At 51.2% G+C, this 44,223-nt stretch carries 44 protein-coding genes, 1 tRNA gene and 1 other RNA gene (1 of these 46 only partly in view); 36 read left to right on the top strand and 10 right to left on the bottom strand.

The annotated features are described in order from the left end of the window. Positions 1-55: 55 nt before the first annotated feature. The 10 genes from ACF8PK_RS20270 (at position 56) to luxS (ending at position 10,905) form a co-directional block, all read left to right on the top strand. Positions 56-132, top strand: a tRNA-Arg gene (locus ACF8PK_RS20270). Between the two features lie 369 nt (positions 133-501). Further along, positions 502-759: an oxaloacetate decarboxylase subunit gamma gene (locus ACF8PK_RS20265; RefSeq protein WP_041942628.1), complete on the top strand. Its 258-nt coding sequence runs from the start codon at positions 502-504 to the stop codon at positions 757-759. Between the two features lie 24 nt (positions 760-783). Beyond that, positions 784-2,568: a sodium-extruding oxaloacetate decarboxylase subunit alpha gene (oadA, locus tag ACF8PK_RS20260; protein WP_055465886.1), complete on the top strand. Its 1,785-nt coding sequence runs from the start codon at positions 784-786 to the stop codon at positions 2,566-2,568. Between the two features lie 9 nt (positions 2,569-2,577). Further along, positions 2,578-3,708 (top strand): sodium ion-translocating decarboxylase subunit beta, encoded by a 1,131-nt coding sequence (locus ACF8PK_RS20255; RefSeq protein ID WP_004723858.1) that lies wholly within the window; start codon positions 2,578-2,580, stop codon positions 3,706-3,708. Between the two features lie 108 nt (positions 3,709-3,816). Continuing rightward, on the top strand, positions 3,817-4,767 hold the full coding sequence (locus ACF8PK_RS20250) for an NADP-dependent oxidoreductase (RefSeq protein WP_004723861.1): 951 nt from the start codon (positions 3,817-3,819) through the stop codon (positions 4,765-4,767). After that, the gene (locus ACF8PK_RS20245) at positions 4,761-5,222 is read left to right on the top strand and encodes a YqaA family protein (RefSeq protein ID WP_143680206.1); all 462 of its coding nucleotides are present in this window, start codon (positions 4,761-4,763) and stop codon (positions 5,220-5,222) included. Before ACF8PK_RS20250 ends, ACF8PK_RS20245 begins: the two co-directional genes overlap by 7 nt. Before the next feature lie 9 nt (positions 5,223-5,231). Then, entirely contained in the window at positions 5,232-8,087 is a 2,856-nt protein-coding gene (locus tag ACF8PK_RS20240; protein ID WP_172561905.1) for a pitrilysin family protein, read from the top strand. Positions 8,088-8,188: 101 nt separating this feature from the next. Beyond that, on the top strand, positions 8,189-9,754 hold the full coding sequence (gene gshA, locus ACF8PK_RS20235) for a glutamate--cysteine ligase (RefSeq protein ID WP_004723866.1): 1,566 nt from the start codon (positions 8,189-8,191) through the stop codon (positions 9,752-9,754). A 1-nt stretch (position 9,755) separates the two neighbouring features. Continuing rightward, a complete protein-coding gene (locus tag ACF8PK_RS20230; protein ID WP_044367718.1) occupies positions 9,756-10,361 on the top strand; it encodes a hypothetical protein in 606 nt (201 codons plus the stop codon). A gap of 25 nt (positions 10,362-10,386) precedes the next feature. Continuing rightward, on the top strand, positions 10,387-10,905 hold the full coding sequence (gene luxS, locus ACF8PK_RS20225) for an S-ribosylhomocysteine lyase (RefSeq protein WP_014205765.1): 519 nt from the start codon (positions 10,387-10,389) through the stop codon (positions 10,903-10,905). Between the two features lie 106 nt (positions 10,906-11,011). Here the strand turns inward: luxS and ACF8PK_RS20220 are convergent, their stop codons facing one another. Beyond that, positions 11,012-12,286: an HlyC/CorC family transporter gene (locus ACF8PK_RS20220; protein ID WP_004723872.1), complete on the bottom strand. Its 1,275-nt coding sequence runs from the start codon at positions 12,284-12,286 to the stop codon at positions 11,012-11,014. A 90-nt stretch (positions 12,287-12,376) separates the two neighbouring features. Continuing rightward, the gene (locus ACF8PK_RS20215; protein WP_004723874.1) at positions 12,377-13,171 is read right to left on the bottom strand and encodes an inner membrane protein YpjD; all 795 of its coding nucleotides are present in this window, start codon (positions 13,169-13,171) and stop codon (positions 12,377-12,379) included. Between the two features lie 212 nt (positions 13,172-13,383). Here ACF8PK_RS20215 and ffh point away from each other — a divergent pair, with 212 nt between their 5' ends. The 5 genes from ffh to rplS all read left to right on the top strand — a co-directional run bounded on the left by ffh (position 13,384) and on the right by rplS (position 16,984). Beyond that, positions 13,384-14,763, top strand: coding sequence for a signal recognition particle protein (gene ffh, locus ACF8PK_RS20210; protein ID WP_004723876.1), 1,380 nt, complete (start codon positions 13,384-13,386; stop codon positions 14,761-14,763). Between the two features lie 225 nt (positions 14,764-14,988). Further along, positions 14,989-15,237: a 30S ribosomal protein S16 gene (gene rpsP / locus ACF8PK_RS20205; RefSeq protein WP_004723879.1), complete on the top strand. Its 249-nt coding sequence runs from the start codon at positions 14,989-14,991 to the stop codon at positions 15,235-15,237. A gap of 27 nt (positions 15,238-15,264) precedes the next feature. Further along, complete coding sequence (gene rimM, locus ACF8PK_RS20200; protein ID WP_004723882.1) at positions 15,265-15,819, top strand: ribosome maturation factor RimM; 555 nt, start codon at positions 15,265-15,267, stop codon at positions 15,817-15,819. A 26-nt stretch (positions 15,820-15,845) separates the two neighbouring features. Further along, positions 15,846-16,589 carry a tRNA (guanosine(37)-N1)-methyltransferase TrmD gene (gene trmD / locus ACF8PK_RS20195; protein WP_014205763.1) on the top strand — a complete coding sequence of 248 codons (744 nt, stop codon included), beginning with the start codon at positions 15,846-15,848 and terminating at the stop codon, positions 16,587-16,589. Between the two features lie 41 nt (positions 16,590-16,630). Continuing rightward, positions 16,631-16,984 (top strand): 50S ribosomal protein L19, encoded by a 354-nt coding sequence (rplS, locus tag ACF8PK_RS20190; protein ID WP_004723886.1) that lies wholly within the window; start codon positions 16,631-16,633, stop codon positions 16,982-16,984. A 168-nt stretch (positions 16,985-17,152) separates the two neighbouring features. Here the strand turns inward: rplS and degS are convergent, their stop codons facing one another. From degS to zapG, 3 genes are all read right to left on the bottom strand, one after another. Then, positions 17,153-18,214, bottom strand: coding sequence for an outer membrane-stress sensor serine endopeptidase DegS (degS, locus tag ACF8PK_RS20185; protein WP_004723888.1), 1,062 nt, complete (start codon positions 18,212-18,214; stop codon positions 17,153-17,155). 164 nt (positions 18,215-18,378) lie between these two features. Then, positions 18,379-19,746 (bottom strand): DegQ family serine endoprotease, encoded by a 1,368-nt coding sequence (locus ACF8PK_RS20180; RefSeq protein WP_154181324.1) that lies wholly within the window; start codon positions 19,744-19,746, stop codon positions 18,379-18,381. A gap of 136 nt (positions 19,747-19,882) precedes the next feature. Then, a complete protein-coding gene (gene zapG / locus ACF8PK_RS20175; RefSeq protein WP_004723891.1) occupies positions 19,883-20,332 on the bottom strand; it encodes a Z-ring associated protein ZapG in 450 nt (149 codons plus the stop codon). A 152-nt stretch (positions 20,333-20,484) separates the two neighbouring features. On the opposite strand from zapG, the gene zapE reads away from it, so the two are divergent. The 3 genes from zapE (at position 20,485) to rpsI (ending at position 22,650) form a co-directional block, all read left to right on the top strand. Continuing rightward, positions 20,485-21,588, top strand: coding sequence for a cell division protein ZapE (gene zapE / locus ACF8PK_RS20170; protein ID WP_392443279.1), 1,104 nt, complete (start codon positions 20,485-20,487; stop codon positions 21,586-21,588). Positions 21,589-21,813: 225 nt separating this feature from the next. Then, complete coding sequence (gene rplM / locus ACF8PK_RS20165) at positions 21,814-22,242, top strand: 50S ribosomal protein L13 (protein ID WP_014205760.1); 429 nt, start codon at positions 21,814-21,816, stop codon at positions 22,240-22,242. 15 nt (positions 22,243-22,257) lie between these two features. Continuing rightward, positions 22,258-22,650, top strand: a complete 393-nt coding sequence (gene rpsI, locus ACF8PK_RS20160) for a 30S ribosomal protein S9 (protein ID WP_004723802.1) — start codon at positions 22,258-22,260, stop codon at positions 22,648-22,650. Positions 22,651-22,700: 50 nt separating this feature from the next. Here rpsI and ACF8PK_RS20155 read toward each other — a convergent pair whose 3' ends face one another. Next, positions 22,701-22,904 (bottom strand): hypothetical protein, encoded by a 204-nt coding sequence (locus ACF8PK_RS20155; protein ID WP_038150568.1) that lies wholly within the window; start codon positions 22,902-22,904, stop codon positions 22,701-22,703. A gap of 99 nt (positions 22,905-23,003) precedes the next feature. Here ACF8PK_RS20155 and petA point away from each other — a divergent pair, with 99 nt between their 5' ends. From petA to sspB, 5 genes are all read left to right on the top strand, one after another. After that, entirely contained in the window at positions 23,004-23,597 is a 594-nt protein-coding gene (gene petA / locus ACF8PK_RS20150) for a ubiquinol-cytochrome c reductase iron-sulfur subunit (protein WP_004723800.1), read from the top strand. Then, positions 23,597-24,862: a cytochrome bc complex cytochrome b subunit gene (locus tag ACF8PK_RS20145; RefSeq protein ID WP_004723797.1), complete on the top strand. Its 1,266-nt coding sequence runs from the start codon at positions 23,597-23,599 to the stop codon at positions 24,860-24,862. Before petA ends, ACF8PK_RS20145 begins: the two co-directional genes overlap by 1 nt. Next, positions 24,859-25,596, top strand: coding sequence for a cytochrome c1 (locus ACF8PK_RS20140; protein WP_004723794.1), 738 nt, complete (start codon positions 24,859-24,861; stop codon positions 25,594-25,596). Before ACF8PK_RS20145 ends, ACF8PK_RS20140 begins: the two co-directional genes overlap by 4 nt. 100 nt (positions 25,597-25,696) lie before the next feature. Then, on the top strand, positions 25,697-26,332 hold the full coding sequence (gene sspA, locus ACF8PK_RS20135) for a stringent starvation protein SspA (RefSeq protein WP_004723793.1): 636 nt from the start codon (positions 25,697-25,699) through the stop codon (positions 26,330-26,332). Positions 26,333-26,342: 10 nt separating this feature from the next. Next, entirely contained in the window at positions 26,343-26,831 is a 489-nt protein-coding gene (sspB, locus tag ACF8PK_RS20130) for a ClpXP protease specificity-enhancing factor (protein WP_004723790.1), read from the top strand. 63 nt (positions 26,832-26,894) lie between these two features. Here the strand turns inward: sspB and ACF8PK_RS20125 are convergent, their stop codons facing one another. Genes ACF8PK_RS20125 through ACF8PK_RS20110 form a run of 4 tightly spaced genes read right to left on the bottom strand, consistent with a single transcriptional unit; the run spans position 26,895 to position 30,222 of the window. Further along, on the bottom strand, positions 26,895-27,464 hold the full coding sequence (locus ACF8PK_RS20125; RefSeq protein WP_004723788.1) for a BON domain-containing protein: 570 nt from the start codon (positions 27,462-27,464) through the stop codon (positions 26,895-26,897). A 3-nt stretch (positions 27,465-27,467) separates the two neighbouring features. Then, positions 27,468-28,058, bottom strand: a complete 591-nt coding sequence (locus ACF8PK_RS20120) for a phosphoheptose isomerase (protein WP_004723786.1) — start codon at positions 28,056-28,058, stop codon at positions 27,468-27,470. A 3-nt stretch (positions 28,059-28,061) separates the two neighbouring features. Beyond that, a complete protein-coding gene (locus tag ACF8PK_RS20115) occupies positions 28,062-28,430 on the bottom strand; it encodes a YraN family protein (protein WP_158141112.1) in 369 nt (122 codons plus the stop codon). After that, a complete protein-coding gene (locus ACF8PK_RS20110; RefSeq protein ID WP_041942712.1) occupies positions 28,417-30,222 on the bottom strand; it encodes a penicillin-binding protein activator in 1,806 nt (601 codons plus the stop codon). The genes ACF8PK_RS20115 and ACF8PK_RS20110 overlap by 14 nt, the downstream gene beginning before the upstream one ends. Before the next feature lie 69 nt (positions 30,223-30,291). On the opposite strand from ACF8PK_RS20110, the gene rsmI reads away from it, so the two are divergent. From rsmI to ACF8PK_RS20045, 13 genes are all read left to right on the top strand, one after another. Then, positions 30,292-31,155, top strand: a complete 864-nt coding sequence (rsmI, locus tag ACF8PK_RS20105; protein ID WP_014205758.1) for a 16S rRNA (cytidine(1402)-2'-O)-methyltransferase — start codon at positions 30,292-30,294, stop codon at positions 31,153-31,155. Between the two features lie 91 nt (positions 31,156-31,246). After that, an RNA gene (gene rnpB / locus ACF8PK_RS20100) (RNase P RNA component class A) lies at positions 31,247-31,640 on the top strand. A 186-nt stretch (positions 31,641-31,826) separates the two neighbouring features. Beyond that, positions 31,827-32,777, top strand: coding sequence for a 16S rRNA (cytosine(1402)-N(4))-methyltransferase RsmH (gene rsmH, locus ACF8PK_RS20095; RefSeq protein WP_055465890.1), 951 nt, complete (start codon positions 31,827-31,829; stop codon positions 32,775-32,777). Between the two features lie 24 nt (positions 32,778-32,801). After that, a complete protein-coding gene (gene ftsL, locus ACF8PK_RS20090; RefSeq protein WP_004723777.1) occupies positions 32,802-33,119 on the top strand; it encodes a cell division protein FtsL in 318 nt (105 codons plus the stop codon). Beyond that, positions 33,116-34,870 (top strand): peptidoglycan glycosyltransferase FtsI, encoded by a 1,755-nt coding sequence (locus ACF8PK_RS20085; protein WP_004723775.1) that lies wholly within the window; start codon positions 33,116-33,118, stop codon positions 34,868-34,870. Before ftsL ends, ACF8PK_RS20085 begins: the two co-directional genes overlap by 4 nt. Before the next feature lie 44 nt (positions 34,871-34,914). After that, a complete protein-coding gene (gene murE / locus ACF8PK_RS20080) occupies positions 34,915-36,402 on the top strand; it encodes a UDP-N-acetylmuramoyl-L-alanyl-D-glutamate--2,6-diaminopimelate ligase (protein WP_392443267.1) in 1,488 nt (495 codons plus the stop codon). Then, positions 36,399-37,760: a UDP-N-acetylmuramoyl-tripeptide--D-alanyl-D-alanine ligase gene (murF, locus tag ACF8PK_RS20075; protein ID WP_392443264.1), complete on the top strand. Its 1,362-nt coding sequence runs from the start codon at positions 36,399-36,401 to the stop codon at positions 37,758-37,760. Before murE ends, murF begins: the two co-directional genes overlap by 4 nt. Continuing rightward, positions 37,757-38,839: a phospho-N-acetylmuramoyl-pentapeptide-transferase gene (gene mraY / locus ACF8PK_RS20070; RefSeq protein ID WP_014205753.1), complete on the top strand. Its 1,083-nt coding sequence runs from the start codon at positions 37,757-37,759 to the stop codon at positions 38,837-38,839. Before murF ends, mraY begins: the two co-directional genes overlap by 4 nt. Positions 38,840-38,863: 24 nt before the next feature. Then, positions 38,864-40,183 carry a UDP-N-acetylmuramoyl-L-alanine--D-glutamate ligase gene (gene murD / locus ACF8PK_RS20065; RefSeq protein WP_392443261.1) on the top strand — a complete coding sequence of 440 codons (1,320 nt, stop codon included), beginning with the start codon at positions 38,864-38,866 and terminating at the stop codon, positions 40,181-40,183. 17 nt (positions 40,184-40,200) lie between these two features. Then, positions 40,201-41,394 carry a cell division protein FtsW gene (gene ftsW / locus ACF8PK_RS20060; RefSeq protein ID WP_004723763.1) on the top strand — a complete coding sequence of 398 codons (1,194 nt, stop codon included), beginning with the start codon at positions 40,201-40,203 and terminating at the stop codon, positions 41,392-41,394. Continuing rightward, positions 41,381-42,460 (top strand): undecaprenyldiphospho-muramoylpentapeptide beta-N-acetylglucosaminyltransferase, encoded by a 1,080-nt coding sequence (gene murG, locus ACF8PK_RS20055; RefSeq protein ID WP_081454208.1) that lies wholly within the window; start codon positions 41,381-41,383, stop codon positions 42,458-42,460. The genes ftsW and murG overlap by 14 nt, the downstream gene beginning before the upstream one ends. A gap of 10 nt (positions 42,461-42,470) precedes the next feature. Beyond that, a complete protein-coding gene (gene murC, locus ACF8PK_RS20050) occupies positions 42,471-43,931 on the top strand; it encodes a UDP-N-acetylmuramate--L-alanine ligase (RefSeq protein ID WP_014205751.1) in 1,461 nt (486 codons plus the stop codon). Between the two features lie 182 nt (positions 43,932-44,113). Continuing rightward, positions 44,114-44,223, top strand: the beginning of a protein-coding gene (locus ACF8PK_RS20045; protein WP_038150565.1) for a cell division protein FtsQ/DivIB. The gene runs 673 nt beyond the window's last position; only the first 110 of its 783 coding nucleotides appear in the window; its start codon is at positions 44,114-44,116; its stop codon lies off the right edge, out of view.

The raw sequence follows: 44,223 nt of genomic DNA, 5'->3' as shown, positions 1-44,223 counted from the left end.
GTGAATAAGGGTAATGCCCTGATCCTGAACAACCTTGTTTGGTATCGAAAATAGCGCGCTCGTAGCTCAGCTGGATAGAGTACCTGGCTACGAACCAGGCGGTCAGAGGTTCGAATCCTCTCGAGCGCGCCATCCTTACAAAGCCTCGCATTCGCGAGGCTTTTTTATTTACATTTCATTATCATCTTGTTTATCTATATTTTACAACTCATTGTTTTAAAGGGATTTTTTCCACTTTATTAACTGCATCTCAATTTTCGTTTTGAATCTTCTTTAATCTGGGCATATTCGCCACAAAAGTTAGAACGTTTGTCGGTCATTTCACGACGTTTTGTGATTTGTGTGACGAATTTTCAACCGATTGTGTGTGCCGAGCACAACTGTGTAGTGAACAAAATTGACAATTTTTCACCAAAATTGATAATTTCGTTTCACATGTTGGCGTGAGATGGTCGCTCATGCTCAGCATATGTTGTCAGGATGACAAAGAAAGGAAGCAACATGACTAATATTGGAAGCCTGCTAGTGGATGCGGCCACCCTCATGATCACGGGGATGTCGGTCGTATTTCTATTCCTCACCATTCTGGTTTATCTCGTTCGATGCATGTCTAAATGGGTACCACAAGAAGTGCCACCATCGTTCGCCGCACCAACCCCAGCGAAAAAAGTGCAACCCACCTCTGCGGCTGTGAGTCCTCAGGTTGTCGCCGCTATTTCCGCTGCCGTACATCAGTATCGTACTTCAGCGTCGAAGTAGTCCGGATTAAAAGGAGTTATACACATGTCTAAACCTCTCGCTATTACCGATGTCGTCCTTCGTGACGCGCATCAATCACTGTTTGCGACGCGTCTGCGTCTGGACGATATGCTGCCGATTGCGGCAGAACTGGATAAAGTGGGTTACTGGTCGCTGGAAACTTGGGGTGGCGCGACCTTTGACGCTTGCATTCGTTATCTTGGGGAAGACCCATGGGAACGTCTACGCGCGCTCAAACAGGCCATGCCAAACACTCCGATGCAAATGCTGCTGCGTGGGCAAAACTTGCTGGGTTATCGCCATTACGCTGATGATGTGGTGGCAAAATTTGTGGAACGTGCGCATACCAACGGGATGGATGTGTTCCGTATCTTTGATGCCATGAACGATGTTCGCAACTTCGAGCAAGCGGTCAAAGCGACGATTGATGTCGGCGCGCATGCTCAAGGCACGCTCTCTTACACCACCAGTCCCGTGCACAACGCGGATACGTGGGTTGATTTGGCGAAACGTTTGGAAGATCTCGGCTGCCATTCGCTGTGTATCAAAGACATGTCAGGGCTGCTAAAGCCGTATGAGGCAGAAGAGCTGATCACGCGTATCAAAGCATCCTGTGCTGTGCCCCTAGCGCTGCATTGCCATGCCACTACAGGTTTATCGACCGCAACGGCAATCAAAGCGGTGGAAGCGGGCATTGATATTCTTGACACCGCCATTTCTTCGATGAGTCAAACATACGGGCATACCCCTACGGAAACCGTGGTGGCGATGCTGCAAGGTACGGCGCGTGATACGCATTTGCAGCTGGAACAACTGGAACCGATTGCTGCTTATTTCCGTGACGTACGCAAGAAGTACGCGAAGTTTGAAGGTCAGTTGAAAGGGGTGGATTCACGCATTCTGATTGCTCAGGTGCCGGGCGGCATGCTGACGAATATGGAAAGTCAGTTGAAAGAGCAAGGAGCCGCGGATCGCTTGGATGAGGTTCTAAAAGAGATCCCTCGCGTGCGTGAAGACTTGGGCTTTATTCCTTTGGTGACGCCGACCTCGCAAATTGTGGGCACGCAAGCGGTGATCAACGTCTTGACCGGTGAGCGCTATAAGAGCATTACCAAAGAAACTGCAGGTGTTCTCAAAGGGGAATATGGTGCGGCACCAGCCTCTGTCAATGCGGAGCTGCAAGCCAAAGTGCTTGAAGGGAAAGCCGCTATCACTTGTCGTCCTGCGGATCTGCTGAATGCCGAAATGGATCATTTGACCACTGAATTGCTGGAAAAAGCGAAAGCGGACGGCATTTCACTGGCTGAAGATACGGTCGATGACGTGCTGACTTATGCCTTGTTCCCACAAGTGGGCCTTAAATTCCTCAAAAACCGTCATAATCCGGAAGCGTTTGAACCGGCGCCGGGCAATGAACCGGCACCCGTCGTGGCGGCTGCACCAACATTGGCTGGCGGCGTTGAAACTTACAGCGTACGTGTGGATGGCCAAGTGTATGACGTCGAAGTGGGACCGCAAGGTCAACTGACCTCCGTGACGCCAGCATCCGCAGGCCAAGCTGCGCCCACTGCGGCTCCGGCGGCCGTCAGCGCAAATGCGGAATCGGTGCCAGCGCCGCTGGCGGGGAACATCTTCAAAATCAATGTGCAAAGCGGGAGCGAAGTGGCCGAAGGTGACATTTTGATCGTGCTGGAAGCCATGAAGATGGAAACCGAAATTCGCGCGGCGCGCGGCGGTGTTGTGCAGGATCTTCATGTTAAAGAAGGGGATTCTGTGACGGTTGGTGCGCCTCTGTTGAGTTTGGCATAAGGAAGAACCATGGACGGATTAATCACCTTATGGTCTGAAACGGGCATTGCAAACTTCGAACTCGGCCAGATCATCATGATCATGGTGGGTGGTTTGCTGCTGTTTTTGGCGATTCGTAAAGGGTTTGAGCCTTTGCTGCTATTGCCCATCGGGTTTGGTGCTGTGTTGGCCAACATTCCTAATGCCGGTTTTACTGAACCGGGTGGTCTGCTGTACTACGTCTATCACGTGGGGATTGAGTCTGGGGTCTTCCCACTCTTGATCTTCATGGGGGTTGGGGCGATGACGGATTTCGGGGCATTGATTGCGAACCCGAAAACGTTATGGTTAGGTGCGGCAGCGCAGTTGGGGATTTTTGCGACCCTGTTTGGCGCTATTTTGTTGAACTACGTGCCGGGCATGGAATTCACCATGGCAGACGCTTCCTCCATCGCGATTATCGGCGGCGCGGATGGCCCAACGGCGATATTCCTTGCCAGTCAGCTTTCGCCTGATCTGTTGGGCGCGATTGCGGTGGCGGCCTACAGCTACATGGCGTTGGTGCCGATCATTCAACCGCCCATCATGAAAGCGTTAACCACACCAGAAGAACGTCAGATCAAAATGGCGCAATTGCGCCACGTCGGCAAAACCGAAAAAATCATCTTTCCTTTGGTGGTGTTATTGATGACGATTTTGTTCTTGCCTGCGGCGACACCTTTGGTGGGCATGTTCTGTCTCGGTAACTTGATGCGCGAAGCCGGCGTGGTGGAGCGTTTGTCGAAGACGGCGCAAAACGAGCTGATCAACATCGTGACGATTTTCTTGGGCTTAGGGGTCGGCTCCAAATTGCAGGCCGATAAATTCCTAAACCTTGAAACGTTGGGCATTTTGGCGCTGGGCGCGGTTGCGTTTAGCATCGGGACGGCTGGCGGTGTGATCATGGCGAAGATCCTCAACAAGTTCTCCAAAGAAGACATCAACCCACTGATTGGTGCGGCCGGTGTGTCGGCGGTGCCAATGGCGGCACGCGTGGTGAACAAAGTAGGTTTGGAAGCCAATCCACAGAACTTCTTGCTGATGCATGCCATGGGGCCCAACGTGGCCGGGGTGCTGGGGTCGGCGGTTGCGGCCGGGGTGCTGTTGGCGCTGGTCGGTTAATCTCTGGTTAAATTGCGAACTGAGAGTTAACGGTTACTAATAAAATGGTATATATTCAAAGGGATGCTTCGGCATCCCTTTTTATTTGCCTCAATAGGGACCTTGGAAATGGACAACAAGCAGATTGCAATCACCCAGTTTGGCGGGCCAGAAGTGCTCGCGATTCAAACCACCGCGATACCTGAACCTCAGGCTGGCGAAGTGTTAGTCAAAGTGGCATTTTCAGGCATCAACCCTATTGATGTAAAAACCCGTGCCGGTCTTGGCTGGGCAGCTGCGCAGAACAAAGACAATCTACCTTGGGTGCCGGGCTACGATATTGCAGGCACCGTGGTCAGCGTGGGCGACGGCGTTCGCGAACTCAAAGCTGGGGTTCATGTGGCCGGTTTTATTGGTTTTCCACTGCGGGGCGGTGGGTACAGCCAATATGTGTGCGTGCCGGAAAAAGAGCTCAGCATTGTTCCTGATGCCGTGACCCTTGAAGCGGCGGCGGTGCTGCCTCTGGCGGGGCAGACCGCGGCACAGGCGCTCAATAAAGCCCAAGTGAAAGAGGGCGATCGGGTGTTGATCCTCGCAGGTGCCGGTGGTGTGGGGCATTTGGCGGTGCAAATCGCGATTGCAGCGAAAGCAGAAGTCTATACCACATGCAGCGAAAGCAACCTCGATTATCTGGCGACCTTGGGCGCGCACGCGATCAATTATAACTTTGCGCCAGTGTCTCAACGCTTAGAGCAAGTGGACGTGCTGATCGATTTGGTTGGTGGTGATGCAGCGTTGGATGCGCTCAAATGTCTGAACGATCATGCTCGCGTGGTGACGGTACCGACTTTGAGTGCGGAACTGATCTGCGAGAAAGCCAAAATGCTCGGCTTTGAGGCGACTGGCATGCTGGTTGACCCCAACCCAGAACAACTCAACACCATGCTCTACATGGTGAGTGTTGGGCTCTTGAAGACCGAAATTCAGCAAGTGTATCCAATGAGCGACGTGCAGCAAGCGCACACTCAAATTGAGTCCGGACACACGCGGGGCAAGGTGTTGCTTGATATGCAATGCTAGAGTGGTTTAACTCTGGCTTTACCGAACTGGCACTGCTGTTTTCTAACTCCGCCCTCTGGGTTTTGTTCTTCGGGGGCTTTTTGAGTGCAACGTTGCTTCCGGGCGGCTCGGAAGCGGCGTTAGTGGCAACGCTGTCTCTGCAACAATATTCCGTGTTGATGGTGATCGTGGTCGCGACCGTGGGCAATACCCTCGGTGGCGTGACCAACTATTGGTTAGGTTTGTGGCTGCCTAATCGAACTGAACACGAAAAACAAGGTCATAAAGCATTAGCCTGGCTGAATAAACACGGCTATTGGGCATTACTGTTGAGCTGGTTACCCATCATTGGTGATCCGCTCTGTCTGGCAGCTGGCTGGCTTCGCATGAATTGGTTTCCCGTCTTTACACTCATCCTGATTGGTAAAGCATTACGTTATTCACTGCTGGCTGCTCTCTTTTATGGTTTTTTCTAAGGAGAAGTCATGAGAAAACTTTGGTTTGGTGCTGTTTCTCTTATCGCCTTGTATGGCTGCTCATCCACATCGGCACCGGTGTCGCTTTTCTCCTCTCTGCCTTCCGGAGTGTCGCTGGTCGAAACCGTCGACGCACAACCGGGAAAAGTGATGATCCCGTATTCCAAATACCGTCTTGATAATGGGTTGACGGTGATTCTATCGCCGGATCACTCCGATCCGCTGGTGCATGTGGACGTAACTTATCATGTAGGATCTGCCCGCGAAGTGGCCGGGAAATCGGGTTTCGCGCATTTCTTTGAGCACATGATGTTTCAAGGCTCAAAGCACGTTGGCGATCAGCAACATTTTCGCATTATCACCGAAGCGGGCGGGTCGCTGAATGGCACCACCAACCGCGACCGGACCAACTACTACGAAACCGTACCGTCGAATCAGTTGGAAAAAGTGTTGTGGTTGGAATCGGATCGCATGGGCTTTTTGCTCGATGCGGTGTCGCAGCGTAAATTTGAAATTCAGCGCGATACGGTGAAAAACGAGCGCGCGCAAAACTACGACAACCGTCCATATGGTTTGATCTGGGAGAAAATGGGTGAAGCCATGTACCCAGAAGGTCATCCGTATTCATGGCAAACTATTGGCTATGTTGACGATCTCGACCGAGTCGACGTGAATGATCTGAAAGCGTTTTTCCTCCGTTGGTATGGTCCGAACAATGCGGTGCTCACCATTGGTGGTGACATCGATGTGGATAAAACGCTGGCGTGGGTGAGCAAATACTTTGGCTCGATTCCACAAGGCCCTGAAGTCGACAATGCGCCCAAACAACCTGCTACTTTAACTGAAGATCGTTTTGTGACGCTGCAAGATCGCATTCAGCAACCGATGGTGGTGATTGGTTGGCCAACGGCTTATCGCGGCGCAAGCGATCAGGCCTCACTGGATGCGCTGGCCAAAGTGTTGGGCAGTGGTTCAAACAGCTTGTTGTATCAGAATCTGGTCAAAACACAAAAAGCGGTCGATGCCGGCGCGTTCCAAGATTGTGCGGAATTGGCATGTAATTTTTACGTCTATGCCATGGCGCCTTCGGGGGACAAAGCGCAGCTTCAACCGTTGTATCACGAGTTGATGCAGACGTTGCAACAGTTCAAACAATCGGGTGTTGATAAAGCACGCCTTGAGCAGATCACTGGCATGGCGGAAGCCAATGCGGTGTTTGCGCTGGAAAGCGTGCAAGGCAAAGTGACTCAACTGGCCAGTAACCAAACGTTCTACGGCCAACCGGATCGCATCGAAACGCAACTTGCGGAACTACGTGCAGTGTCGCCACAATCGGTGTCGCAGGCGTATCAGCGTTACCTTGAAGGGCAGCATAAAGTGACCTTGAGCGTCGTGCCAAAAGGTCAAACGCAACTGGCGGTTCAAGCGGATAACTTTACGCCGCCTGCACGCACCTTGCCGACGTATCATAAGATCAGCGACAGTGATCTTCATTATCGTGCTGTGAAGGACAATTTCGATCGTTCATTGATGCCGAAAGTGGCTGAAGCGGTGCAAGCACACATGCCACCGCTGTATGACATCTATTTCGACAATGGTGCAGAACTTCTCGGCACGCAGACCACCGAAACACCTACCGTGCTGGTCGAGATCAAGCTGCCTGCAGGGGAGCGCCATGTGGCACCGGGGAAAGAAGGATTGGCGAATCTGACGGCAGCCATGCTGGAAGAAGGGTCGACGACGCGAACCGTTGAGCAGATTCAAGCCCAATTGGATCAATTGGGCTCGCAAGTGAGTGTCAGTGCCAATGCTTACTCAACCAGCATTGTGATTTCGAGTTTGAAAAAGAACCTGGCCGAAACCATGGCCGTGGTTGAAGAAGTGCTGTTTAAACCCGGTTTTCGAAAAGACGATTTCAACCGCATCAAACAGCAAATGATTCAAGGCACCGTGTATCAACACCAGCAACCGGGGTGGTTGGCTTCGCAAGCCACGCGTCAGGTGCTGTTCGGCGATTCGATTTTTGCGCGCGCCAGTGATGGGACGCAGGCATCCATTGCGGCGTTGACGCTTGAGGATGTGAAGCACTTCTATCACCAATACTACACACCGCATGGTGCGCAAATTGTGGTTGTGGGTGACATCGGTAAACGGGACGTGCGTAAACAGCTGCAATTCTTTGCTCAGTGGCAAGGGGAAGCGTCTCCATTGCTGCGCCCGCAAGTGGTGCCGAATCTGACGGGGCAGAAAATCTACCTCGTTGATAAACCGGGAGCGCCGCAAACCATCGTCCGTTTGGTGCGTCGAGGTCTGCCGTTTGACGCGACTGGCGAGCTGTATTTAAGTCAACTGGCCAACTTTAACTTGGCCGGGAATTTCAACAGTCGCATCAACCAGAATCTGCGTGAAGATAAAGGCTACACCTACGGCGCCAGCAGTTACTTTGCCAGCAATCGAGAAGTGGGGGCGATTGTGTTCAATGCGCAGGTACGCGCCGATGCCACAGTGCCTTCGATTGTCGAAATGGAAAAAGAGATGGATCGATTTAGCCAGCAAGGGCTGACGAAAGAAGAGATGACGTTCTTGCGTTTGGCGGTGGGCCAGCAAGATGCGCTCAGTTATGAAACGCCATCACAGAAAGCGCAGCTCCTAAGTAGTATCCTGACTTACAGCTTGGATAAGGATTATCTGCAGCAGCGCAATGACATCGTCAAAAGCGTGGATAAGTCGACATTGGATGAACTGGCCGCAAAATGGTTTGTGCCAACGGACTACCAAATCATTGTTGTGGGTGATGCCAAATCGCTCAAACCCCAACTAGAAAAGTTAACTATTCCCGTAGAAGAGCTTGAAATCATCCGCTAGAGTACACATTAAAGAGGAGGCGAAGTTCCGCCTCCTGCTTCTATCGTGGCGGGTTAAGCTCAGCTTCATTGGATTTATAACATTTATAAGCGAATCTCATTTTGACTAATTTTGCCGCGCGACTTGAACGAGTTGCTCATCAACCTGAAGTGTTTCAACAGTTTGGCCGAGGTGTTGAACGTGAAACGCTGCGTTACACTCCTGAGGGGGCGATTGCCCAAACACCTCATCCAACCGCGCTGGGTTCGGCACTGACCAATCGCTGGATCACAACGGATTTCGCTGAATCTCTGCTGGAGTTTATTACTCCGGTTTCGCATGATGTTCCGACGCTAATGTCGCAGTTGGCCGATATTCACCACTTTGCACAAAGCAAAATCGGTGAAGAAAAACTGTGGCCATTGTCGATGCCATGCTATGTCGGCAATGAAGATGACATCACGCTGGCTCAATACGGCTCGTCCAATTCTGGCCGCATGAAAACCCTTTATCGTACCGGCCTGAAGCGTCGCTACGGTAGCCTGATGCAAATCATTTCTGGTGTTCATTTCAACTTTTCTTTCCCGGACTCATTTTGGGACGCCCTGTATGGCGAACAATCAGAAGAACAACGTCAGGCCACAAAATCGGATGCCTATTTTGCATTGATCCGTAACTATTACCGCTTTGGCTGGTTGATCCCTTACTTCTTTGGGGCGTCACCGGCATTGTGCTCGTCATTCATTCAAGGGCGTGAAACGTCGCTGGCGTTTGAGAACATCGGGCAGACCCTGTATCTGCCGCATGCCACCTCTTTGCGTTTGAGTGATTTGGGTTACACCAACCACGCACAAAGCGTGCTTAAAATTGGATTTAATGGCATTGAGCAGTACCTCGCTGGACTCAATGCGGCGATTCGCACCCCGTCTGACGAGTTTGCCGAGATTGGCGTGAAAGTGGCGGGCGAATACCGTCAGCTCAACAGTAATGTGCTGCAGATTGAGAATGAACTCTACGCGCCCATTCGTCCAAAACGTGTGGCGAAAAGTGGCGAGAAACCGTCTGAAGCGCTGGCGCGTGGCGGCGTGGAATACATTGAAGTGCGCTCACTGGATGTGAACCCATTTAGTCCGATTGGCATCAGCGAGCAGCAAGTCCGCTTCCTCGATCTGTTCCTCACGTGGACAGCATTGACCGATTCGGATCCAATGGACGATTGCGAACTGGCTTGCTGGCGTGATAACTGGAGCAAAGTGGTGCTGGAAGGGCGCAAGCCAGGGCTGGAGCTGCAAATTGGTTGTCATGGCGAGAAATTGTCACTGCAAGCTTGGGCCAAACGCGTATTTGCTGATTTGTCTCTGATTGCTGAACTGATGGATTCCGTGCATGGCGGCAGTGCGTATCAGGATGTGTGTCGCGAGCTAGAAAGCTGGATCGATCATCCGGAACGGACGTTGTCAGCACAGACGTTGGCGCTGACCAAAGAACATGGCGGTCTCGGAAAAACGGGCTGTGCACTGGGCTTGAAATACCGCGAACAGAACTTGAACCATCAATACAAAGTGTACTCCGCGACGCTTATGGAAGAGGAAGTTGTGCGCTCGGTTGCCGCTCAGCAGCAGCTTGAGCAGCAAGACCAACAGAGCTTTGATGCGTTTCTTGAACACTACTTTGCCTATCTGAAATAACATGGCAACAAAGGCGACATGGCTTTCGGTGAGCACACTCCTGCTTTTGGCGGGGTGTGCGACCACACCACCAAGCCAACAAAGCAATCTGTGTGACATTTTTCGAGAAAAGCCGCAATGGTATGACGATGCGGTGGCGATGAATGACGCGTGGGGCACGCCGATTCAGATTGCGATGGCGATCATCAAGCAGGAGAGCAGTTTTCGCCACGATGCCAAACCGCCCAAAGATTACCTACTAGGATTTATTCCCTGGGGCCGAGTCAGCAGTGCGTATGGCTATGCGCAGGCGCAAGATCCTGCTTGGGAAGATTTTCAACGCGCGACCGACCACGGTGGCTCGCGGACCAATTTTGATGATTCGTTAATGTTTATTGGCTGGTATACCAGCGAAACACAAAAAACGCTTGGGATCTCGAAATGGGATACCTATCATCAATATCTCGCCTATCATGAAGGTCGAGGCGGCTTTAAGCGTAAAAGCTACCAGTCAAAACCGGCCTTGATCAAGGTGGCTCGTAAAGTCGAGCAACAGGCAAAAGACTATGGATGGCAGCTCAAACAGTGCCGTCAGGAATTAGAAGACAATCGAAGCTGGTTTTTCTGAACTGGCATGCAATGGAGAAAGGACAATGCCATTATTAGACAGTTTTACCGTCGATCACACTCGCATGAACGCACCGGCTGTGCGTGTTGCGAAAACCATGCAAACGCCGAAAGGCGACACCATTACGGTGTTTGACCTGCGTTTTACGATGCCAAACAAAGATATTCTGTCCGAGAAAGGGATTCATACGCTGGAGCATCTTTACGCCGGCTTTATGCGCGCGCATCTGAACGGTGCGAACGTGGAAATCATCGACATCTCGCCGATGGGATGTCGCACCGGGTTTTACATGAGCCTGATTGGTGCACCAAGCGAAGAGCAAGTCGCCGCCGCTTGGTTGGCGTCGATGCAAGACGTATTGAGTGTCGAAAGCCAGGATCAAATTCCTGAGCTGAACGAATACCAGTGCGGCACCGCAGCGATGCACTCCCTGAATGAAGCCAAAGCGATTGCTGAAACCGTGATTGCCGCAGGCATTCAGGTCAACAAGAATGATGAACTGGCGTTGCCCGAATCGATGCTCAATGAGCTGAAAGTGCACTAAAGCTGCGCGTAACGATTACTGCGCGTAACCATTGCGAGTGAAAATTCGAGTAATAAAAAAGGCTTGGGATGACCAAGCCTTTTTTGTGGATGCTGAATGTGGGCGCTTACGCTTTCTTCGTTTTACGCGGGTAGACTCGAACCAGTTTGATGCGGTTTTCTTCGAGTTCGACGATCTCCATCGGGTGACCAGCAACTTTGACACTCAGGTGACTGGCTGGAATCTCTTCCAGATGTTCCAAAATCAACCCGTTGAGTGTGCGAGGACCATCGGTCGGCAATTTCCACTTCAAGCTCTTGTTGATGTCGCGGATGTTGGCACTGCCTTCCATCAGGAAGCTGCCATCGCCTTGCGGGGTAATCTCTTCCGCTAAACTTGGCGCAATGGATGTGGTGAACTCGCCGACAATTTCTTCCAGAATGTCTTCTAGCGTGATGAGACCAATGATGTCGCCATACTCGTCGACGATGAGGCCAATCCGCTCTTTATTGCGCTGGAACTTGAGCAATTGCACGTTGAGTGGGGTACTTTCTGGAATGAAGTACACTTCATCGGCGGCCCGCAATAAGGTCTCTTTGGTGAATTCGTTTTTCTCCAACACGAAACGCGCTGCTTCACGCAGACGCAACATGCCAACCACTTCATCAATGTGATCGCGATACAGCACCACGCGGCCATGTGGCGAGTGTGTTAGCTGACGCACAATGGATTTCCAGTCATCGTTGATGTTGATGCCGGTGATCTCGTTGCGGGGAATCATGATGTCGTTCACGGTGACGTGTTCCAAATCGAGGATCGATAGCAACATGTCTTGGTGGCGACGTGGGATCAACCCACCGGCTTCATTCACCACCGTGCGTAGTTCTTCCGAGCTGAGCGGGTCATCGCCTCCGTGTTGCGCAGAGAGCCCCAGCAGGCGAATAAATCCATTGGTAATGAAGTTGACGAACACCACCAGTGGCGACAACACCTTCATCAAAATCGAGAGCAGGACGCTGCTGGCGTAAGAGACGCGTTCTGGATACAGCGCGGCCAGCGTTTTGGGTGTGACTTCGGCAAACACCAAAATCACTAAGGTGAGCACACCGGTGGCAATGGCCACGCCGATATCACCGTACAGACGCATCCCCAAAATGGTCGCAATCGCCGACGCTAAAATGTTAACGAGGTTATTACCGATCAGAATCAAGCCGATCAAACGGTCGGGGCGGCCAAGGAGTTTTTCAACGCGTTTGGCGCCTTTGTGTCCCGTGTTCGCCAAGTGTTTCAGGCGGTAGCGGTTCAGCGACATCATGCCGGTTTCTGAACCCGAGAAATAGGCGGAAATAATAATAAGACACGCGAGTAGCGCAAATAAGATACCCGTTGATATGTCGTCCAAAACGCTTGTTTTCCTTATAACAGTTTTCGGTAAATAAAGGCCTATCCCAGGCGGGGGTGTTCATGTTGATTCAGGTCTAATTCGTTGACCTTAGCGCAGAATAATCTCTCTGACAAATCGGCTGCCGAAGTACGCCAGCGTAAGCAAGGTTGCCCCGGCCACGGCGAACCACGTGACTTTACGTCCGCGCCAGCCTTTCTGATAGTGCCCCCACAACAAAATGGAATACACGACCCAAGCAATAAACGAGAGAATGCCTTTGTGCGCTTTGCCTTGGGCGAACATATCCTGAACGAACACAAAACCGGTGATCAGGGTGCCGGTGAGCAGCAGGTTACCGATCAAAATAATTTTGAACAGGTGACGTTCAACCATCAGCAAGGGCGGCAGGTTCGGGTTGATGGTAAGTCCTTTTTTCTTCTTTAACTTGTAATCCAACCAAGCCAGTTGCAAGGCGTACAACGCGCCTATCGACAAGGTAGAGTAGGAGAAGAGTGCTAAAGAAATATGAAACATCAGCTTGGGATCATTTTCCAGATGGGTCATGAACGTCCCAGGTAGAAACGCCGCCGCAGAGAGGTTAATGGCGGAGAAGCTGTACACCACCGGCAGCAGGAACCACAAACGCGCTTTGAACATCGCCACGCTCATGACCAGCGCAATGATAAAGCTGATCAACGAGGCCACGTTCAGAATACTTAAGTTTTGACCGCTGCCGTGCAAAATGAGGTCACTCAATAGCCAGGCATGAAAAAGCAGCGCCAGCGCGGCACTGATAAATACCGTTTTAGCTTTGATCCCTGTTTGGTTGGCCAAGCCCGGTACGATCGTCGCAATGGACAGTGCATACAAGATGGCGGCAACGATAGCGATTAAGTTATCCATGCTTCTCACATAAATGGTGATTGAAGTGGCGAATTATACCCTGCATAACCCCAATGAGCTATGCCGGATCGTGATCTATTTCGAGAGTTGAGATATCGCGATGAAGCCCAATCTAATAAAGAAACGTGGATGCAACCGCGCAATGGGTATGCCTATTCATTTGGCTAAGGTATACTCACCGATATGAATCGCCTTATCGCGAAGAGAAAAAGATGTTTGAAAATTTAACGGATCGATTGTCCAAAACGCTGAAAAATATCAGCGGTAAAGGTCGTCTTACAGAAGACAACATTAAAGAGACGTTACGCGAAGTGCGTATGGCGCTGCTGGAAGCAGACGTCGCGTTACCGGTCGTACGTGAATTTGTCAGCCGCGTCAAAGAGAAAGCGGTTGGTGTTGAAGTTTCGAAATCCCTGACACCTGGCCAGGAATTCATCAAGATCGTTCGCGGTGAACTTGAAGCGGTGATGGGGGAGTCGAATGAAGCGCTGAACCTAGCAGCTCAGCCACCGGCCGTGATTCTGATGGCGGGTTTGCAGGGTGCGGGTAAAACCACATCGGTCGGCAAACTGTCAAAATTGCTGAAAGAGCGCGATAAGAAAAAAGTGCTGGTGGTTTCTGCCGACGTTTATCGCCCTGCGGCAATCAAACAGTTGGAAACCCTGGCGAACGATTTAGACGTGGATTTCTTCCCCTCTTCGCCGGATCAAAAACCAATTGATATTGCCAATGCAGCGATTGATCACGCGAAGAAAAAATTCTTTGACGTACTGATTGTCGATACCGCGGGTCGTCTGGCGATTGACGAGCAGATGATGGGAGAAATCCAAGATCTGCACAAAGCGATCAACCCAGTTGAAACGCTGTTTGTGGTCGATGCGATGACCGGTCAGGATGCGGCCAATACTGCGAAAGCGTTTGGCGACGCGCTGCCTTTAACCGGTGTGATTCTGACGAAAGTCGATGGTGACGCCCGTGGCGGTGCTGCGCTGTCTGTGCGTTATATCACGGGCAAACCGATCAAATTCCTTGGTGTGGGTGAGAAAACCGACGCCCTGGAACCATTCCACCCGGATCGCGTGGCGTCACGTATTCTGGGCATGGGTGACGTTCTGTCGCTGATTGAAGATCTGCAACGCAATGTCGACCAAGAAAAAGCCGAGAAACTGGCGAAGAAATTCAAAGAGAAGAAAGGCTTCGATTTGGAAGACTTCCGCGAACAACTGGGCCAGATGCAAAACATGGGTGGCATGATGGGCATGTTGGATAAACTGCCGGGCATGTCGCAACTGCCATCAGACATCAAAGACAAAGTTGATGACCGCATGTTTAAGCAGATGGAAGCCATCATCAGCTCCATGACCATGAAAGAGCGCCAAAACCCCGACCTCATCAAAGGCTCGCGTAAAAAACGCATTGCCGCTGGTTCAGGCACGCAAGTTCAAGACGTCAACCGCCTGCTGAAGCAATTTACGCAGATGCAGAAGATGATGAAGAAAATGCAAAAAGGCGGCATGAAAGGAATGATGCGAAACATGCAAGGCATGATGGGCGGCGGTGGCGGCTTCGGCGGCGGATTTTTCGGTCGTTAAGCATGCAGGTGAGCACCGAAAGTTTTGATGACTAAGTTTTCAAACTGTTAACATGCTCACGGTAATTTGCCCCCACTTTTGGTGGTGAAAAAATAGCTAAAACCCTTGCAATGCCTCGGAATAAGAGTAAAATTCCGAGGCTTTATTTTGGCACGAGACCCCAAACTGTTTTAGAACAACGGTTTTTGGGGTTAATTTTATTTTTGAGAAAGCAAAGAGGACGACATGGTAACCATTCGTTTGGCACGTCACGGCGCTAAAAAGCGTCCATTCTATCAAATCGTTGTTGCTGACAGCCGCAACTCTTCAACTGGCCGTTTCATTGAGAAAGTTGGTTTCTTTAACCCAACTGCTCAAGGTCAAGAAGAAGGCCTACGCCTAGATCTAGCGCGCGTGAACCACTGGGTTTCACAAGGCGCATCTGTATCAGATCGCGTAGCTAAGCTAGTTAAAGACGCTCAAAAAGCGGCTTAATTCTTACTTAGTAAGTAGCACTAGTTTATGTCGATGAAAGGTAAAGAAACAATGAGCAAGCAAGACGAAAAAATTGTTGTAGGTAAGTTTGGTGCTTCTTATGGCATTCGTGGTTGGCTTAAGGTTTTTTCCTATACAGACGATGCTGAGAGCATTTTTGATTACAGCCCATGGTTTGTGAACCATAAAGGCGAATGGGTCGAGTACAAAGTAGAAAGCTGGAAACGCCATAACAAAGGTATGGTGGCAAAACTTCAAGGACTTGATGTTCGAGAAGATGCGAACCTGATGACTAACTTTGAAATCGCGATTGACCCTGCATCACTACCTGAATTGTCAGAAGATGAGTTCTACTGGCGTGAATTGTTCGGTATGCAAGTGGTGACAACACAAGGCTACAACCTTGGTGAAGTTGTCGACATGTTAGAAACTGGCTCGAACGATGTTCTCGTGGTGAAGGCGAATCTAAAAGATGCTTTTGGCCAAAAGGAACGATTGATTCCGTTCCTTGAAGAGCAAGTGATCAAAAACATTGATCGCACGGCTCAACGGATCGAAGTTGACTGGGATCCTGCGTTTTAATTCTGAATCGATAAGGCAGAGAACACATGTGGGTTGGCGTCATTAGCCTATTTCCTGAAATGTTCCGCAGCGTTACCGATTTCGGAGTAACAGGTCAAGCGGTAAAAAAAGGGGTGTTGTCCATTGAGACTTGGAATCCTCGTGATTTCACTCATGACAAACGTCGCACTGTCGATGACAAACCCTACGGTGGCGGTCCTGGCATGTTAATGATGGTTCAACCTTTAAGGGATGCCATTCAGACAGCCAAACAGGCGGCACCGGGAAAGACGAAAGTCATTTATCTTTCTCCTCAAGGTCGAAAACTCGATCAGCAAGGGGTCGAAGAGCTGGCAACGCATGAGAACCTGCTTCTCATCTGTGGCCGCTACGAAGGGGTAGATGAGCGCATCATTGAGTCTGAAGTTGACGAAGAATGGTCAATTGGCGACTTTGTGATGACGGGTGGGGAGCTCCCAGCCATGACGTTGATTGATTCGGTCTCTCGGTTTATTCCGGGGGTACTCGGTGATTTTGCGTCGGCAGAAGAAGATTCTTTTGCCAATGGCTTGTTGGATTGTCCGCACTATACGCGTCCAGAAGTGTTGGATGGAAAAGAGGTGCCTCAGGTGCTGAAATCCGGAAACCACGAGGACATTCGTCGTTGGCGACTGAAACAGTCGCTAGGCCGAACTTGGCTGAGAAGACCAGAGCTCCTGGAAAACCTAGCTCTGACTGACGAACAGGAACAATTACTGGCTGAGTACATTAAAGAGACCCAGACCCAGTAACCTATTAAATTTAGTATCAGTTTATTCTAGGAATTTAGACAATGAGTAACATCATCAAGGCTCTTGAAGAAGAGCAAATGAAGCAAGACCTACCTCAATTTGCACCAGGTGACACTGTTGTTGTACAAGTTAAGGTAAAAGAAGGTGACCGTGAGCGTCTACAGGCTTTTGAAGGCGTTGTAATCGCAATTCGTAACCGTGGCCTACACTCAGCATTCACAGTTCGTAAAATCTCGAACGGTGAAGGTGTTGAGCGTACGTTCCAAACTCACTCTCCAGTAGTGGCTAGCATCGAAGTTAAACGCCGTGGTGCAGTACGTCGTGCCAAACTGTACTACCTACGCGAACTATCTGGTAAAGCAGCTCGTATCAAAGAGAAGCTTGCTAAGAAATAATGCTAGAACTCGCGTTCTCATGAAAAAGCGGAGCCCATGGGCTCCGCTTTTTTGTGTCTGAATGATGGGGTTTTCAATTAAGCATGGTGTTTTGAATTAGAACCGTGTCTTCAATTGGGATTGAGAGTCATGCGTGGTTACGGGGCTGTTGGTTGTGAAGCGAACCGACTACTCGCGCGAATCTTCCGCAATGGTCACGGGTAACGTGATCTCTTCGCCTTTACGCAGCAGCGTGAAGTTCACCACGGTTCCAGGGCGCAGATCCGTGACCGTATCCATCACGCTTTGACGGCCGTTGATCTTCTGTCCATCAATTTTCAGGATAATGTCTCGCGCTTGGAAGCCCGCACGTGATGCCGGCCCATTCGGGTCGATACCCAACACCACAATGCCACCAATGTGTTCACTGCCAAGCAGGCGTGAGGTGACTGCGTTGATGTCTTGGCCATCGACGCCAATGTACCCGCGAATCACACGGCCATCGGCGATGATTTTATCCATGATTTTACTGGCCAAAGTGAACGGGATCGCAAAGGAAATTCCATAGGTTTCCATTTCCGTTGCTTGTTGAAATGAGGCGGTATTAATGCCCACCAATTCCCCTTGCGTATTCACCAGTGCCCCGCCGGAGTTCCCTTCGTTGATGGCTGCATCGGTTTGAATAAACGCTTGGCGACCATCGGCACTGATTGATGAGCGGCCGGTTGCGGAAATGATACCAAAAGTAGTGGTTTGACCGAGGTTATATGGGTTCCCGATCGCAAGCACAACATCACCGACTTTGGCTTGATAGTTCGGGTTTTGTGGAATGATGGGCAGGTTTGTCCCTTCCACGCGCAGCACTGCGATGTCGGTACGGCGATCTTTGCCCACCAATTGCGCAGCGGCAACGCGCCCATCTTGTAACGCCACGATGATTTGATCGGCCTGCGCGACCACGTGATAGTTGGTAATGATGTAGCCTTTTTCACTGACGATTACGCCAGAGCCCAACCCCTGCGTCGACAGTTTGGTTTTATCACTTTCTGAATATTTGCGGCTATAGATGTTTACCACCGCAGGTGCTGCGCGGCGGACGGCCTCATTAAATGAGATCTGAAGAGAGGCGAAATTGGCTGGTTGCGCGCTTTTTTCGGGCATCACATGGCTGCGCAACGATGGCACGGCCGCAATCACGACCGCTGCCGTGACCAGCCCAAGTCCGACTGAACGAACCAGAAATTTCAGCATATAGTTTCCAACCACTTACTCAACGAACCGACGAATGAACGTTACGCATCGATAAATTAGGATGATACGAATCTGTAACGAGTTCGAAGAATAGCATTACCTTACCGAATAACAAAAGGGCAGCGTAACAATGCTGCCCTTTTCTCAAGCGACGAGTCTCGTGTTTATCGCACAACCAGATAAATGGTGCGATCACCTCGTTGAATATTCAACGCCAGCACGTTCGGACTTTTCTCCAAAATGGCGCGTAAATCGGCGATGTTTTTCACGCGTTTACGGTTCACGCCAATAATGATGTCGTCTTTTTGCAGTTGATAACCTTCTGCGGGAGAGTCTTTCGCTACGCTGGTAACCTTCACGCCTTGAATCACATCGTTGGCGGTGGTGTTACTCAGTTCAGCCCCGCTCAGACCTTGGTGCAGTTTATCGGCCTTGGTCTTGTTGTTACTTTGCTCGCCCAAAGTCACTTCGTAGTTCTTCTCTTTTCCGTCGCGAATCACACCCAGTGTCACGGTTTTGCCCGCGCCCAATGTGGCCACTTTGGCGCGTAATTCGGCAAAGGTTTCAACTTTCTTACCGTTAACAGAGATGATGATATCGCCAGCTTTGAGCCCGGCTTTATCTGCGGCGCTGTCAGGGAGGACCTGACTGACAAATGCGCCTTTGCTGGATTCATAACCCAATGCGTCCGCCAGCTCAGAAGTAATTTCGCCCCCTTGAACACCAAGCATGCCGCGTTTCACTTCACCGAATTCTAGAATCTGATCGGCGAGGTTTTTCATCATGTTGGATGGGATCGCAAAACCGATACCGACGTTGCCGCCATTGGGGCCCAGAATGGCGGTGTTGATCCCGATGAGTTCGCCGTTGAGATTCACTAAGGCACCACCGGAGTTACCGCTGTTGATGGCCGCATCCGTTTGAATGAAGTTCTCGAAGTTTTCGATATTCAGGCCGCTGCGACCGAGCGCAGAAACGATCCCGGAAGTGACGGTTTGGCCAAGGCCAAATGGGTTACCGATCGCCACGGCAAAATCGCCGACGCGCAGTTGATCCGAATCTGCAATCTTAATTTCCGTGAGGTTTTTCGCCTTTTCTAGTTTGAGCAGGGCGATGTCGGACATTTGGTCGCCGCCAACCAGTTCTGCATCGTATTCACGACCATCATGCAACTGAACTCGGATTTTTTCCGCGCCGTTGATGACGTGATAGTTGGTCACGACGTAGCCTTTTTTAGCATTAATCACAACGCCTGAGCCCAAGCCACGGAACGGACGTTCTTGCAGTTGCTCCGTTGGAAAATCCGGGCCAAAGAAGAACCGGAATTGATCGGGAATACGTTGACGAGAGACTTGAGTACCTTCAACCGCAATGCTGACCACGGCCGGGGTGACCTTTTCCAGCATGGGTGCCAAACTCGGAACTTGCTCTCCACTCACGGAGAGAGGTAGCGCGGCAGAGGCCGGCAAGGGGGTGATGATGGAACTTAAGCTTAGAGACAGAGCGGTTAAGACAAGCAAAGGTTTTTTCATCATAAAACTCCTCATAGATTAACGCCTGGTTACAGATATATTTGTTACAAAATATAAATTTCAACAGACTCAGTGAGAGTTATGACTCAAAAACCTTTGCAAAGTTCAGTGGTCGATGATTCAACCGTGGATTAAATTAACTCGCTTTCGCGTTGACCACTTCGGAAGAGTGAATGATCGCTTTCTCTTCTGTTTTCAGCAGACCCGTTGCACCCAGCGCGTAGTCTTTCGGTGGTTGTTCGAACGATTCGTCTGCGTTGCCTGCGGCTTCATTTTCTTTGTGCTGAGCAATTTTCTTCACAAACGGATTATCTTGCTCTGGCAAATTCGGTAATAGCTCAGACGAGGTTTTGGCCATGTGTTGGTAAAGTTTGGTGTAATCCTTACCGAGCGTATCCAGCATTTCAGCCGCCTGAGCGAAATGATCAGCCAGCTCTTGGCGATGCTGTTCAATTTCAAATTTGGCGCTGTCCAAGTCTTTTTGTAGGGACTTTTGCGTCTTGTACTGCGGGGTGGTCAGGCGAGCAATAACGATCCCTGCAACAATCCCCACTAGCAAGCCCACAATGGCGTAAATCCAAGGCATAACTGCTCCTTATTGTTGTTATTTAACATGTTTTTCACTGGTTGGTTACACATGTTCAAGGGACATGTTACTATGAGACTGTTGGCGGATAAAGCAAAAAGCATGTGCTTTCAACGTCAGTTTTTTGCCCTTCATTTTTGCAGTAGACACTCATGACACCGAAGCAACGATACGAACAAGATTTAAAACGATCGGATTTTCAAAGAGATGACGCTCAGGCGCGAGCCGTCGATGGGTTGGATACGCTGTATCATCAACTGATCGAATTCCTCGACACACCAGTGGTACGACCTTCTCGCTGGCAAAAATTACTCGGGAAAAAGGTGGAGCGTCCTATCCCGCCCAAAGGACTGTATTTTTGGGGCGGCGTGGGGCGTGGCAAAACGTATCTCATGGATACCTTTTATGACGCACTGCCCACGGAACGTAAGATGCGGGTCCATTTTCACCGTTTTATGTATCGCGTGCACGATGAACTCAGATTATTGGGCGAAACCAGTGATCCGCTTGAGGTGGTGGCCGACAAGTTCAGCCGCGAAGCGGTGATCATCTGTTTCGATGAATTTTTTGTGTCTGATATTACCGATGCGATGATTTTGGGCACGTTGTTTCAAGCCTTGTTCCGTCGTGGCGTGGTGTTGGTGGCGACATCAAACATTCCACCGCACGACCTCTATCGCAACGGGTTGCAACGGGCGCGTTTTCTACCGGCTATCGCCTTAATTGAAGCCAACTGCCATATTCTGAATGTCGATAGTGGTGTCGACTACCGATTACGCACGCTTGAGCAAGCGGAAATTTACCATTATCCACTTGATGAGCAGGCGCGGGCGAATTTGAGTCAGTACTACAGTCAGTTGGTGGGGCATGAGAAACCGAACGTCAATGAAATCGAGGTGAATCGTCGCAAGCTCAGTGTGATTGAAGCCAGTGATGGCGTGCTGCACGCGTCATTTGCTCAGTTGTGTCAAACTGCGCGCAGTCAAAATGACTATATCGAAATGTCGCGTTTGTACCACACCGTGCTCTTGGCGGATGTGAAACAAATGGATCGCACCTTAGATGACGCAGCGCGTCGTTTTATAGCATTAGTCGATGAATTTTATGAGCGACACGTGAAACTGATTATTTCCGCAGAAGTAGCACTGGAATCGCTTTATACCCACGGTCAGTTGGAATTTGAGTTTAGACGTTGTCAGTCAAGGCTGATTGAAATGCAGAGCCGCGATTATCTCGCCAAAGAGCATCTGGTGTAACCACAAAATTTTTGTCATCAATCACGGGCGAAAAAATTTGTGAATTTATGCAAAAAGAGGTGATTTTTTCCGCGCTCTTCTCTATAATCCTGCGACCCACCGTTACTGCAGGTCTTTTTTAAGGCCGAGAGTGCCACCCACTCGAAGGGGTGATGACTGGGCTCTTAGACAGTGGGAGCGTATGCTCCTTTAAGTGTAAATTTGATTAAACGGGTTATTATTAGCATGAAAACTTTCGTTGCTAAACCAGAAACTGTAAAACGCGACTGGTACGTTGTAGACGCTGAAGGTAAAACTCTTGGCCGTCTAGCAAGTGAAATTGCATCTCGCCTACGTGGCAAACACAAAGCTGAATACACTCCACACGTTGACACTGGTGATTACATCATCGTTGTAAACGCGGAGAAAGTTGCTGTAACTGGTAACAAAGCTAAAGACAAAATGTACCACCGTCACACTGAATTCCCAGGTGGCCTGAAATCTTTCAGCTTCGAGAAGCTGATTGAGCGTAAGCCTGAGATGGTACTTGAGCTAGCGGTTAAAGGTATGCTTCCAAAAGGCCCTCTAGGCCGTGCTATGTACCGTAAGCTGAAAGTTTACGCAGGCGCTGAGCACAACCATACTGCTCAACAACCTAAAGTACTAGACATCTAATCGGGGATTTCGGAAATGGCAGAGAATCAATACTACGGCACTGGCCGTCGCAAAAGCTCAGCTGCACGTGTTTTTATCAAACCAGGCAGCGGCAACATCGTAATCAACAAGCGTAGCCTTGATGAGTACTTCGGTCGTCCAACTTCTCGCATGGTTGTTAAACAACCTCTAGAGCTAGTTGAGATGGTTGAGAAACTAGACCTATACATCACTGTTAAAGGTGGTGGTATTTCTGGTCAAGCAGGTGCTATCCGTCACGGTATCACTCGCGCTCTTATGGAATACGATGAATCTCTACGTCCTGTTCTACGTGCAGCTGGCTACGTTACTCGTGACGCTCGTCGCGTTGAACGTAAGAAAGTTGGTCTACGTAAAGCACGTCGTCGTCCACAGTTCTCTAAGCGTTAATCTTTTCTTTACGAAAAGAATCTCGCTTTCCAGTGTTACTGGAATGTGGTTCAAAAGCTCGGCATTTGCCGGGCTTTTTGTTTTTCTGCACAAAAGTTTTTGTGCGCTTCTCCAAAAGAAAGTCCTTTCTCACAAGTCGCTTCATCTCCCTTTCTTTCAATAATGTCCCTTTTGTGACCTCGCGTGCGAATTGCTTCACGAATGTTATGAAAAGGTAGCTTTATCTTGTCAAAAAGTAGGGTTTTATTTATCATTTCATATCAAATAAATACAACGAAAACCCGTATTTTGTTAGCCATGCTCTTTAAGCGGAATAACAGGAATCCACAAGGAGCAAATGGGAGAATGTCTGGATGAGCAATGCGCCTTTGAACAACGGTCGCAGACGTTTCTTAACCGCTACAACAGCTGTTGTGGGTGGTTTAGGAGCGGCTGCGGTTGCCGTACCTTTTATCAAATCGTGGAACCCAAGTGCGAAAGCGAAAGCGGCCGGTGCCCCTGTCGAAGTTGACATCAGTAAACTCGAAGAAGGGCAGATGGTTCGTGTGGAGTGGCGAGGTAAACCTGTCTGGGTTGTCCGTCGTGCTCAGTCTGTTGTGGATGCTTTAAAAGAGCACGACAACCAACTTCGCGACCCGAACTCTAGTGAAGAACAACAACCGAACTACGCTCAAAATACCTATCGTTCAATAAAGCCTGAATACTTTATTGCGGTGGGGATTTGTACTCACTTAGGGTGTTCACCAACCTATTTGCCTGACTCCTTTAACGAACAAGTTCAAGGGGTGAAATCAGGCTTCTTCTGTCCATGTCATGGTTCGAAGTTCGACATGGCTGGTCGTGTATTCCAAGGGGTACCCGCACCACTCAACTTGGTGATTCCGAAATACATGTACCTGAGCGATACCAGAATTGTTATCGGCCTTGACGAAACCGGGGAGGCATAATGCAAGCTCTACTTGATTGGGTGGAAAAACGCCTGCCCGCAATGAATGCGTACAAGAAACACCTATCTGAATACCCAATGCCGAAGAACTTTAACTTTTGGTACCTTTTCGGTTCCTTGGCAATGTTGGTCTTGGTGAACCAGATCCTCACCGGGATTTGGCTGACGATGAACTATGTGCCATCTGGTGATGGTGCGTTTGCTTCAGTGGAATACATCATGCGTGATGTCGATTACGGTTGGTTGTTGCGTTATATGCACTCCACGGGCGCATCGGCATTCTTTGTGGTGGTTTATCTGCACATGTTCCGTGGTCTGATTTACGGTTCATATCAGAAGCCGCGTGAGTTGCTGTGGATCTTCGGCATGTTGATCTTCTTGGCGCTGATGGCTGAAGCCTTTATGGGGTACCTACTACCTTGGGGACAGATGTCTTACTGGGGTGCTCAGGTTATCATTTCGCTATTCGGTGCGATTCCGGTGATCGGGGATGATCTGACGCTATGGATTCGAGGTGACTACGTCATTTCAGGTGCTACGCTGAACCGCTTCTTTGCGCTGCACGTGATTGCGTTACCTATCGTGCTGCTGCTGCTGATCGTACTGCACATTCTTGCGCTGCACGAAGTGGGATCGAACAACCCGGATGGGATCGAAACCAAACTGCCAAAAGGTGAGATGGGCGACGATTACCAAAGTCAGTTCAAGTTCCATGAGTACTACACGAAGAAATACGACATCATCGATTCGATTCCTTTCCACCCTTACGGGACTGTGAAGGATCTCGTGGGTGTTGCTGGCTTCTTGTTCTTATTCTGTTATGTACTGTTCTTTAACCCAGAGATGGGAGGCTACTTCCTTGAGCCGCCTAACTTTGAAGCCGCGAACCCACTGAAAACACCTGAGCACATTGCGCCAGTGTGGTACTTCACGCCGTTCTACGCCATTTTGCGTGCAGTTCCGGACAAGTTGGTCGGTGTTATCGCGATGGGAGCGTCGATTGTTGTGCTGTTTTTGCTGCCATGGTTGGATCGCTGTAAAGTCCGTTCGTACCGTTACCGCAGTAAACTGCACCTGGTGAACATCATTCAATTTACCATTTGTTTCATTGCCTTAGGTATTCTGGGGGCGCTTCCAGCCACACCAACATATACCTTACTGGCTCGAATCTTTAGTTTGGGTTACTTCATGTTCTTCGTCTTGCTGTTCTTCTACAGCAAAAACGAAGCAACCAAGCCACTACCAAAGAGGGTGACATTCAAATGAAAAAATGGATTGTAATTTTGTTTGCCATGTTGCCTTCATTGGCGATGGCTGCGGGCGGAAACGTCCATCTGGACAAAGCGGGCAATGACCTGACCGATACTGCGTCGTTGCAACGTGGCGCCCAGCTGTTCATGAACTACTGTTTTGGCTGTCACTCGACGCAATATCAGCGTTATGAGCGTGTCGCGACGGATCTTGGCATTCCCGCGGATCTGATGAAAGAGAACTTGATTTTCGATCCGCAAACCAAGATTGGTCAGTTGATGGAGAATGCCATTCCGGACAAATCTGCGGCGAAATGGTTTGGCGCGCCACCACCGGATCTGACGTTGGTTGCTCGCGTGCGTGGTGTGGACTGGTTATATACATATCTCCGTTCATTCTATGCTGACCCAAGCCGCCCGTTTGGTGTGAACAACATCGTGTTCCCAAGTGTTGGTATGCCTCATGTGCTTGAAGAGCTGCAAGGCACTCCTGATCCCGTGTTTGGAACGCACCTGGTGAATGGCGAAGAAGTGAAAACCGTTGTCTCTACGAAGTCTCGTGGTAATGGCGAGTTGAGTACCGGTGAATACGATCAAGCGGTGCGTGATCTGGTCAACTTCCTCGAGTATTCCGGTGAGCCGGTAAAACTCGAACGTCAAAGCATGGGCTGGTGGGTGATGGCCTTCCTTGTACTGCTTACCATCGTGGTCGTCGCGCTCAAGAAAGAGTATTGGCGTGATGTGCACTAATTGTGCTATCATATCGCGCTAATTCTCGATTTATCGAATCATCAATGGAGGCTTAGCCTCCATTGTTTTTTATATCTGTAAGTGTGTGCTGGAGGGCTCCATGGCTGTAGCTGCCAATAAACGTTCTGTGATGACTCTATTTTCAAGTGCGTCTGATATGTATAGCCATCAGGTTCGTATTGTGCTGGCCGAAAAGGGTGTCAGTGTTGAAGTTGAGCTGGTTGATGAAGATAACCTACCTGCGGATCTCATCGAGCTGAACCCATACAAGACGGTACCAACGCTGGTTGACCGTGAGCTTGCGCTTTATGACTCTAAAATCATCATGGAATACCTTGATGAGCGTTTTCCCCATCCACCATTGATGCCAGTGTATCCTGTTGCCCGTGGTAACAGCCGTCTGATGATCTACCGTATCGAAAGAAACTGGTACTCACTAGCGAACAAAATCATCAACGGTTCTGCCGATGAAGCAGAATCTGCTCGTACGAAACTGCGTAACGATTTGCTGACGTTGGCTCCGGTATTCGCGGAATACGAATACTTCATGAGTGAAGAATTCAGCCTGATCGATTGTTACTTGGCTCCGCTATTGTGGCGTTTGCCTGTTCTGGGTATCGAACTGATCGGCCCGGGTTCTAAAGAACTAAAAATCTACATGAACCGCGTCTTTGAACGTGATTCATTCCTGGCTTCTTTGACTGAAGCTGAGCGTGAGATGCGTCTCGTTCGTTAATGGTTGTTTGATGGATATTGATCACATGACGCCACGCCGACCATTTATGCTACGCGCATTTTATGATTGGCTGTTGGACAATGACCTGACGCCACATTTGGTTGTCGACGCCACAATGCAGGGTGTTCGAGTGCCAATGGAATATGTGCAGGATGGTCAAATCATTCTGAACGTCGCTCCACGTGCGGTTGGCAATCTGGAATTGGGCAATGACGAAGTGACGTTTAACGCGCGCTTTGGTGGTCGCCCACATCTGGTTGTGGTGCCGATGTATGCCGTTCAAGCGATCTACGCGCGTGAAAACGGTGCTGGGACGATGTTTGAGCCTGAAGCGGCTTATATGGATGAACATGAAGTCGGTATTTTCGAAGAGGATGATGAAGAGACCACAGAAAGCGGATTGAGCGAAGTGACGTCCGAACTGCCAACTGTTGAGGATTCTGAACCGGAAGATGCCCCTCGTCCAAAAGGTAAACCAAGTTTACGAGTGGTAAAATAAGCCCGTAAGTTTCAATAAAAAGCAGCGCTTCAGCGCTGCTTTTTTATATGTGGCTTATTGAACTTAGTCCGCGTATTGGAAGGCGCGAATCACTTGTTTGACGCCGGAAATATTACGGGCAACCTCGGTCGCAATGTTGGCGTGTTCACGAGAGACATACCCCAGTAAGTACACTTCTCGATCTTCGGTGATCACCGAAACTTTCACCCCGTTGAGTTCTGATTTGGCGAGCAGTGCAGATTTCACTTTGGTGGTGATCCAACTGTCGTTGCTGACTTCGCCGAGGGAAAGTGGGGCTTTGATATTGACTTGGTTGTGCAGTTCTTTCACGCCCTTGATTTGCTGGACTTGCGCAATAAACTGCTCGAGCAATTCAGCAGTGCGTGACTGACCAATCAAAATTACGGTGCCGCGATACGAATTGGCGGTAATTCGCATTTGGTTTTGATACGGCGCTTTATTACTCAGGCCGGTAATTTCCAGTTGCAAGTTGCTATCGCGCCAGATCTCTTGCGTGGTTCGTGGGTCGGTGGCGATGTTCACGGTGGTCGCAGCGCCTGCGATAAACAGCCCGGCACACCCAGACAAAGTCATCAGCATCGCAACAACGGCAAAAAGGCGTAAAGTCTTCATCAATTACTCTTCATGAGCGGGAAACAGAACCTGATCGATCAAATCGCACAGGCAGTGCAAGGTCACCATGTGAACTTCTTGAATCCGCGCGGTGCGCTGAGACGGAATGCGAATTTCAACATCGTTTTCACCCAGCAGGCCGGCCATTTCGCCGCCATCTTTGCCGGTCAAGGCAATGATGGTCATGTCGCGTGTTACCGCAGCCTCCATCGCTTTGATGATGTTCTTGCTGTTACCACTGGTGGAGATGGCCAGCAGAATGTCACCCGGCTGACCAAAGGCACGCACTTGCTTGGAGAAAATTTCCTGATAGTGATAGTCGTTAGCCACCGCTGTCAATGTGGTGTTATCGGCGGTCAGTGCGAGTGCAGGCAGGCTCGGGCGTTCAGTTTCAAAACGGTTCACTAAACAGGAGGTGAACTGTTGCGCATTCGAGGCCGATCCGCCGTTGCCACAACAGAGAATTTTGCTGCCGTTCAGCAGGCTGGCCACCATGGCTTGGGCCCCGTGCATAATCGCATCTGGCAACGCTTCGGCTGCGGCGATCTGAATTTGAATGCTTTCGGTAAAACTATCTTTAATGCTATCGAGCATCGATTATCCTTCAGTGATTGCGTTTTTTATCCAGTCAATCTGGCGGCCTTCATCATGGATCGCCACCACATCGAAACGAAAATCGGTCGTGTCGGCACTCAGGCCTTGCTTGAGCATCCACCAATTTGCCGCTTTGATCAAGCGTGCTTGCTTCTGTCTGGTGACCATTTCAGCAGCATGGCCGTGACGTTGGTTCTGACGATACTTCACTTCGACAAACACCAAAGTCTGTTTTTCTCGCATGATTAAATCCAGCTCGCCACCGCGAATCTGGAAGTTTTGGGCAATCAGTGACAAGCCATGGCGGCGCAAATAATCCGCCGCTGTGGCTTCGTAGTGTTGTCCAGTTTGGCGGCGATTAAAGAGCCCCATGCTCCGCCCAACTGATTTCACGTTGCACCACACATTGTTCGTCAATGCCCAGCACGCCGGTTTGACCATCAATGGTATACCCTTCGACGACTTTCATCTGTGGCAGTTCGACCATCAGGTTGTACGCATCCATCCCCATCGCTTGCAGGCGGCGTTCCGCGTTGCTGGATTTCGGCCACAGTTTTTCCATCTGTTCCGAAATGGCTGGCGTTGGGTGAATTAACAACGGAATGTCACTGTAAGTCACGCCCGTTAAATCTTCATACTGGCGGCCACCACTGTTGCTGGCGGAGTTAGAAAACAGTTTCGGTGGTTGGGTATCTGGGTTGATGGCGACTTCGATAAACGGCTTGATCAGCGTGAGGTCAGCGCTGTTGGCCACGATGTATACCGCATCGATGTCACGACGGCTGCGTGGCTGGCTTTCCATTTTCAGTCCGGTCAGCGCTTCCATCTGGGCAATATTCTGTTGGCTATCTTGCAAGCCGAAGACGCTGTTGATGTTGCGTTGCAGCTGACGACGATCGCCGTATTGGTTCACAGCGACTTTGTTCTTGCTGAATTTGTGCCACTCTTCATCAAATGCTTCCACCACACGTTCGCCATAGCTGCCTTGCGGAGCCAGAACCAACGGGTAACGGTAGCCTTGCGTAAAGAGATGTTTAGCCGCTTGCGCAACTTCTTGTTCTGGAGAGAGAGCCAAGTAGCAGGTGTCGGAGCCATCAATCACTTGATCGGGAATGTTCAGCGCCAGCGTCGGAATTGATTGACCCCGTGCTTGCTGGAACTGTTGCAGTTTTTCAATGTTGCCTTTAATCAGTGGACCCACCACGAAATCGATGTGCTTCGCTGTCAATGTGGCGTCGACCGATTCCAACGTTTCTGCGTTGGTGTCGATGATGGTTAATGTTGCTTCAGGATCGCGATCGTCATCGTTCATCATCGCCATGATAAAACCGTCACGAATCTTTTGCGCTGGGCTTGAGAACTTGCCAGTCAGTGGCAGCAGCAGGGCCGTATTCTTCGGTTTGACGATTTCCAGAGCAAGGATGTCTTGAATCGCTTTGGGCGTGTAGATTGCCGCGGGATGATCCGGGTTTTCAGCAAGCCATTTTTCCAGCGTGTTTTTGAGCTGAGGCAGGTCGCTCCCCATGGTTTTGACGTACACCGCCAATTGCAGCCAACCGTCTAGAGTCGCCTCGTTACGTTCGGCGGACAGCTTGGTGATCGCATATCCCGAGTAGTGATTGAGGTTGGCCCAGATTTGGTCGGCTAACGCTTCTTGTTGATCGCTGTCGGCCAGATCATACAGGGCGACCAATTCGCGACTGGAATCAAATGAGCGGTCGAGCGCGGTAAAAATATCGGCGCGCATCTGGTGGTATTCCTGCCATTGCAGCGTCGGCAGTTTCCAGTTGGGCTTAAAGTTGAGCAGGCCAAGGGCATCTTGGTATTTTTCTGCATTGACCAACAACTGGGCACGCGCCAGTTGCCATTCCGCCTGCTGACTTTCACTCAGCTTTTGTTTCGCCAAGCGGCGAATCAGCAAGTCCGCTTGCTCGGTATTGTTTTCAGCAATCGCGGCTTTGAGAGCCATGATTAACCAGTCATTTTGCAGGCTGCCTTGACTGCTGTCTGCTTGCATCAGGTACGTCTGTGCAGGCAGGCTCGGTTCACCGGTAATATCCACCAAAAGTGGCGATGTCGGCGTCGAGGTACAGGCGGCTAGGGTAATTGCTAATGCAACGGGAGTGAGTAAGCGTGGTACACTGCGTCTCTGATGGTTTTTCATAGCCATGAGTTCTTTCGTTAATCCGTGTAAAATTGTCTCTATATTAATCGTTGAAGTGATGGTAAACAAATGACAGATAACAAAACCTTGCCTGCCGAAGTCCCAACTTTGTACATTGTTCCGACTCCGATTGGCAACTTAGGGGATATCACCCAACGTGCCCTCGATGTGCTTTCAAGTGTTGATGTTATCGCCGCAGAAGATACACGCCATTCAGGCAAACTGCTGTCGCACTTCAATATTCAAACGAAGACGTTCGCTCTGCATGATCACAATGAACAGCAAAAAGCTCAAGTCTTAGTTGAGAAATTGTTGTCCGGACAGTCGATCGCGTTGGTATCGGATGCCGGTACACCACTCATTAGTGATCCAGGTTATCATTTAGTCACTCAATGTCGTCAAGCGGGTGTTAAAGTTGTGCCACTTCCTGGTGCGTGTGCGGTGATCACAGCATTGAGTGCCTCTGGTTTGCCGTCCGATCGCTTTAGTTTCGAAGGCTTTTTGCCCGCTAAAAGCAAAGGGCGCAAAGACAAGTTTATGGAAATCGCCAAAGTTGAGCGCACATGTATTTTTTATGAATCGCCGCATCGCATTACGGAATCGCTGCAGGATATGCTGGCCATCTTGGGGCCAGAGCGTGAAGTGGTGCTGGCTCGTGAGCTGACCAAAACCTTTGAAACCATTCAGGGCATGCCGCTGGGCGAACTGATTGAGTGGATTGATGCTGACGAAAACCGCAAACGCGGCGAGATGGTCCTGCTGATTCACGGCTACCGTGACAGTGCAGAAGACACGTTGCCGGAAGAGGCGCTGCGCACGCTTGGTATTTTGACCCAAGAACTGCCACTGAAGAAAGCGGCGGCGATGACGGCAGAAATTTACAACCTGAAAAAGAACGCGCTCTACAAATGGGGATTGGAGAATCTCGGCTAACTGATGAACTTCTGACCAGTTGCGTCGAAAATCGGTGTGGAGGACGATTCTTCCTAGACAGTGACCTGCGATGCCGATAGAATTCGCGCCTGGAGTTGACTGGGTAGTCGCTGCCTTATTGACGTCCCTTAACCTTGTGTTAGGGAGACTGATAAGGGGGAGGAAAGTCCGGGCTCCGTAGAGCAGGGTGCCAGGTAACGCCTGGGGGGCGCAAGCCTACGACAAGTGCAGCAGAGAGAAGACCGCCGATGGCCCGCAAGGGATCAGGTAAGGGTGAAAGGGTGCGGTAAGAGCGCACCGTGCGACTGGCAACAGTTCGTAGCAAGGTAAACTCCACCCGGAGCAAGACCAAATAGGCCTCCACATAGCGTTGCTCGCGTTAGGAGGCGGGTAGGTTGCTTGAGCCAGTGAGCGATTGCTGGCCTAGACGAATGGCTACTACCGCGCAAGCGGAACAGAACCCGGCTTACATGTCGGCTCCACCTATTCAGACCCATCATAACTTCGCGGTTATGATGGGTTTTTTGCTTTTTATTGACTTAGACGATAGTAAAACCATTAAACTTAGCGCAATGTCACGTCCCGTAAGTGTTTTTATGGGTAGCAGTCGTGTAGGAAAACGGTACACTACACAATCAAACTGACGGACGTTTGTGCTGAACGAGACCCTTATGACTGAATCTTTCCAACATATTTCTGTGCTACTTCATGAATCGATCGACGGTCTGGCGATTAAGCCGGATGGGATTTACATCGATGGCACCTTTGGTCGTGGCGGACACAGCCGCACTATCTTGTCTCAGCTTGGCCCCAATGGCCGCTTGTACAGCATCGACCGCGATCCGCAGGCGATTGCTGAAGCGCAGAAAATTGATGATCCGCGTTTTACCATCGTTCATGGCCCGTTTTCCGGGATTGCGGAATACGCTGCGCGTTACGAATTGGTTGGCAAAGTCGATGGCGTGTTGTTTGATCTCGGTGTGTCTTCACCGCAGTTGGATGATGCCGAGCGTGGTTTCAGCTTTATGAAAGATGGCCCGTTGGACATGCGCATGGATCCGACCTCGGGCATGCCGGTGTCGGCTTGGTTGGCACAGGCGGATCTGGACGACATCACGTGGGTGATTCGCGAGTTTGGTGAAGACAAACATGCGCGCCGCATTGCCAAAGCCATTGTGGCGTACCGTGAGAATGAAGAAAACGAACCCCTGACGCGCACCAGTCAGCTAGCGAAGCTGATCTCGGATGCGGCGCCAAAGAGCTTTAAAGAGAAAAAACACCCTGCGACGCGCGCATTCCAAGCCTTTCGCATTTACATCAACAGTGAATTAGAAGAGATCGATACCGCGCTCAAAGGGGCTGCGTCGATTTTGGCCCCGCAAGGCCGTTTGTCGGTGATCAGCTTCCATTCGCTGGAAGATCGCATGGTGAAGCGCTTCATGCGTAAAGAGAGCAAAGGGCCAGAAGTGCCTCACGGCATTCCGTTGACGCAAGAACAAATTCGCGCGCTGGGCAGCGCTGATCTGAAAACGGTCGGCAAAGCCATCAAACCGTCTGAGCATGAAGTGGCGATGAACCCACGTTCTCGTAGTTCCGTGCTGCGCATTGCTGAAAAACTCTGAGTGGCCTGAAACTCGATTGCTGTTATGTCTCAAACCAAGCCTAATCTCGCCAAACTGATAGCGTTCGACCTACTCACGGTGGGTCGTATTCCGCTGGTCATGCTGATGTTGATCTTTGCGACCGCGATGGGGGTGGTGTTTACCACCCACCACACGCGCCAATCGATCACGCAAAAGGATCTGGCGTTGCAAGATCGCGATCACCTCGACAACGAGTGGCGTAACTTGATTTTGGAAGAAACGGCGTTGGCGGAACACAGTCGAGTACAAGACTTAGCACGCAAAGATCTCGAAATGAAACGTCCGGATGCTGACAAAGAAGTAGTGATTGAACTCAAATGACGAAGAAGCCAGCGAAAGCCAAAGAGAAAACTCCCGCCAAACCTAAAGCGAGCGTCAAAGCAGCCGGCCCAGACAGTCCGGTGCTGATTCGCTGGCGTTTCTATCTGATCATCCTATTTGTCCTGCTGGCATTTGCGCTGCTGGTTGGGCGCCTTGCCTTTATTCAAATCATTGAACCCGATAACCTCATTCGTGAAGGGGACATGCGTTCCATTCGCGCCAAAACCTTGCAATCGGCTCGCGGCATCATTTCGGATCGCAATGGCGAAGCGCTTGCGGTGAGTGTGCCGGTGGAAGCCGTCTGGGCCGATCCGGCGACGATTTTCAAACAAGGCGGTTTGGTTGAAAAGGATCGTTGGTACGCGCTGGCGGATGTGCTGAATCTGGATCGTCAAGAGATGATGACCAAGCTGGAAGACAACCGCACGCGTCGCTTTATCTATCTGCAACGTCAGGTTAGTCCGGCGATGGCGAAATACATTCGCGAGCTGAAGCTGTCTGGTGTGGGGCTTAAATCAGAATCCCGTCGCTATTATCCGGCGGGAGAAGTCAGCGCGCACTTGATCGGAGTCACCGGCATCGACGGCCATGGCCTGGAAGGCGTTGAGCGCAGTTACGATAAATGGCTGACGGGTGAAGCGGGCAAGAGCATTATTCGTAAAGACCGCTACGGCCGCGTGGTGGAAAATATCTCGCTGGAAGAGCGCGAAGAAGGTAAACCGCTGCAACTGACGATTGATCAGCGCCTGCAAGCGATCGCGTTTCGCGCGGTGAAGCAGGCGATGGCGGATTATCGTGCCACATCCGCATCCGCGGTGATGCTGGATGTGAAAACGGGTGCCGTGCTGGCGATGGTGAATGCGCCATCCTATAACCCAAACAATCGCGCGGATTGGCAAAGTTTCAAAATGCGTAACCGCGTGATTACCGATGCGTTCGAACCGGGGTCGACGGTGAAACCGTTTGTGGTCTTGGCCGCACTGGCCAATGGCACGGCCGATGAGCATACCATCATTGATACCGGCGATGGCGTCATGCGTATTGGTGGCAGCCGCGTGCGAGATACCTCGAGAGTCGGCAAAGCCACGCTCCAAATGATCCTGAAAAAATCGAGTAACGTCGGTGTGGCGCACTTGGCGCTGGGCATGCCGCTTGAAGCGATGCTGGGGATGTACAATTCAGTTGGTCTGGGGGAAGTGTCCGGTCTGAACTTGGTGGGTGAAACGACGGGGATTTTCCCGAACCGTCGCCGCTGGTCGCAGTTTGAAATTGCCACGTTGGCCTTTGGGTACGGTTTGTCGATCACGCCGATTCAATTGGCGCATGCTTACGCGACGTTGGGCAACTTCGGTAAATATCAACCCGTGCATCTGATTGAAAGCAACCAACAGGATCTCTCTCACCAAGTGGTGGATGAGCAATACGCGAAGAAAGTGTTGGATATGCTGGAAACCGTCACCCAACCGGGCGGCACGGCCGTGCAAGCCGCGGTGCCGGGCTATCGCATTGCGGCGAAATCCGGGACGTCTCGTAAGGCGGTCGCGGGCGGTTACAGTGATGAATATTTTGCCTACACCGCCGGTGTGGCGCCGGTGAGCGATCCGCGCATTTCGCTGGTGGTGATGGTCAACGAACCGCAAGGCGACTCTTATTATGGCGGTGCGGTGGCAGGGCCAGTGTTCTCGGAAATCATGAAAGGGGCACTGCAGATCCTGAACATCGCACCGGACGAGAACCGATTTCAAAAATAACAAAGCCCGTTCACGCGGCGGGCAGAACATAGTGTGAGAACTCCATGAACACTAGCAAGGCTTTACAACAACTTATCTCTCCATGGCTGACCATCAGTGCGCCGTCACTGGCAGCGTTGACCGTGACGCATCTGGAACTCGACAGTCGCCACATCCAAGCGGGCGACACCTTTGTCGCGATTATCGGCCACGCCACCGATGGACGTCGATTCATCGATAAAGCCATCACCCAAGGGGCCAATCTTGTGTTGGCGCAAGCGTGTTCACAGCATCCCCATGGCAGTGTCGAAGAGCGCCATGCGGTGCCGGTTGTGTACCTCGAACAGTTGGATAAACACCTTTCAGAGCTGGCTGGGCGCTTGTATGGCGGTCATCACAATCATGTGATTGCGGTGACAGGCACCAACGGCAAAACCACGATTTCTCAACTGATCGCGCAATGGATTGATTTACTGGGCCATCGCGCCGCGGTGATGGGAACCACGGGCAACGGTTTTCTGAGTCATTTGCAGCCTGCGGCCAACACCACGGGCAACGCAGTTGAAGTGCAGTCGACGCTGTTTGAACTCGCGCAGCAAGGTGCGGAATATACGGCCATGGAAGTCTCTTCACACGGCTTGGTGCAAGGGCGAGTGAAATGTGTGCCGTTTGATGCGGGCGTATTTTCTAACCTCAGCCGTGACCATTTGGATTATCACGGCACGATGGATGCCTACGCGGACGCAAAGTTGTCGCTGTTTACCGAGCATGAGACGCGCCAAGCCATCATCAATGTCGACGATGAAGTCGGCGCGCGCTGGGCGCAGCAACTTCAGCATGCTGTGGGCGTATCACTGAAAGCGAAGCCCAATGCTGAACAAGCGTTGTGGGCGGTGAAGGTGAGTTACGCAGAAAGTGGCATCACGATTGATGTCGATGGCAGTTGGGGCGCAGGGCAACTGCGTGCGCCGCTGATCGGCGAATTCAACGCCTCAAACCTGATGCTGGCTCTGGCCACGCTGCTGAGCCTGGGCTTTGAGCTCGATGCTTTATTAGCGGCGGCACCGCAACTTCAACCGGTGTTAGGTCGCATGGAACTGTTTCAGGCCCCCGGCAAAGCCAAAGTGGTGGTCGATTACGCCCATACGCCAGACGCGCTAGAAAAAGCGCTACGCGCCTTGCGTGTGCATTGCCAAGGTCACCTGTGGGCGATTTTTGGGTGCGGTGGGGATCGTGATACGGGGAAACGTCCGATGATGGCTGCGATTGCCGAAGCCTTTGCTGATCGCGTGATCCTGACTGACGACAACCCACGCAGCGAAGATCCGCAGGCGATTGTCAATGACATGCTGGCCGGACTCAAAGCCCCGCAATACGCGAATGTGGAACACAACCGTTTTGACGCGCTGCGTACGGCGCTGTCGCAAGCCGGGGAACAAGACATCATTCTGTTGGCCGGTAAAGGCCACGAAGATTATCAAGTTTTGGCCCACGACACGATTCACTATTCGGATCGCGAATCCGCACAAACCTTATTGGAGCTATCAGCATGATTCGTCTTTCTTTGTCACAGCTCACGACGGTTTTGGATGCTCAATTAGTCGGGGAAGATACGGACATTGCGGCAGTGTCGACTGACACACGCTCGATTGCACAAGATGCGCTGTTTGTGGCTTTAGTCGGTGAGCGTTTTGACGCGCATGAATTTGCCGCGCAAGCGGTGGCTGCGGGCGCCAAAGCGTTGCTGGTTGAACGAGCGCTCGACGTCAACGTGCCTCAGCTGGTGGTGAGTAATACCAAAACGGCGTTGGGCCAACTGGGGAGCTGGGTGCATCAGCAGTGCCACACGCCAACCGTGGCGATCACGGGCAGTTGCGGCAAGACGACCGTAAAAGAGATGGTTGCCAGTATTTTATCGGCCAAAGGCCAGGTCCTGTTCACCGCGGGTAACTTTAACAACGACATCGGTGTGCCGCTGACGTTGCTGCGTTCGACGCCGCAAGATGACTATGCCGTGATTGAACTCGGCGCCAATCACATTGGCGAGATTGCTTACACAGTGGGTTTGGTGAAACCGGATGTGGCTTTGGTCAATAACGTCGCTGCTGCACACTTAGAAGGTTTTGGATCGATTGACGGTGTCAAACGCGCGAAAGGCGAAATTTACCAAGGGCTGAGTGCAGGCAACACCGCGGTAGTGAATTTGGATAGTCAGGGCGGCGCGTTGTGGCAATCGGTGCTGGCTGACAAAAGCGTGAAAACTTTTTCCGTCACAGAGCACAGCGCTGACTTTTACCCACGGGATATCGTGTTGAATGCAGCAGGAGAAGCCAGCTTTGTGTTGGTGACGCCAATCGGTGACGTGGCCGTAAAACTGGGCATCATCGGCAAACACAATGTGGGAAATGCTTTGGCTGCCAGTGCGCTGGCGATCGAGATGGGCGCAACGCTTGCGGATATTCAGCACGGCTTAGCGCATCTGTCGAAAGTGAAAGGCCGCGTGGATGTGACCGAGCTGACCGACCACATTACCTTGATCGATGACAGCTACAATGCCAGCGTTCCTGCGATGAAAGCAGCGGTGGACTTGCTTGGCGGTTTTTCTGCCACCCGTTGGCTAATTTTGGGCAATATGGCCGAGTTGGGCGAGGAAAGCCTTGCACTTCACCAACAAGTCGGTGAACATGCTGCACCATTCCAGTTTGACTATGTTCTGACATATGGCCACGATGCGAAAGTGATCAGCGATGTCTGTCACGGCCGTCATTTTGCGTCCCATCAGGACATGATTATGTTTATCGAGCAGCACCTAGAACAACAACCCGATCACACTCACGTCCTGATCGTCAAAGGCGCCAACAGTGCGGGTATGAGTAAGATTGTCGCTGCTCTTAAGGAGAAATACTCATGATTATTTGGCTTGCGGAGTTACTCCAGCCATATTTTTCGTTTTTCCGTTTGTTCGAATACCTTTCATTTCGAGCGATTGTCAGCATTCTGACGGCGCTGGGCTTGTCATTGTGGATGGGCCCGCGTTTGATCAAGCGTCTGCAATTGCTGCAGATTGGTCAAGTGGTGCGTAACGACGGTCCGGAATCTCATTTCAGTAAACGTGGTACCCCAACGATGGGCGGTATCATGATTCTGGCCTCGATTATCGTCACCGTGTTGTTGTGGACGGATCTGTCGAACCCGTATGTCTGGGCGGTGCTAGCCGTGCTGATGGGGTATGGCGCTGTCGGTTTTGTTGATGATTATCGTAAAGTGGTGCGTAAAAACACCGATGGTTTGATTGCGCGCTGGAAATACTTCTGGCAGTCAGCGATTGCATTGGTGGTGGCATTTGCACTGTACGCGCACGGTCACGACACCGCTGCCACTCAGTTGGTGGTCCCCTTCTTTAAAGATGTGATGCCTCAGTTAGGCTTGTTCTACATCATTCTGACTTATTTTGTGATCGTCGGTACCAGTAACGCCGTGAACCTGACGGATGGTTTGGATGGTTTGGCAATCTTGCCGACCGTGCTCGTGGCTGCGGGGTTTGGTGTGATTGCTTGGGCGACCGGAAACGTCAACTTCGCCAACTATCTGCATATTCCTTATATTCCGTATACCTCTGAATTGGTGGTGGTGTGTACCGCGATTGTCGGGGCAGGGCTTGGTTTTCTATGGTTTAACACCTACCCAGCGCAAGTTTTCATGGGCGATGTCGGCTCATTGGCTCTGGGCGGCGCACTGGGTACGATCGCGGTGCTGGTTCGTCAGGAATTCGTCTTGGTGATCATGGGCGGTGTGTTTGTGATGGAAACGCTGTCGGTGATTTTGCAGGTGGGCTCATACAAACTGCGTGGTCAACGCATCTTCCGTATGGCGCCAATTCACCATCACTATGAATTGAAAGGTTGGCCGGAACCACGCGTGATCGTGCGTTTTTGGATCATCTCGATCGTTTTGGTTTTGATTGGTTTAGCGACGCTGAAAGTGCGTTAATCCGTTGAGTGGAAAAGAGATAAAATGGACCGTTGGCAAGGCATTCAGCATGTAGTGGTCGTGGGGCTCGGTATCACCGGGCTCTCTGTCGTTAATTATCTGCAAAAATATCATCCGTCGGTGAACGTTCGCGTCATCGACACCCGCGAAGCGCCACCGGGGCAAGAGCAACTGCCAGCCGGTGTGGCACTGCATAGTGGCAGTTGGAACGTTGCGTGGTTGTTGGCGGCGGATTTAATTGTAGCCAACCCGGGCATTGCGCTCGCCACGCCAGAAATTCAGCAGGCGTTGGCGGCGAACATTCCAGTGGTTGGTGACATTGAATTGTTCGCTTGGCACGTGGATAAACCCGTGATTGCGATTACCGGTTCGAACGGCAAAAGCACCGTGACGGACCTGACTGGCGTGATGGCCAATGCGGCGGGGATTGCGACTGCTGTGGGCGGGAATATCGGCGTGCCTGCGCTGGATCTGCTGGCGCAGCCAGCGGAACTGTATGTGCTCGAATTGTCGAGCTTCCAATTGGAAACCACTTCATCTTTGGCGGTCACCGCAGCTGCTTTTCTCAATCTGTCGGAAGATCACATGGACCGTTACGACGGCATGGCAGGATACCGCCAGGCTAAGCTGCGCATTTTTGAACATGCACAAACGGCGGTCGTGAACGCTGACGATACTCAAACCTATCCGGATGCCTACTCGGGTCGCACGGTGCGTTTTGGTCTGGAGCAATCTGCCGAATTTACCACGGCGCAACACGACGGTAAGGAAGTGTTGCTCGCCAATGGCGAAGTGGTGCTGCCAACCTCGGATCTGAGTCTGGTTGGTCGTCACAACGTGGCTAACGTGCTGACTGTGCTGGCTTTACTCGATGCGGCGGGTGTGAATTATACAAACGCGTTGCCTGCATTGAAGTCTTACACGGGACTGACACATCGCTGTCAGGTGGTTGCCGATAATCAGGGTATCAAATGGGTCAATGATTCGAAAGCAACCAATGTGGCGAGCACATTGGCGGCGCTGTCTGGCCTGACCTTGAATGGCACCTTGTATCTGCTGGTGGGCGGGGTTGGCAAAGGGGCGGACTTTACGCCGCTAAAACCAGTGCTGGAGACGTTGCCGCTAACGCTGTGCTGTTTTGGCCGCGATGGCGATCAATTCATGCCACTGCATGCTTCTGCACAACGCTTTGACACCATGGAAGCCATCATTGCCTCGATTCGTCCGCAATTGAAAGCGGGGGATATGGTGCTGCTGTCGCCCGCATGTGCCAGCTTCGATCAATTTAAAAACTTTATGGCACGCGGTGACGTGTTCGCTGAGCTGGCTCAGCGCTACGCCTAGAGACAAAAGGAACGACTTTGTTATTGTCCAAACCATTTCATGCACTCAACCGCTGGCTGCGCACTGCGTCGCCTGACGCATTGTTCGATCGTCAGTTGGTCTGGATCGCGCTGGGGTTGATGCTGATTGGTTTGGTGATGGTGACCTCGGCCTCGTTTCCCATCAGCTCGCGTCTCACCGACCAACCGTTTCACTTTATGTTCCGCCATGCGATCTTCTTGATGCTGGCGCTCATCACCTCTGCGGTGGTGCTTCAAGTGCCGCTGCAACGCTGGATGCAATACAGCTCCGTGTTGCTCGCGATCTCCTTTGTATTGCTCATCATCGTGTTGTTAGCGGGTAAATCGGTCAACGGTGCTTCGCGCTGGATTCCCCTCGGTCTGTTTAACCTTCAGCCTGCGGAAGTGGCCAAGTTATCACTGTTTATCTTTATGTCCGGCTATCTGGTGCGCAAACACGATGAAGTGCGACAAACCTTCTTTGGCGGCTTTCTCAAACCGATCATGGTGTTTGGTACGCTGGCGGTCTTGCTGCTTGGCCAGCCAGACTTAGGGACGGTTATCGTGATGCTGGTGACGCTATTTGGCATGCTGTTTATCGCTGGGGCAAAGCTGTCGCAGTTTCTCGCCTTGATGGTGGCCGGTATTCTCGCGGTGGTGGCGTTGATCGCCGCTGAACCCTACCGGATTCGCCGGGTAACCTCGTTTCTCGACCCGTGGGAAGACCCATTTGGCAGCGGTTACCAGCTCACGCAATCGCTGATGGCCTTTGGTCGTGGTGAATGGTTTGGTCAAGGCTTGGGCAATTCCATTCAAAAACTGGAATACCTGCCTGAAGCGCATACAGACTTTGTTTTCGCCGTGATGGCGGAAGAGCTTGGCTTTGTTGGCGTGACACTGGTGTTGATGCTGATTTTTAGCTTGGTGTTCAAAGCCATTCTGATAGGCAAGAAAGCGTTTGAGCACGATCAGCAGTTTGGCGGTTATCTGGCGTTTGGCATCGGGATCTGGTTTGCGTTCCAGACTTTGGTCAACGTGGGCGCTGCCGCAGGGATGGTGCCAACCAAAGGTCTGACATTACCGCTGATCAGTTACGGTGGTTCGAGTTTAATCATTATGTCGGTGGCTGTGTCGATACTGCTGCGCATCGACCATGAATGCCGCATGGCAGACAATCGCAGAACAAAAGAAATAACCAATGAAGAAAACTAAACGATTAATGGTGATGGCTGGGGGAACCGGCGGTCACGTGTTCCCCGGCTTAGCGGTTGCAAAACAGTTGCAGCATCAAGGCTGGGACATTCGCTGGTTGGGAACGGCGGATCGAATGGAAGCGGATCTGGTGCCCAAACATGGCATCGCGATCGATTTTATTCGGGTAAAAGGTCTGCGTGGTCAGGGCATTGCTCGTCTGTTGAAGGCGCCATTTCAAATCGTGAATGCCATTTTACAGGCACGCCGCCACATGAAAGCGTGGCAACCGGATGCAGTATTGGGCATGGGTGGCTATGTCAGTGGCCCGGGCGGGATCGCGGCGTGGACGCTCGGCATTCCGGTGATTTTGCATGAGCAAAATGCGGTGGCCGGTCTGACCAACCAATGGTTGTCTAAAATTGCCACCAAAGTCTTTCAGGCTTTTGACGGCGCGTTTGCGGGCGTCCCTGTGGTAGGAAATCCAGTTCGTGGTGATGTTGTTGCGCTGCCGGAGCCGGATGTTCGAATGGCGGAGCGCACAGGTCCGCTGCGTATTCTGGTGATGGGTGGCAGCCAAGGCGCGCGGATTCTCAATCAAACCGTGCCGGCAACGTTGGCGTTGTTGGGTGACGGTTACCAAGTGCGTCATCAGGCTGGGAAAAATAACCAACAAGACGTTCAACAAGCCTATGCGGAACGGGGTGTGCACACGGCTGAGGTGACTGAATTCATCGATGATGTCGCACAGGCGTATGCTTGGGCGGATCTCTTAGTTTGCCGCTCTGGCGCCTTGACGGTTTCCGAAATTTCAGCCGCTGGCGTGGCCGCGATCTTTGTGCCTTTCATGCATAAAGATCGTCAACAAGCGCTCAATGCCGACCATTTGGTGGCGTGTGGCGCAGCCCTAATGATTGAACAACCTGAGCTGACCGCAGAGACATTGGCCGCTGCAATTAAGCAGTTAGATAGACCTGCTCTGCTGGAGATGGCGCGAAAAGCTCGCCATGCAGCCAAACTGGACGCGGATAAAGTCGTGGCGGATGCCATCGTCTCCGTCACGCAGTCCCGTGTCGACCAAGAATGAGAACCACTTTATGACGATCAAACACACACAAGATTTAGCACAAATTCGCGCCGTGGTACCGGAAATGCGCCGCGTGAAATGCATTCACTTCATCGGAATTGGTGGGGCGGGCATGAGCGGGATCGCGGAAGTGTTACTCAACGAAGGTTACCAAATTACCGGGTCTGATATTGCGTCGAATGCAGTGACCGAGCGTCTAACTGATAAAGGGGCGACGGTGTATATCGGCCACTCGGCATCAAACGTCGCGCAGGCGAGCGTGGTTGTGGTGTCTACCGCAATCAACGAAGAGAACCCAGAAATCAAAGCCGCGCGTGAAAAACGAATTCCGGTGGTGCGCCGTGCAGAGATGCTGGCCGAACTGATGCGTTTTCGCCACGGCATTGCTGTTGCGGGGACGCACGGTAAAACCACCACGACAGCCTTGGTGACCCAAATTTATTCTGAGGCAGGCTTAGATCCAACATTTGTTAATGGTGGCTTGGTGAAAAGCGCTGGCACCAATGCGCGTTTGGGCTCGAGCCGCATTTTGATTGCCGAAGCCGATGAAAGCGATGCGTCGTTTTTGCACCTTCAACCGATGGCGACGATTGTCACGAACATCGAAGCGGATCACATGGACACCTACGGCGGTGATTTTGAAACGCTGAAACAGACATTTGTCGATTTTCTACATAATCTGCCTTTTTATGGTCAGGCGATTTTGTGCGTTGACGATCCGGTGGTGCGTGAACTCATTCCGCGTATCAGCCGCCACGTGATCACCTACGGTTTCTCTGAAGATGCCGATGTTCGCATCGAGAATTATCGTCAGGAAGGGCAACAAGGTAAATTTACGGTCGTACGCCAAGGGCGCGCGAATCTCGATATCACCTTGAACATTCCGGGGCGCCATAATGCGCTCAATGCGTCGGCGGCCATTGCGGTTGCCACCGAAGATGACATTCACGATGACGTCATTTTGCGTGCGATGGCGAATACGCAAGGCACGGGACGTCGTTTCGATCATCTGGGCGAGTTTGACACCGGCAATGGCGACGTGATGCTGGTCGACGATTACGGCCACCACCCAACCGAAGTGGGCGTGACCATTGCCGCCGCGCGCAATGGCTGGGCGGACAAACGGTTGGTCATGATCTTCCAACCACACCGTTATACGCGAACTCGTGATCTGTACGATGACTTTGCGAACGTTCTGGAGCAAGTGGATGTGTTGCTGATGTTGGATGTGTATTCGGCGGGTGAGAAGCCCATTGCCGGTGCTGATGGCCGCTCGCTGTGCCGTACCATTCGCAGCCGAGGCAAGCTGGATCCGATTTTTGTGCCAGATAGCAAGACCTTACCGTCAGTTTTAGCCAATGTCCTACAAGATGGTGACCTGGTGCTGACGCAAGGTGCGGGCGATATCGGCAAAGTAGCAAGAGAATTGGCTGCGTTCGAGCTGAACATTGAGCGTATGCAAAATGCGTAATCGCGTTGCATTCCTGTGTCTCATGGTGAATTAAGTCTGTTTGAATACCGAATTTCTGTATTTGAGTATTTGATACTTTTTAACACCTCAGTATAATCCAAAGGTTAAAGTCAGTGCTTTTGCCTCTATTGCGAAATGAAATAGGGAAACAATTTGCCAGTCGCCAACAGGATCAACGGACTTTGATAAACAGCGTGTTAGCCGAAGGCCGTCGAATATCCAGTTCACCACTAGTCAAACAGCATGCCGTTGGAGGCAGCTTTTTCCTGGTGGTGTTGTTGTTGATTGGTTT

This window comes from Vibrio sp. CJQ_6, assembly GCF_043106745.1.
Classification (GTDB): domain Bacteria; phylum Pseudomonadota; class Gammaproteobacteria; order Enterobacterales; family Vibrionaceae; genus Vibrio; species Vibrio furnissii.
The sequence above is the reverse complement of the archived record's forward strand: the minus strand, read 5'-3'. Positions and strand labels throughout refer to the sequence as shown.

What these genes read in the sequence shown, in the direction of transcription:
- ACF8PK_RS20265 (WP_041942628.1), top strand. Translation starts at nt 502, where the DNA reads ATGACTAATATTGGAAGCCTGCTAGTGGATGCGGCCACCCTCATGATC.
- oadA (WP_055465886.1), top strand. Translation starts at nt 784, where the DNA reads ATGTCTAAACCTCTCGCTATTACCGATGTCGTCCTTCGTGACGCGCAT.
- ACF8PK_RS20255 (WP_004723858.1), top strand. Translation starts at nt 2,578, where the DNA reads ATGGACGGATTAATCACCTTATGGTCTGAAACGGGCATTGCAAACTTC.
- ACF8PK_RS20250 (WP_004723861.1), top strand. Translation starts at nt 3,817, where the DNA reads ATGGACAACAAGCAGATTGCAATCACCCAGTTTGGCGGGCCAGAAGTG.
- ACF8PK_RS20245 (WP_143680206.1), top strand. Translation starts at nt 4,761, where the DNA reads ATGCTAGAGTGGTTTAACTCTGGCTTTACCGAACTGGCACTGCTGTTT.
- ACF8PK_RS20240 (WP_172561905.1), top strand. Translation starts at nt 5,232, where the DNA reads ATGAGAAAACTTTGGTTTGGTGCTGTTTCTCTTATCGCCTTGTATGGC.
- ACF8PK_RS20230 (WP_044367718.1), top strand. Translation starts at nt 9,756, where the DNA reads ATGGCAACAAAGGCGACATGGCTTTCGGTGAGCACACTCCTGCTTTTG.
- luxS (WP_014205765.1), top strand. Translation starts at nt 10,387, where the DNA reads ATGCCATTATTAGACAGTTTTACCGTCGATCACACTCGCATGAACGCA.
- ACF8PK_RS20215 (WP_004723874.1), bottom strand. Translation starts at nt 13,171, where the DNA reads ATGGATAACTTAATCGCTATCGTTGCCGCCATCTTGTATGCACTGTCC.
- ffh (WP_004723876.1), top strand. Translation starts at nt 13,384, where the DNA reads ATGTTTGAAAATTTAACGGATCGATTGTCCAAAACGCTGAAAAATATC.
- rpsP (WP_004723879.1), top strand. Translation starts at nt 14,989, where the DNA reads ATGGTAACCATTCGTTTGGCACGTCACGGCGCTAAAAAGCGTCCATTC.
- rimM (WP_004723882.1), top strand. Translation starts at nt 15,265, where the DNA reads ATGTCGATGAAAGGTAAAGAAACAATGAGCAAGCAAGACGAAAAAATT.
- trmD (WP_014205763.1), top strand. Translation starts at nt 15,846, where the DNA reads ATGTGGGTTGGCGTCATTAGCCTATTTCCTGAAATGTTCCGCAGCGTT.
- rplS (WP_004723886.1), top strand. Translation starts at nt 16,631, where the DNA reads ATGAGTAACATCATCAAGGCTCTTGAAGAAGAGCAAATGAAGCAAGAC.
- degS (WP_004723888.1), bottom strand. Translation starts at nt 18,214, where the DNA reads ATGCTGAAATTTCTGGTTCGTTCAGTCGGACTTGGGCTGGTCACGGCA.
- ACF8PK_RS20180 (WP_154181324.1), bottom strand. Translation starts at nt 19,746, where the DNA reads ATGAAAAAACCTTTGCTTGTCTTAACCGCTCTGTCTCTAAGCTTAAGT.
- zapG (WP_004723891.1), bottom strand. Translation starts at nt 20,332, where the DNA reads ATGCCTTGGATTTACGCCATTGTGGGCTTGCTAGTGGGGATTGTTGCA.
- zapE (WP_392443279.1), top strand. Translation starts at nt 20,485, where the DNA reads ATGACACCGAAGCAACGATACGAACAAGATTTAAAACGATCGGATTTT.
- rplM (WP_014205760.1), top strand. Translation starts at nt 21,814, where the DNA reads ATGAAAACTTTCGTTGCTAAACCAGAAACTGTAAAACGCGACTGGTAC.
- rpsI (WP_004723802.1), top strand. Translation starts at nt 22,258, where the DNA reads ATGGCAGAGAATCAATACTACGGCACTGGCCGTCGCAAAAGCTCAGCT.
- ACF8PK_RS20155 (WP_038150568.1), bottom strand. Translation starts at nt 22,904, where the DNA reads ATGATAAATAAAACCCTACTTTTTGACAAGATAAAGCTACCTTTTCAT.
- petA (WP_004723800.1), top strand. Translation starts at nt 23,004, where the DNA reads ATGAGCAATGCGCCTTTGAACAACGGTCGCAGACGTTTCTTAACCGCT.
- ACF8PK_RS20145 (WP_004723797.1), top strand. Translation starts at nt 23,597, where the DNA reads ATGCAAGCTCTACTTGATTGGGTGGAAAAACGCCTGCCCGCAATGAAT.
- ACF8PK_RS20140 (WP_004723794.1), top strand. Translation starts at nt 24,859, where the DNA reads ATGAAAAAATGGATTGTAATTTTGTTTGCCATGTTGCCTTCATTGGCG.
- sspA (WP_004723793.1), top strand. Translation starts at nt 25,697, where the DNA reads ATGGCTGTAGCTGCCAATAAACGTTCTGTGATGACTCTATTTTCAAGT.
- sspB (WP_004723790.1), top strand. Translation starts at nt 26,343, where the DNA reads ATGGATATTGATCACATGACGCCACGCCGACCATTTATGCTACGCGCA.
- ACF8PK_RS20125 (WP_004723788.1), bottom strand. Translation starts at nt 27,464, where the DNA reads ATGAAGACTTTACGCCTTTTTGCCGTTGTTGCGATGCTGATGACTTTG.
- ACF8PK_RS20120 (WP_004723786.1), bottom strand. Translation starts at nt 28,058, where the DNA reads ATGCTCGATAGCATTAAAGATAGTTTTACCGAAAGCATTCAAATTCAG.
- ACF8PK_RS20115 (WP_158141112.1), bottom strand. Translation starts at nt 28,430, where the DNA reads ATGGGGCTCTTTAATCGCCGCCAAACTGGACAACACTACGAAGCCACA.
- ACF8PK_RS20110 (WP_041942712.1), bottom strand. Translation starts at nt 30,222, where the DNA reads ATGAAAAACCATCAGAGACGCAGTGTACCACGCTTACTCACTCCCGTT.
- rsmI (WP_014205758.1), top strand. Translation starts at nt 30,292, where the DNA reads ATGACAGATAACAAAACCTTGCCTGCCGAAGTCCCAACTTTGTACATT.
- rsmH (WP_055465890.1), top strand. Translation starts at nt 31,827, where the DNA reads ATGACTGAATCTTTCCAACATATTTCTGTGCTACTTCATGAATCGATC.
- ftsL (WP_004723777.1), top strand. Translation starts at nt 32,802, where the DNA reads ATGTCTCAAACCAAGCCTAATCTCGCCAAACTGATAGCGTTCGACCTA.
- ACF8PK_RS20085 (WP_004723775.1), top strand. Translation starts at nt 33,116, where the DNA reads ATGACGAAGAAGCCAGCGAAAGCCAAAGAGAAAACTCCCGCCAAACCT.
- murE (WP_392443267.1), top strand. Translation starts at nt 34,915, where the DNA reads ATGAACACTAGCAAGGCTTTACAACAACTTATCTCTCCATGGCTGACC.
- murF (WP_392443264.1), top strand. Translation starts at nt 36,399, where the DNA reads ATGATTCGTCTTTCTTTGTCACAGCTCACGACGGTTTTGGATGCTCAA.
- mraY (WP_014205753.1), top strand. Translation starts at nt 37,757, where the DNA reads ATGATTATTTGGCTTGCGGAGTTACTCCAGCCATATTTTTCGTTTTTC.
- murD (WP_392443261.1), top strand. Translation starts at nt 38,864, where the DNA reads ATGGACCGTTGGCAAGGCATTCAGCATGTAGTGGTCGTGGGGCTCGGT.
- murG (WP_081454208.1), top strand. Translation starts at nt 41,381, where the DNA reads ATGAAGAAAACTAAACGATTAATGGTGATGGCTGGGGGAACCGGCGGT.
- murC (WP_014205751.1), top strand. Translation starts at nt 42,471, where the DNA reads ATGACGATCAAACACACACAAGATTTAGCACAAATTCGCGCCGTGGTA.